At 65.1% G+C, this 57,671-nt stretch carries 47 protein-coding genes (2 of these 47 only partly in view); 13 read left to right on the top strand and 34 right to left on the bottom strand.

What is annotated here, in order from left to right; genetic code table 11:
* On the top strand, positions 1-251 hold the 3' portion of the coding sequence (locus ACVIHF_RS07370; protein ID WP_253609581.1) for a DUF2147 domain-containing protein. It extends 379 nt beyond the left edge of the window; 251 of the gene's 630 nt are visible here — the last part of the coding sequence; its start codon lies beyond the left edge, outside the window; it ends in the stop codon at positions 249-251.
* Positions 252-336: 85 nt separating this feature from the next.
* On the opposite strand, the gene hpnN is transcribed toward ACVIHF_RS07370, so the two are convergent.
* A complete protein-coding gene (gene hpnN / locus ACVIHF_RS07365) occupies positions 337-2,949 on the bottom strand; it encodes a hopanoid transporter HpnN (RefSeq protein WP_253609582.1) in 2,613 nt (870 codons plus the stop codon).
* Between the two features lie 448 nt (positions 2,950-3,397).
* Between hpnN and ispH the strand changes: the two genes are divergently transcribed.
* On the top strand, positions 3,398-4,324 hold the full coding sequence (gene ispH, locus ACVIHF_RS07360) for a 4-hydroxy-3-methylbut-2-enyl diphosphate reductase (protein WP_253609583.1): 927 nt from the start codon (positions 3,398-3,400) through the stop codon (positions 4,322-4,324).
* A 44-nt stretch (positions 4,325-4,368) separates the two neighbouring features.
* Positions 4,369-5,529 (top strand): adenosyl-hopene transferase HpnH, encoded by a 1,161-nt coding sequence (gene hpnH / locus ACVIHF_RS07355; RefSeq protein ID WP_253609584.1) that lies wholly within the window; start codon positions 4,369-4,371, stop codon positions 5,527-5,529.
* A gap of 67 nt (positions 5,530-5,596) precedes the next feature.
* Here the strand turns inward: hpnH and ACVIHF_RS07350 are convergent, their stop codons facing one another.
* The 10 genes from ACVIHF_RS07350 to ACVIHF_RS07305 all read right to left on the bottom strand — a co-directional run bounded on the left by ACVIHF_RS07350 (position 5,597) and on the right by ACVIHF_RS07305 (position 16,301).
* The gene (locus ACVIHF_RS07350; protein ID WP_253609585.1) at positions 5,597-6,499 is read right to left on the bottom strand and encodes a Rossmann-like and DUF2520 domain-containing protein; all 903 of its coding nucleotides are present in this window, start codon (positions 6,497-6,499) and stop codon (positions 5,597-5,599) included.
* Positions 6,496-7,338, bottom strand: a complete 843-nt coding sequence (locus ACVIHF_RS07345) for a class II aldolase/adducin family protein (RefSeq protein ID WP_253609586.1) — start codon at positions 7,336-7,338, stop codon at positions 6,496-6,498. Before ACVIHF_RS07345 ends, ACVIHF_RS07350 begins: the two co-directional genes overlap by 4 nt.
* 1 nt (position 7,339) lies before the next feature.
* Positions 7,340-9,040: an acyl-CoA dehydrogenase family protein gene (locus tag ACVIHF_RS07340; RefSeq protein ID WP_253609587.1), complete on the bottom strand. Its 1,701-nt coding sequence runs from the start codon at positions 9,038-9,040 to the stop codon at positions 7,340-7,342.
* Positions 9,037-9,681, bottom strand: a complete 645-nt coding sequence (locus ACVIHF_RS07335; protein WP_028338692.1) for a TetR/AcrR family transcriptional regulator — start codon at positions 9,679-9,681, stop codon at positions 9,037-9,039. The genes ACVIHF_RS07340 and ACVIHF_RS07335 overlap by 4 nt, the downstream gene beginning before the upstream one ends.
* Positions 9,682-10,027: 346 nt before the next feature.
* Positions 10,028-10,786 (bottom strand): phosphorylase, encoded by a 759-nt coding sequence (locus ACVIHF_RS07330; protein WP_375166704.1) that lies wholly within the window; start codon positions 10,784-10,786, stop codon positions 10,028-10,030.
* Complete coding sequence (gene shc, locus ACVIHF_RS07325) at positions 10,783-12,744, bottom strand: squalene--hopene cyclase (protein ID WP_253609588.1); 1,962 nt, start codon at positions 12,742-12,744, stop codon at positions 10,783-10,785. The genes ACVIHF_RS07330 and shc overlap by 4 nt, the downstream gene beginning before the upstream one ends.
* 164 nt (positions 12,745-12,908) lie before the next feature.
* Positions 12,909-14,159: a hydroxysqualene dehydroxylase HpnE gene (gene hpnE / locus ACVIHF_RS07320; protein ID WP_253609589.1), complete on the bottom strand. Its 1,251-nt coding sequence runs from the start codon at positions 14,157-14,159 to the stop codon at positions 12,909-12,911.
* Positions 14,159-14,995, bottom strand: a complete 837-nt coding sequence (hpnD, locus tag ACVIHF_RS07315; protein ID WP_076833035.1) for a presqualene diphosphate synthase HpnD — start codon at positions 14,993-14,995, stop codon at positions 14,159-14,161. The genes hpnE and hpnD overlap by 1 nt, the downstream gene beginning before the upstream one ends.
* Positions 14,992-15,870 (bottom strand): squalene synthase HpnC, encoded by an 879-nt coding sequence (gene hpnC / locus ACVIHF_RS07310; RefSeq protein WP_253609590.1) that lies wholly within the window; start codon positions 15,868-15,870, stop codon positions 14,992-14,994. Before hpnC ends, hpnD begins: the two co-directional genes overlap by 4 nt.
* 194 nt (positions 15,871-16,064) lie before the next feature.
* Positions 16,065-16,301, bottom strand: coding sequence for a hypothetical protein (locus ACVIHF_RS07305; RefSeq protein WP_092083335.1), 237 nt, complete (start codon positions 16,299-16,301; stop codon positions 16,065-16,067).
* Between the two features lie 404 nt (positions 16,302-16,705).
* Here ACVIHF_RS07305 and ACVIHF_RS07300 point away from each other — a divergent pair, with 404 nt between their 5' ends.
* On the top strand, positions 16,706-17,209 hold the full coding sequence (locus ACVIHF_RS07300) for a hypothetical protein (RefSeq protein WP_028331723.1): 504 nt from the start codon (positions 16,706-16,708) through the stop codon (positions 17,207-17,209).
* A 95-nt stretch (positions 17,210-17,304) separates the two neighbouring features.
* On the opposite strand, the gene ACVIHF_RS07295 is transcribed toward ACVIHF_RS07300, so the two are convergent.
* The 4 genes from ACVIHF_RS07295 to ACVIHF_RS07280 form a co-directional block, all read right to left on the bottom strand.
* A complete protein-coding gene (locus ACVIHF_RS07295; RefSeq protein WP_225641687.1) occupies positions 17,305-19,689 on the bottom strand; it encodes an efflux RND transporter permease subunit in 2,385 nt (794 codons plus the stop codon).
* 197 nt (positions 19,690-19,886) lie between these two features.
* The gene (gene eutC, locus ACVIHF_RS07290) at positions 19,887-20,681 is read right to left on the bottom strand and encodes an ethanolamine ammonia-lyase subunit EutC (RefSeq protein WP_253609591.1); all 795 of its coding nucleotides are present in this window, start codon (positions 20,679-20,681) and stop codon (positions 19,887-19,889) included.
* 4 nt (positions 20,682-20,685) lie between these two features.
* Positions 20,686-22,272 (bottom strand): B12-binding domain-containing radical SAM protein, encoded by a 1,587-nt coding sequence (locus tag ACVIHF_RS07285; RefSeq protein ID WP_057015704.1) that lies wholly within the window; start codon positions 22,270-22,272, stop codon positions 20,686-20,688.
* 129 nt (positions 22,273-22,401) lie between these two features.
* A complete protein-coding gene (locus ACVIHF_RS07280; protein WP_253609592.1) occupies positions 22,402-23,784 on the bottom strand; it encodes an ethanolamine ammonia-lyase subunit EutB in 1,383 nt (460 codons plus the stop codon).
* Positions 23,785-24,120: 336 nt separating this feature from the next.
* On the opposite strand from ACVIHF_RS07280, the gene ACVIHF_RS07275 reads away from it, so the two are divergent.
* Both ACVIHF_RS07275 and ACVIHF_RS07270 read left to right on the top strand, forming a co-directional pair.
* Positions 24,121-25,827, top strand: a complete 1,707-nt coding sequence (locus ACVIHF_RS07275) for a methyl-accepting chemotaxis protein (protein ID WP_253609593.1) — start codon at positions 24,121-24,123, stop codon at positions 25,825-25,827.
* A gap of 165 nt (positions 25,828-25,992) precedes the next feature.
* A complete protein-coding gene (locus tag ACVIHF_RS07270) occupies positions 25,993-27,495 on the top strand; it encodes a sensor domain-containing diguanylate cyclase (protein ID WP_253609594.1) in 1,503 nt (500 codons plus the stop codon).
* 47 nt (positions 27,496-27,542) lie between these two features.
* Here the strand turns inward: ACVIHF_RS07270 and ACVIHF_RS07265 are convergent, their stop codons facing one another.
* The 11 genes from ACVIHF_RS07265 to ACVIHF_RS07215 form a co-directional block, all read right to left on the bottom strand.
* Positions 27,543-28,421, bottom strand: coding sequence for a transglutaminase family protein (locus tag ACVIHF_RS07265; protein ID WP_253609595.1), 879 nt, complete (start codon positions 28,419-28,421; stop codon positions 27,543-27,545).
* Positions 28,418-30,961, bottom strand: a complete 2,544-nt coding sequence (locus tag ACVIHF_RS07260; RefSeq protein ID WP_253609596.1) for a circularly permuted type 2 ATP-grasp protein — start codon at positions 30,959-30,961, stop codon at positions 28,418-28,420. Before ACVIHF_RS07260 ends, ACVIHF_RS07265 begins: the two co-directional genes overlap by 4 nt.
* A 20-nt stretch (positions 30,962-30,981) precedes the next feature.
* On the bottom strand, positions 30,982-34,239 hold the full coding sequence (locus ACVIHF_RS07255; protein ID WP_253609597.1) for a transglutaminase family protein: 3,258 nt from the start codon (positions 34,237-34,239) through the stop codon (positions 30,982-30,984).
* A 226-nt stretch (positions 34,240-34,465) separates the two neighbouring features.
* Positions 34,466-34,969, bottom strand: a complete 504-nt coding sequence (locus tag ACVIHF_RS07250) for a GDSL-type esterase/lipase family protein (RefSeq protein ID WP_253609598.1) — start codon at positions 34,967-34,969, stop codon at positions 34,466-34,468.
* Between the two features lie 226 nt (positions 34,970-35,195).
* Positions 35,196-36,719 carry a UxaA family hydrolase gene (locus ACVIHF_RS07245; protein ID WP_253609599.1) on the bottom strand — a complete coding sequence of 508 codons (1,524 nt, stop codon included), beginning with the start codon at positions 36,717-36,719 and terminating at the stop codon, positions 35,196-35,198.
* 231 nt (positions 36,720-36,950) lie between these two features.
* Positions 36,951-37,727, bottom strand: a complete 777-nt coding sequence (locus tag ACVIHF_RS07240) for an HpcH/HpaI aldolase family protein (RefSeq protein WP_018270573.1) — start codon at positions 37,725-37,727, stop codon at positions 36,951-36,953.
* Between the two features lie 41 nt (positions 37,728-37,768).
* Entirely contained in the window at positions 37,769-38,854 is a 1,086-nt protein-coding gene (locus ACVIHF_RS07235; protein ID WP_253609600.1) for a malate/lactate/ureidoglycolate dehydrogenase, read from the bottom strand.
* A 36-nt stretch (positions 38,855-38,890) separates the two neighbouring features.
* Positions 38,891-39,619: an ABC transporter ATP-binding protein gene (locus tag ACVIHF_RS07230; protein ID WP_057015754.1), complete on the bottom strand. Its 729-nt coding sequence runs from the start codon at positions 39,617-39,619 to the stop codon at positions 38,891-38,893.
* Positions 39,619-41,391: a branched-chain amino acid ABC transporter ATP-binding protein/permease gene (locus ACVIHF_RS07225; RefSeq protein ID WP_253609601.1), complete on the bottom strand. Its 1,773-nt coding sequence runs from the start codon at positions 41,389-41,391 to the stop codon at positions 39,619-39,621. Before ACVIHF_RS07225 ends, ACVIHF_RS07230 begins: the two co-directional genes overlap by 1 nt.
* A complete protein-coding gene (locus ACVIHF_RS07220; RefSeq protein ID WP_016841141.1) occupies positions 41,388-42,263 on the bottom strand; it encodes a branched-chain amino acid ABC transporter permease in 876 nt (291 codons plus the stop codon). The genes ACVIHF_RS07225 and ACVIHF_RS07220 overlap by 4 nt, the downstream gene beginning before the upstream one ends.
* Positions 42,264-42,338: 75 nt before the next feature.
* Positions 42,339-43,484: an ABC transporter substrate-binding protein gene (locus ACVIHF_RS07215; RefSeq protein ID WP_092083322.1), complete on the bottom strand. Its 1,146-nt coding sequence runs from the start codon at positions 43,482-43,484 to the stop codon at positions 42,339-42,341.
* Positions 43,485-43,773: 289 nt separating this feature from the next.
* Between ACVIHF_RS07215 and ACVIHF_RS07210 the strand changes: the two genes are divergently transcribed.
* A complete protein-coding gene (locus tag ACVIHF_RS07210; RefSeq protein ID WP_092083321.1) occupies positions 43,774-44,769 on the top strand; it encodes a GntR family transcriptional regulator in 996 nt (331 codons plus the stop codon).
* A 25-nt stretch (positions 44,770-44,794) separates the two neighbouring features.
* On the opposite strand, the gene hpaR is transcribed toward ACVIHF_RS07210, so the two are convergent.
* The gene (gene hpaR, locus ACVIHF_RS07205) at positions 44,795-45,328 is read right to left on the bottom strand and encodes a homoprotocatechuate degradation operon regulator HpaR (protein WP_057015717.1); all 534 of its coding nucleotides are present in this window, start codon (positions 45,326-45,328) and stop codon (positions 44,795-44,797) included.
* A 110-nt stretch (positions 45,329-45,438) separates the two neighbouring features.
* Here hpaR and hpaH point away from each other — a divergent pair, with 110 nt between their 5' ends.
* The 6 genes from hpaH (at position 45,439) to ACVIHF_RS07175 (ending at position 51,883) form a co-directional block, all read left to right on the top strand.
* Complete coding sequence (gene hpaH, locus ACVIHF_RS07200) at positions 45,439-46,245, top strand: 2-oxo-hept-4-ene-1,7-dioate hydratase (protein WP_141339477.1); 807 nt, start codon at positions 45,439-45,441, stop codon at positions 46,243-46,245.
* Between the two features lie 21 nt (positions 46,246-46,266).
* Complete coding sequence (locus tag ACVIHF_RS07195) at positions 46,267-46,665, top strand: 5-carboxymethyl-2-hydroxymuconate Delta-isomerase (protein WP_253609602.1); 399 nt, start codon at positions 46,267-46,269, stop codon at positions 46,663-46,665.
* Complete coding sequence (gene hpaE / locus ACVIHF_RS07190; protein WP_253609603.1) at positions 46,658-48,202, top strand: 5-carboxymethyl-2-hydroxymuconate semialdehyde dehydrogenase; 1,545 nt, start codon at positions 46,658-46,660, stop codon at positions 48,200-48,202. The genes ACVIHF_RS07195 and hpaE overlap by 8 nt, the downstream gene beginning before the upstream one ends.
* 107 nt (positions 48,203-48,309) lie before the next feature.
* On the top strand, positions 48,310-49,293 hold the full coding sequence (gene hpaD / locus ACVIHF_RS07185) for a 3,4-dihydroxyphenylacetate 2,3-dioxygenase (RefSeq protein WP_456791876.1): 984 nt from the start codon (positions 48,310-48,312) through the stop codon (positions 49,291-49,293).
* 64 nt (positions 49,294-49,357) lie between these two features.
* Positions 49,358-50,230 carry a fumarylacetoacetate hydrolase family protein gene (locus ACVIHF_RS07180; protein WP_253609605.1) on the top strand — a complete coding sequence of 291 codons (873 nt, stop codon included), beginning with the start codon at positions 49,358-49,360 and terminating at the stop codon, positions 50,228-50,230.
* Positions 50,231-50,254: 24 nt separating this feature from the next.
* Positions 50,255-51,883 (top strand): thiamine pyrophosphate-dependent enzyme, encoded by a 1,629-nt coding sequence (locus tag ACVIHF_RS07175; protein WP_253609606.1) that lies wholly within the window; start codon positions 50,255-50,257, stop codon positions 51,881-51,883.
* A gap of 88 nt (positions 51,884-51,971) precedes the next feature.
* On the opposite strand, the gene ACVIHF_RS07170 is transcribed toward ACVIHF_RS07175, so the two are convergent.
* From ACVIHF_RS07170 to ACVIHF_RS07140, 7 genes are all read right to left on the bottom strand, one after another.
* Complete coding sequence (locus ACVIHF_RS07170; RefSeq protein ID WP_253609607.1) at positions 51,972-53,186, bottom strand: MFS transporter; 1,215 nt, start codon at positions 53,184-53,186, stop codon at positions 51,972-51,974.
* Between the two features lie 26 nt (positions 53,187-53,212).
* Positions 53,213-53,866, bottom strand: coding sequence for a DNA oxidative demethylase AlkB (gene alkB / locus ACVIHF_RS07165; RefSeq protein WP_456791875.1), 654 nt, complete (start codon positions 53,864-53,866; stop codon positions 53,213-53,215).
* A 13-nt stretch (positions 53,867-53,879) separates the two neighbouring features.
* The gene (locus ACVIHF_RS07160) at positions 53,880-54,623 is read right to left on the bottom strand and encodes a 2OG-Fe(II) oxygenase (RefSeq protein ID WP_253609608.1); all 744 of its coding nucleotides are present in this window, start codon (positions 54,621-54,623) and stop codon (positions 53,880-53,882) included.
* A gap of 163 nt (positions 54,624-54,786) precedes the next feature.
* Positions 54,787-55,473 (bottom strand): DUF2848 domain-containing protein, encoded by a 687-nt coding sequence (locus ACVIHF_RS07155; protein WP_028331749.1) that lies wholly within the window; start codon positions 55,471-55,473, stop codon positions 54,787-54,789.
* Positions 55,466-56,815 carry an amidase gene (locus tag ACVIHF_RS07150; RefSeq protein WP_253609609.1) on the bottom strand — a complete coding sequence of 450 codons (1,350 nt, stop codon included), beginning with the start codon at positions 56,813-56,815 and terminating at the stop codon, positions 55,466-55,468. Before ACVIHF_RS07150 ends, ACVIHF_RS07155 begins: the two co-directional genes overlap by 8 nt.
* Positions 56,816-56,907: 92 nt before the next feature.
* Complete coding sequence (locus ACVIHF_RS07145) at positions 56,908-57,627, bottom strand: ABC transporter ATP-binding protein (protein ID WP_057015727.1); 720 nt, start codon at positions 57,625-57,627, stop codon at positions 56,908-56,910.
* A protein-coding gene (locus tag ACVIHF_RS07140; protein ID WP_092083309.1) for an ABC transporter ATP-binding protein crosses the window boundary here: on the bottom strand, positions 57,617-57,671 show its final stretch. It continues 674 nt past the right edge of the window; 55 of the gene's 729 nt are visible here — the last part of the coding sequence; its start codon lies beyond the right edge, outside the window; the stop codon is at positions 57,617-57,619. The genes ACVIHF_RS07145 and ACVIHF_RS07140 overlap by 11 nt, the downstream gene beginning before the upstream one ends.

The following is a 57,671-nucleotide window of genomic DNA, read 5'->3' as shown; positions in this document are numbered from 1 at the left end:
GCTGCGTGCTCGGCTTCCTGTGCGGCGGCGAGACCTGGACCCGCGTCGGTCCGCCGATTCCGGCGAGCGCCGCCGGCAACCCGGCGGCGAAGGGCACCCAGCCCAAGTCAACAGCACCGCAGAAAACCACCGGCGCCGTAGCGCCGGCCACCAAGCCGGCTCAAAAGCAGGCCCCGGGCAACGCCAATGCGCAGGCTGACGCCGTGGGCGATATCTGCCTGCTCCCCGACATCGCGCGACCGACGCATTAGCGGAACCTGCGGGAACACCATCCGCTGACATCGCGGCTCGGCGGCGCCTGCCGCCAAGCCGGTTCGACAGTGAATCGCCAGCGCGTCAGGTGACGTCGTTGGCGATGTCCTCCTCCTTGACCTCGCGCGGCTTGCCCATCAGCGCCGGCTGGAACAGCAACACCGCCGCGAGCGTGGTGACGAGAGAGAGCGCCAGCAGCTTGCCCATGCTGGCGGTGCCGGGATGGCTCGACAGCCACAGGCTGCCGAACGCGGTCGCCGTGGTCAGCGCGCTGAAAAAGATCGCGCGTGTCAGGCTCGACTGCAGCAGATTCGTCCTGCCCTGCCGCCACGCCGTGACATAGTAGATCTTGAACGCCACGCCGACGCCGAGCAGCAGCGGCAACGCGACGATGTTGGCGAAGTTGAGCGGCAGCCCGATCAAGACGCAGATCTCCAGCGTGACGATGCCGGCGACGAGGAGCGGCACCAGCGTCATCAGCACGTCGACAACGCGGCGCAGCGTGAGCCACAGCAGCAGGCCGATCGTGACCAGCGCCAGAATGCCGGCGTGGATGAACGCCTTCACGATGACGTCGCCCGACTTCAGGATCGAGACCGGTCCGCCGATCGCGGTCGGCTCGGCGGCGAGCACGGCGTCGGCAAAGCGGCGCAGATTGTCGTTGTCGTTCGGATCGCCCTTCGGCTCCACCTCGACACGCATCAGGCCGTCCTTGGTCTTCCAGCTGGCGACGAGTTCCGGCGGCAGGTTCTGCAGCGTGACGGTCTGGGCCTGCAGCGTATTGCGGAGCTGATCGAACACGATCTTCATCGGCGCGACGAATACGTCCTGCGCCTTGTCGCGGGTCGCCTCATTCGCATCGGCGAGCTTCTGCAGCGCGTCGGCGAGCCGGCGCGCGGCCAGCGCACCCGGCCCCTTGCCGTCGCCCGCGGTCTTGCGCAGGCCGTCGACCGAGCTCTTCAGCGACTCGACATTCTCCTGATCCGACGGCGCCGGATCGACCGAATCCGGGTTGAGCGCGGGGCCGAGCGTCTTGGCCGCCTGCGCGATCAGCTTCAGCTTGGCCGGCTGGTCGTCGGGCACGAAGCTGTCGAGCGACATCACGCGCGACACTTCCGGCAGCTTCTCGAGCTTGGCCTCGATCTTCTTGGCGTCGGCTTCCGAGCGCGTCATCACATTGATGGCATTGGCGCCGGTGTTCGGATCCTTCCTCAGGTCGAGGAAGGTCGCGATCGATTCCACCTTGGAATTGCGCAGATTGATCGGGTTGAAGTCGAACTTCATGTAATGGAGCAGCGGCAAGCCCGCGACCGTGACCAGCAGCGTGCCGACGATGATCGGAACGCGATGCTTCTCCAGGAAGTTATCGAGCGGCGCCAGGAAGGCGTAGCCGACCGGCTCCTTCTCGCCGGGCGGATTGAGCAGATCGAGCAGCGCCGGCAGCACCGTGATGCTGGTGACGAACGCCACCAGCATGCCGGCGCCGGCGATCTTGCCGAGCTCCGAGATGCCCTTGTAGTCGGTCGGCAGGAAGCAGAGGAAACCGGCAGCGGTCGCCATCGCGGCGAGCGACAACGGCACCGCCGAGCGGCGCGCCGCGTTTTCCAGCGCCAGCGTCAGATTGTCGTTCTTGAAGCGCTCGGAGCGGTAGCGGACGCTGAACTGGATGCCGAAGTCGACCCCGAGGCCGATGAACAGCACGGCGAAGGCAATCGAGAGCAGGTTCAGCGAGCCGACCATCATCAGGCCGACCGCCGTGGTGATGGCAAGCCCGATGAACAGGTTCACGAACACGGCGAAGATGATCTTGCCGGAATGCAGCGCCATCCAGAGGATGACCAGCACGATCACCACGGTGCCGATGCCGTTGGTGATCGCGCCGTCCTGCACGGTGGCGTATTCCTCGTTGGCGATCGGCACCGGTCCGGTCAGGCGAACGCGCGCGTGATATTCAGTCGGGAATTTCAGATCGGCCGCCGCCTGGCGGATCGCATCGGTCGCGGCCTTGCCCGGCTCCAGCGCCGAATAGTCGATGATCGGCTTGATCTCGATGAAGGCGCGCTTGTCCGAATCGGTCAGCGGCTTGTCGCTGGTGAGCTCGCGCCACGAGAAGGTCGCGTTGCCCTTGGCGAGGACGGTCTCGACCGTCTCGGAGATCAGGTTGAAGGGCGGCGCGGCATTGTCGAGCTTGACCTGCCCGCGCTTGACGCCGGCAAGGCCGGTCTCGAGCGCGCCGGTCAGGCCGCGTATCGAGGGATCGCCGGCCATGATCTCGATCAGAGGCGCGGCCGATTCGAGCTGGCCCGCGACCTTGCCGACTTCTTCGGTCGGCAGGAACAAGAGGCCGTTCTTCTCGAAGAATTCGCCGGAGCCCAGCGCGGTGATCGCCTCGAAGTTCTTCTTGTCGGCCTGCAGCTTCGCGGTGAGCGCCTTCGCGGCCGAGCTGGTCAGCTCCGGCGTCGCTGCCTCGACCACCGCCAGGATCAGCCGCTCGCGATCAAATGCTTCCTCGAACTGGTTGTCGCGCTTGCGCCAATCGAGATCCGGCGAGATCAGCTTGTTGATGTCGGTGTTGATCGAGAAGTTGCGGGCCGTGTAGAAGCCGGCGCCGATCGACAACAGGACAGAGATAATCACAACCGGAAGGGCAAAACGCGTACAGGTTCTAACAACGGAGACGACAATATTTGTCAGCACTTCGTTTCTTTCTATCTCGGGGAAGCATGGCCGAAAACGCCCGCTCTGTAGCGGAGTTCCCGGGACCGATCTAATGTTGTTTTGGTTATCTTCCTCGACGGGACGGCGAGGAGGTTCCAAACCACAGGAACGGCCACGAATGGCCGGTATAAACCGCATCAGTGGGCGATAAAGTGACGAACAAGTGAGGGAGACGGACGGTCGCAGGGGTCGAAACCCACACCACATTACCTCTAACGCCCCTCGTCCGTGACCACGCCCCATCGAACCGCTACCTTTTTGCCACAAATCGCTGTATTTCCATGCGCTTGGGGCGCAGATCCCGTCCAGGAACTGTGATGGCTCGGACATTGCAACTGACGTTGCGACGTCCGACCTGTGGAGTGCGTTGCCGAAAAGGCCGCAGGGCATTGAACGAGATTGGTGCAATTTGCGTAACGAACGTCAGATGGAAGTGTTTCTTGCTCAGCCGCGCGGCTTTTGCGCGGGCGTTGTGCGCGCGATCGAGATCGTCGAACGCGCGATCGAGAAGTATGGGCCGCCGGTCTATGTCCGCCACGAGATCGTGCATAACAAACACGTCGTCGAGAGCCTGAAGAAGAAGGGCGCGATCTTCGTCGAGGACCTCTCGGAAGTGCCGGCCAAGGCGGTGACCGTCTTCAGTGCCCATGGCGTTGCTAGGAGCGTCGAGGCGGAGGCGGAAGCCCGCGACCTGCCGGTGCTCAATGCCACCTGCCCGCTCGTCACCAAGGTCCACAACCAGGGCAAGCGCTATATCTCGAAGGGCCGCGCCCTGATCCTGATCGGGCACGCCGGCCATCCCGAGGTCGAGGGAACCATGGGCCAGGTTCCGGGGCCGGTCCTGCTGGTCCAGAGTGTCCAGGACGTGGCGGAACTGAGGCTGCCGAGCGATACGCCGGTCGCCTACATCACCCAGACCACCCTGTCCGTGGACGACACCAGGGACATTATCGCGGCCCTTCAGGCAAAATTTACAGATATTCAAGGCCCGGATATCAGGGATATCTGCTATGCGACACAGAACCGCCAATCTGCGGTAAGGGACCTGAGCAAACGGGTTGACGTCATTTTGGTGGTTGGGGCCGCCAACAGTTCCAACTCGAACAGGCTTCGTGAAATCGGCACCGAGGTCGGCGTCGCGAGTTATCTCATTGCCGATGGGAGCGAACTCAATCCGGATTGGCTCAAGGATGCGAAGGCCGTCGGCATTACCGCGGGCGCTTCTGCGCCCGAAGTTTTGGTCGACGATGTGATCGAGGCTCTGCGGCGGATCGGACCGGTGTCGGTCTCGGTCGTTCCGGGCCGAGAAGAGAATATCGAATTCCGGCTGCCGGCCGAACTGACTACGGGCTGATCTGAACCCACATCCCTTTGATAAGTGCAGAAAGAAATCGTCTAATGGCTATACCGTTCTTCAAGGAAATGCGTATCGGCGGTTATCTGATCAAGCAGAAACTGCTTGGCCGCAAACGCTATCCGCTCGTGCTGATGCTGGAACCCTTGTTCCGTTGCAACCTCGCCTGCGTCGGCTGCGGCAAGATCGACTATCCCGATGCGATCCTCAATCGCCGTATGACGGCGCAGGAATGCTGGGATGCCGCCGATGAGTGCGGCGCGCCGATGGTGGCGATTCCCGGCGGCGAGCCGCTGATCCACAAGGAGATCGGCGAGATCGTGCGCGGCCTCGTGGCGCGCAAGAAGTTCGTCTCGCTGTGCACCAATGCGCTGCTGCTCGAGAAGAAGCTCGACCTGTTCGAGCCGTCGCCCTATCTGTTCTTCTCGGTGCATCTCGACGGCCTGAAGGATCATCACGACAAGGCGGTGTCGCAGAAGGGCGTGTTCGATCGCGCCGTCTCGGCGATCAAGGCGGCGAAGGCGCGCGGCTTCACGGTCAACGTCAATGCCACCATCTTCGACGGTCACCCGGCCGAGGAGATCGCCAAGTTCCTCGATTTCACCACCGAGCTCGGCGTCGGCGTCTCGATGTCGCCGGGCTACGCCTATGAGCGTGCGCCCGACCAGGAGCACTTCCTCAACCGCACCAAGACCAAGAAGCTGTTCCGCGACGTCTTTGCGCTCGGCAAGGGCAAGAAGTGGAATTTCATGCATTCCGGCCTGTTCCTCGACTTCCTCGCCGGCAACCAGGAATACGAGTGCACGCCCTGGGGCATGCCGGCGCGCAACATCTTCGGCTGGCAGAAGCCCTGCTATCTGCTCGGTGAAGGCTACGCCAAGACCTTCAAGGAGCTGATGGACACCACCGACTGGGACACCTACGGCACCGGCAAGTACGAGAAGTGCGCCGACTGTATGGCCCATTGCGGCTACGAGCCGACCGCGGCGACCGCTGCGATCAACAATCCGCTGAAGGCGATGTGGGTCGCGCTGCGCGGCATCAGGACATCAGGCCCGATGGCGCCCGAGATCGACATGTCGAAGCAGCGTCCGGCGCAGTACATCTTCGCCGAGCAGGTGCAGAAGAGGCTCTCGGAGATCCGCCGCGACGAGGCTGCGGCCGCCGCCGCCAAGCAGCAGGCGAAGGCCTCGACCGCCGCCTGACGCGCGATGTGAGCGAAAGCAGAAACATGAAAGCCCCGGTTCAGCGAACCGGGGCTTTTTTCCTGGATCAGGATGCCGCCTGCTCTTCCGGTCTCGTGCGCAGAAGCAATTTCTCGATCTCCGCCGCGCGCGGCGCACTGAGTGTGCCGCGCTCGATCCCGAGCGGGACATTGCGCAAAGCGAGCTCACGATACAGCGCGCCGGATGGAGGAAAGCGCTCATCCAGCGCCCGGAGATGCTTGAGGATTGTTCCGACGTCGCCGCGCGCCACGCAGCCGCCCATGCCATTGGCCAATCCACCGTCGAGAACAGCCGCGACCGTCCCCCGTAGCAGCGGCATCATCGCGCGCAACGCGTCGGCCTCGCTGGCGCCGAAGCTCTTCCAGAGCTCGACGCCCTCCTTGAGCAGCGCGATCAGGAACGGACCGACATAATATGCCGACGCATGATAGAGCGCCCGCGCACCGGCCGGCAGCGCCAGCGGTTCACAACCGATGCGGGTCGCAAGCAATTCCAGGTTACGCCTGAAGTCGCCCTCTGCCTCGATGCCGACGGTGCATCCGCGCAACCCCTCGAGCGCGACGTCGGGATTGGCGAACATCTGCATCGGATGAAATCCGCCGGTCGCGGCGCCTGCGGATTTCGCATGATCGAGCGCGGCCAGTTCGGTCGCGCCGCTGCAATGAACCACGCGGTGACGCGGCTCCCAGCGCAAGTCGCGGCAGACCGGCAGGATCGCGTCGTCGCTCACGGTCAGGAAAACCATGTCGCAGCGGTCGACGACCTGCTGCGCATCCGTCATCGGCCGCGCCGACGGGATGCGGGATCCGAGCCGCTGCGCGGCATCGGCACCGCGGTTGTAGAACGCCGCGACGTTCAGCCCCGCGCGGGCGAACGCCGGCGCGAGCGTCTGCGCCACGCGGCCGGCGCCGATGACGCCGATCCGCAACGCCGCCAGCGCCGTGCTCATTGCGCGTAGCTCCCGTCGATGCGGTCGAGTCTGCGCCGCAGCGCCGGCCATTCCAGCAGGCCGTAGCCGGCCTGCTGATTTTGCGCCGCTTCATTCAGCACCGGATTGGTGTCGCGCTCATTATCCAGCGTGATCTCGGTGCCGGCAAAACAGGTCACCGTGTTGCCGATCGCCATCTCGGTCGGCGCATGCAGCGGCCGGCCACAGCCGAGCGCGTCGACCTGGATCCGGCAGGCCTGCTCCAGCCAATAGATCGCATTAAACGCCTGCGGAATCGTGTTGCCACAAACCAGCAGGCCATGATTGCGCAACACCAGCACATTGTTGCGGCCGAGATCGGCGACGACCCGGTCGCATTCCTCCCGATCGATCGCCGGCCCCTCGAAATCGTGATAGCCAATCCGACCGTGAAACCGCATCGCCGTCTGCGACAGCGGCAACAGCCCTTCGGCAAGCGTGCTGACGGCGGTGCCTGCCCTGGTGTGGGTATGCAGGACGCACTTCACGTCGGGTCGCGCGCGATGGATCGGGGCATGCAGATAGAAGCCGGCCACGTTGACGTTGTAGCCGTGGTCGGGCTGCAGCAGGGTCCGGCCCTCGATGTCGATCTTGACGAGGCTCGACGCGGTGATTTCCTCGTACAGCATGCCATAGGGATTGATCAGATACTGATCGTGATGCCCCGGGACCTGTGCACTGATGTGGTTGTAGATCAGGTCGGTCATTCCGTAGAGCGCGACCAGGCGGTAGCACGCCGCAAGATCGACGCGGGTTGCCCACTCCTGTTCTCCCACGACGGCCCTGATATCGTTGACGGCACAAACTTCGGTCTGACGCATGTTACTCGGGCCCTTGGTGTCGGATGACGGAGGCGCGCTCGACGATACGGCTGAGGTCTTCCGACGATGGAAGCCCGCCGAATACCTGCATCCCGTCCGCGCCAAGCCTGGATTTCACGAACAGATCGGCGGCAGCGGCGTCGCCATGCCTCAGCATCTCGGCGGCCTGCAGCGCATGGGCCATGCGGGTGACGAGCGCTCTCGCGTGCCCGTCGTCCGGGTATCGAGCACGCAAGCTATCGGCGAGATCGTCCGTGCTTCGGTCATAGATCGGATTGAGGCCCCTGCTCGCACGCAACTCGTCGACGAATGCGTCCCGGCAATTCGCATCGCGTTGCATGGCGCGCAAAACGTCCATGCACATCATGTTCGAGGTGCCTTCCCAGATCGAATTCAATGGCGCCTCGCGATAGAGCCGGGCCATCGGATTCTCCATGATGAAGCCGTTGCCGCCATGCACCTGCAGGCATTCATAGGTGAAGGCCGGCGCGCGCTGGCAGTTCCAGAACTTCATCACGGGGGTCGCGACCCGCGCCAGCAATCGCTCGTGTTCGCTTGTCTGCAGGCCGTCGGTCGCGCGCGCGACCCGAAACGCGCCGAGCATCGCCGCCTCGCTCTCGAGCGCGAGGTCGGCGAGCACGTTGCGCTGCATCGGAAGCTCGGACATCGGCTTGCCGAACGCCGTTCGCGTTTGCGCGTGGTTGAGGGCGAGGCTCAGCGCCTGGCGCATCAGCCCGGCGGAGCCGACCGCGAAATCCAGCCGCGTCAGATGCGCATGCGAAAGGATTTCCGCGATGCCGCGGCCCTCTTCGCCAACCAGGATCGACCACGTATCGTGGTACTCGATCTCGCTCGACGCGTTCGAGCGGTTGCCGCACTTGTCCTTCAGGCGTTGAATGTGGACGCGGTTGGCGCTGCCGTCCGGCAGCAGGCGCGGCACGAACAGGCAACTGACGCCGGACTGGGTGCGCGCCAGCGTGTAGAATCCGTCGGCCACCGGCACCGAGAAGAACCATTTGTGGCCGGTGATCGCATAGATCTCGCCATACGCGCCGCGCTCGACGAAGCGCGCGGTGGTCTGGGTCTCACGCAGATCGGAACCGCCCTGCTTTTCGGTCATGGCGTAACCGATGACCGCGGCGCGCTTGGCCTCGATCGGAAGCCGCCGCGGATCGTAGTCCGCCGCCAGCGTTCGCTCCCGCCACAAATTGAATTGCGGCTTGCCGGAGAACCCGGCGATCGCTGCGTACGCCATCCCGGTGGGGCAGCCGACGCCGTTCTCGATCTGATTCCAGAGATAGCTCAGCGCCGCACGCGCCAGATGGCCGTGTGGTTCGCGCGTCGACCAGGCGAGGCTATGCACCTCGCTCCGGAACGCCAGCGCCATCAATTGATGCCAGGCCGGATGAAATTCGACCCAATCATTGCGGTTGCCATACCGGTCATGGGTCAGGAGCTTTGGTTCATGCTCGTTGGCCAGCCGTGCCGCCTCCTGCACGGATTCGCTGCCGGCATGGGCGCCGAGCGCTGACAGCTTATCTTTCGCCCAAGGCGCGATCGTTGCGATCAGGCCACTCAACGCGCGGTCGTCATCGAACGCATTGAAGCCGAGCGCTGGCCGCGCCTGATTGCGTACTTCATGGGTCGCGAACGGAGCGGCTTTCGCTTCAGCGACGGCAACCAGCTGGACACGCGCGTTCATGCGGAGACTCGCGATACGGGGGTGAGTTCAGGCGTGGCGTGGCGAAACAGCATGCGCGCGGAAAGCCCCGCGATCGACTGTGCGATCGCCTTCGCCGCGTCGGAATCAGGGGCCGCTTCGGGCGCGAGGGGACCAACCAGCGCTTCCATGAAGGCGCCGGTCACGCAGGATGCCGCGACGTTCGCGTCGATCTCGACGAACTCACCGCCGGCGATGCCGCGCCGGACCAGCCTTGCGATCTGATCGGCCAGGGCCGCCCGGTATTTCAGGCGCGCCGCGTCGATCTCGGGTTCACAGGGTTCGGCGATCAACGCGTAGGCCAGGCGGCGGCCGCGCATCGCCCGGACCGAGAAGGTGTAGATCGCATCCACCAGACATTGGGACGCCGAGCCTTCCGCCTCGACGATCGCGGCGACCACGGCCACCTCGCGCTCAGACACCAGGCCGAGCACCTGCGCGTACAGGTCCGCCTTGGAGTCGAAGTAGCGATACACGCTGCCCGTGGCCACGCCGGCCCGTGAGGCGATCAGGGCGATCTGGGCGTCCTTCCAGCCACTCAGCGCCACGGCCTCCCTGGCGGCATCGAGAATGCGCGCTTTGGTTTCGACCAGTTGGTTGAGGCGAACGGCAGCGATTGCCATGGTGAACCTTGATTCATGAATAAAGGATCATGGTTCATTTTCGAACGAATAGGCGTAGCTGTCAAGTATCGACCCGGCGCCCTGCGGCCGTGGGGCCGTTCCCGGGGCGCCGCCGCGCTGCCGGCGGTCATAGGCTGGAGGCGCGACCCACGGGCGCGAGGAACAGGGATACGGGGGTCTCACCGCACAGCCGACCCGCAAGTCCCGCTGACCGCGCGGAACCGGAACAGCGTGGCATCGAGCAAAACCTTTGGGCATCAAAGCAAAAGGCCCGATCGCGATGCGACCGGGCCTGTGAGTTGAGCTTGATGCGGTGAGAAACCCGGTCCCTGCCCGGCGCAGCGGATCAGGCCGCCTTCGCTGTGATCAGAACGTCTTCCACCGGCATCAACACCTCGTTGCCGAGCAGGAAGCCCCGGCAGCTGCGCAGCGAGCGCAGCGCGCGGTTGAAGTCAATTCCGGTCGACACCAGCGCGCGCAGCGTCCGTGGATTGCGGGCGATGCCGCGCAGCACCTTGCGCAGGTCGATGTCGCCGTTCGGCTTCACCGCGGATTTCGCAAGTTCCGGTAGCGCCCGGTGCGCGGGATCGCTGATTACGCGCAATGCGGCAAACGGAATGCGGGCCTTGGCGGCATAGGCCGCCGCGATATGGCTCTCCATATCGACTGCGGCTGCGCCCGTCATCGAGCGCAGAGCGGCCTTGCAGGCCTTTGCTGCGATCACCTCTTCCACGCCGGCGAGACTGCCGCGGACGATCCTGCGGCGCTTCAGCGCGGCGCTGGCGATCATCTCTTCGTTCAGCGCGGATGCGGCCAGGAAACGGGTATCGCCCGACATCACCTCGGTCGCAACCACGACGTCGCCCGACTTGAGCGACGGATCGAGCCCGCCGGCCACGCCGAACGAAATCACGCCACGGAAGGTGGTCGGATCCAGCGTCGCGAGCAACTCACGCAGCTGCTGCGGATCGCTCGAACTGCAGATTACGATCATGCCGGGGCCTGCCGCGATGCGAGCCTCCTGCACCAATCCAGTCACAATCAATACCGGCCGAGGATCAATTCTACTGCCCACGGTCTCGGCGGCCCCCGCCTCAACAATCACATCCCGACCCCTACCACCCTGCTATTGGTGCTTCTCAAATTTCGATACCGCGCCAGCGCCCAGAGCGGAAAGAACTTCGAGTAGCCATGATATCGCAAGTAAAATACCCGCGGAAACCCCGTAGCTGTGTATCGCTGCTCGTCCCACAGCCCTTTTTCCGTCTGTGTTGCCTTTAGGTACTCCACCCCGCGCGTAACAGCGGGATTTTCGACCTCTCCGGCCGCCATCAATCCAAGCAAAGCCCATGCCGTTTGCGAGGAGGTCGAAGGCGCAACTTCATAACCCTTGTAATCCAGCCGGTAACTGACGGCGTCCTCGCCCCAGCCGCCGTCCTGATTCTGGACTGACGCCAGCCAGTCGACCGCCTTCCGAATCATCGGGTCGTTGCGATCGACCCCTGCGACATTTAGCGCCGAGAGCACCGACCAGGTGCCGTAGATGTAATTCAGGCCCCAGCGGCCGTACCAGGAGCCCTCGGCAAGCTGGGTGCGGCGCAAATAAGCGACGCCGTCAGCCATCGCCTTGTTGCTCTCGACGGTCTCGCCGAGCTGGCCCAGCATCGAGATGCAGCGCGCGGTGACATCCTCGGTCGGTGGATCGAGCAATGCGCCGTGATCGGAGAACGGGATGTTGTTGAGGTAATATTCGAGGTTGTTGACGTCGAACGCGGCCCAGCCGCCGTCGCGGCTCTGCAGCCCCTCGATCCACTCGCGGCCGCGCGCGATGGACTCATCATATTCCCTGGTTCCGGTATGACGCCGCACGCGATCCATCGCCATCACGACCACCGCGGTGTCGTCGAGATCGGGATAATGGTCGTTGTTGTACTGGAACGCCCAGCCGCCCGGGCGGACGTCCGGCGCCTTGACCGCCCAATCGCCCTTCAGCTCCAGCACCTGGCGCGGCTTCAGCCAGTCGAGGCCCTGCCTGGCCTTGGCCAGGGTGTCGTCGCCGCCCGCTTCCTGCAGCGCATGACAGGCCAGCGCGGTGTCCCACACCGGCGAGACGCAGGGCTGGCAATAGGCCTCGTGCTCGCCGATCACAAGCAGCTTGTCGATGCCGCGGCGGGTGATGGCGCGCGGCGGGAAATTCTCGTCCTTGCCGAGCGCCTCGTACATCATGACGATGTTGGCCATCGGCGGATAAATCGCGCCCATGCCGTCTTCGCCGTTCAGCCGCTCTTCGGTGAAGGCGAGCGCGGCATCGATCGCGCGCTGGCGCAGGCTCTTCGGAAACATCGGCTCGATCACCCGCAGCACGGCGTCGAGCGAGCGGAACAGATAGAACCAGCTGGCGCTCTGATGCGGCGCCTTCGGCGCCATGCGGACCGATTTCGGATCCTCCAGGAACAGTTCGTCGATGCCGACGCCTTTCGGATTCTTCGCACGCGGCTTCAGCGCGGCAAGCACCATCAGCGGCACCATGGTGGTGCGCGCCCAGTAGGAGATCTTGTTGATGTGGAATGGCGACCACATCGGCAGCAGCATGATCTCGATCGGCAGCACCGGCGTCGCGCGCCAGGTCACGACGCCATAGAGCGCGAGCAGGAATCGCGTGAACACGTTGCTGCCCGAAGCGCCGCCGCGCGAACGGATCGCCTCGCGCGCCCGCGCCATGTGCGGCGCGTCGACGGAATCGCCGATCATCTTCAGCGCGAAATACGACTTCACGCTGGCGCTCATGTCAAACGGGCCGTCATGCACCAGCGGCCAGCCGCCATGGGCGCCCTGGACGCGGCGCAGATAGTTGCCGATCTTGGCCTCGAGCCCGGCATCGATCGGCTCGGCCAGGTAGTGACGCAGCAGGACATATTCGGCCGGAATGGTGCTGTCGGCCTCGAGCTCGAACACCCAATGTCCGTCGGACTGGCGATAGCCGAGCAGCGCTTCGGTTGCCTTGGAGATACTCTTCTCCAGCGCGACCGGGTCGACTGCAACGCTGTGATCTCTCGCAAGCATTTCGCTCGATATCCTCTTCATCGCGGGCCGGCTGATCGAAAGCCGCGGCCGCTCCAGAGCATGATCCGATTGCATCGGATCACGCTCTTGTCCTTTTGTTCAGTCGCGTTTGCTTAACGCGAACCGGTAGCCACTTCGCTCGAAAACGCGCCAACAGGTCGAATCTAACGTCTGGCCAGAACCAGATCTGCGGCGCGATCACCGGATCGCACCGATCCCTCGATGGTTGCCGGCAACCCGGTAGCAGTCCAGTCGCCGGCAAGGAACAGGTTTTTTTGCGCCGTCGCGGGCCCCGGACGCAGGGCATTCTGTTCCGGCGTCGCCTCAAATGTGGCACGGCGCTCACGCACGATCTGCCAGGGCGGCAGGTCGCCGGAAACCCCCGAGGCCTCGCAGATGTCCTGCCAGATCGCCAGCGCGAGCTCCTCGCGCGGCAGGTCGACCAAGCGGTCGCCGTTGCTGATCGTCACCGACAGGCGTTGCGGGAACGCGAACAGCCACTCCACGAGGCCGCCGACCACGCCGAGAATGGGCGCGGCGTCGCGCGGCGGATCGACGCGGAAATGCGCATTCACGATGGCGCGGAATTTGGTCGGGGTTTTCAGGCCGGGCAGCAGCGCGGCCGCGGCGCGCGGCGGCACCGCAAGCACGACGGCGTCGTCGGCTCCCAGCGCGACCTTGTCGCCATTGCCAAAATCGAGCTCACTGATGCGATCACCCGACATGCCGAGCGCACGCAATTCGTGACTGAACTGAACGCTGTGGCCCCTCTCCTGCAGCAGCTTCACGGCCGGCTCGATCAGGACCGAGCTCAGGCCGTCGCGCGCGATCAGCGGACGGCAGGCCTGCCCGCCAGCGAGCAGCGTCTCGCGCACAATGGCGCCGGCGAGCCCGGCCGAGCCCTCCGGCGGATCGACGTTCAATGCGGCTAACAGCAGCGGCTGCACCAGGCGGTCATACAGCGTGCCCTTGCAGGGAATGGTGTTGCCGACCAGCGCGCCGGTGCCGGCCCAGGCCAGCGGTGCCAAGGCGAGATAGTCGCGCAGGGTCGTATCCGGGACGCGGCGCGCCTCGTCGAACACCCACAGCGGCAGGCGGGAATCGCCGAGGTCGAGTTGCCAGCGCCGGCCGCTGGCAAGATCGACGAACGGAAACTGCGCGCGCGCGGGCCCGACGAGGCCGGCCTCGGTGCCGATCGAGCGCGCGTAGCTCAGCGCATGGCGATTGCCCGACAGCAACAGATGGTTGCCATTGTCGATGGTGAGATTGGTGGCGGCGTCGAAATAGGAGCGGCAGCGGCCGCCGGCCTGCTGCGTCGCCTCATGGACAAACACCTTGTAGCCGCCATTGGCGAGGCGCACGGCCGCGGAGAGGCCGGAAATGCCGGCACCGATGATATGAACGGTCTTTTGCATCAGATGATCGCGTAACGAAGAAGGATGCCGATCTTGGCGGCCTTGGACACACGTACCGGCGCGCGCGGCGCGGTGAAGCCGCGCGCGATCAGAAGATCGAGAATCGCGCGGTAGTATTTCGACATGATCCGCGGCGCGCGCACGGCGCGGCGCGAATTGCGCTTCATGATCTCGTCGGATTTCTGGAAATGCATCTTGGCCCGCTCGGCCAGCGGCGCGCACACCTTCGGCAGCGCGCGGTCGGCGGTGACGCGGGCCGGGTCGTTATTGGTGATGCCGGCATGCCAGAGCCATTCGCGCGGCAGATAGAGCCGGCCGAGGCCGGCATCCTCGTCGATGTCGCGCAGGATATTGGTGAGCTGCAGCGCGCGGCCGAGGTGGTACGCGAGCTGGATGCCATCGTCCTCGGGCAGGCCGAACACGCGCACCGACAGTCGGCCGACCGCGCTCGCGACGCGATCGCAATACAAATCGAGCGTCGCGAGATCCGGCGCGCGGATGTCCTGCGGCACGTCCATCTCCATGCCGTCGACGATCGCGACAAAATCCTCGCGCTTCAGGCCGAAGGTCTTCACCGAGGCGACATAGTCCTTCAGCCGCTCCGGCGGATGCCCCGCATAGAGCGCGTCGATATCGTCGCGCCACTGCTGCAGCGCGGCCAGCCGCTCCGGCCGCGGGCCGTCGGAATCGGCGATGTCGTCGACCTGCCGGCAGAAGCTGTAGATCTGGAACATCGCCTCGCGCTGCGCGCGCGGCAGAATGCGCATCGCGGCGTAGAACGAGCTGCCCGACGCGGTGCTTCCGTAATTTGCGTTGGCCGCCGCCTCAACGCTCATGCGCCAGCCGTCGATTTGGAGACCGCACGCCGTCCGGTCGCACGCCGCGCCGTCTCGCCGGCCACGCCGCCAAGGCTCTGCAGCAGCAGTTCGAGCGGACTCAGATGCACGCGCTCGCTGAGCGGATCGCGCACCTTCAGCATGTTGACGATCTTGTCGGCGAACGCCTGGATCACGGAGATCTCGAGCCCCAGCCTGAAATCCTTCACCTCGGCGGCGAGCGACTTGCTCTGGTCGAGCAGCGTCTCAGTGCGCACCGCGAGCGCCTGCAGGCATTTGAGCAGCGCCGGCTGCGATTTCGCCTCGCCGAGCATCTCGACGGTCGCGCCCGCGGCGGCCAGGGCATCGCGCGGCAAGTAGACACGGTTCAGGTTGCGGTAGTCCTTGCCGCAGTCCTGCAGATGGTTGTTGATCTGCAGCCCGGCGCAGAGCGCGTCCGACGCCGCCCAGGTCGAGGTATCCTCGCCGTGCACGTCGAGCATGAACCGCCCGACCGGCATCGCCGAGTACCGGCAATAATCGATCACATCGTCCCAGTTCTCGTAACGCAGCTTGGTGACGTCGAGGCGGAACGCCACCAGCACATCGAGCGCGTGCCGCGGCGGCATGCCGCGCTCGGCGAAGGCGCGGCGCAGATTGACCGCTTCCTTCTGGGTGTCGCCATTGCCAAGCAGCTCGGCCTCCATGAGGTCGAGGTAGCGCAGCTTCTCCTCGGCGGGCAGCGTGGCGTGATCGGCGATATCGTCGGCGGTGCGGACGAAATTATAGAAGGCCAGGATCAGGGCACGATGCCGCGGATGAATGATCCACGACGCGACCGGGAAATTCTCGTCGCGGTGGGTCTTTCCGGATCGCAGGTCGCTCGCGGTGGTCATGGGAGATTTGGGCTACACTGGTCATGGCACGACGCAGGCGCGAAAGGTCAGCGCATGCGGGGGATTTGCGAGCCCCATATAGGGGAATACGCCACCAAAACCAATGCTGTCCGTGACCGCCAGCATACCAAGCCCGTGGCCGGCACACATGCCGAGCACGGGCCTTGCGGCGATCCATGGGGCCCGAAGCGGCCTTACTGGCCGTGGGTCTTCAGCACCTGGTCGCAGGCGGTGCTGATCTTGCTACGGTTCTGCTGCAGGCAGGCGAGAATGGTGAAATCGCCCTGATCGATCACGGCGCGGCAGTGACGCTGCACGTCGCGCGTGCAGGCCTTCTGCTCATCGGGTGTCCCGCGCGTCTGCTGCTGGGCGAAGGCGCTGGACGAGAGCGGGATCGACAACAGGGCAAGAGCCAAGAGAAATTTACGCATCGTATTCCTTCATTTCCGACAGCAGAAAATCTGTTCCCGAAAAGCGCTTCGGCATGGCCGGGACGGATTTTGGGGATTGCAGACGCCACGTAACGCGGCAATGGATTGACGACAAGCACCGTTAAATGCGGCTAAATTTGCGGCGCTGTAAACCCCTACATAAGTTATTGATTCGCAATGACGATTCGTGCCATCACTTTGTCGCGTTCGGCTATTGCGGATAGCAGTTGCGCAAAGCTACATGCCATCACGAAGCCGACGGTTTCTGATTCTGTTCGATGACAATATGGGCGCCGCGCGCCGTTCTGTCGTTTGAACCTAACATTCTTCGGTGACACTAAACCTTCGATGCGGCGAGACGCTTTCTTGCGTAGGAAGCGTTGATTTTGATGGGAAAATTCACGATGAAACGGTTTGGTTCCAGCCTTTATGGTCAGGCTCTCAGGGCTGTGGGCGTCGGCGCCGCACTGATGCTCTCTGCCTCCGCCGTCCACGCCCAGGCCAGCGGGCCGTTTGCCGGTTTTGCCGGCTCGTGGACCGGAACGGGCACGGTGGCGCTGTCCAACGGCACGACTGAACGGATTCGTTGCAAGGCGGATTACAAGGTCGCGCCGTCGGGCATGAGCCTGAAACAGTCCCTGCATTGCGCCAGCGACAGCTACAAGTTCGACCTCTCCAGCGACGTCACCAGCCAGGGCGACCGGATCTCCGGCAACTGGAGCGAGGCGAGCCGCAACATCTTCGGCAATCTGCAGGGCACCGCGGGCGGCGGGCGGATCGACGTGTTCGTCGAGGCGTCCGGCTTTGCCGCCAACCTGAACCTGCAGACCAACGGCTCCAAGCAGGTCGTGCAGATCGACTCCAAGGGCGAGATCCGCGGCGTCTCGATCACGATGACGAAGAGCTGACGCTCCCGGCCGATTGCACCCACAAGACACAAAGGCCCGGTTCCGAACGCTTCGGAACCGGGCCTTTTTGCTGCAGCTTTTTGCTTGCTCGTCGATCAGGCCTTTTCGATCGGCGCGGGCTGGCCGCCCCTGCCGCGGAGCTTTTGCGACAGGTTGATCAGGAACATCGAGGTCGGCCGCAGGATGAAGAGGTCCGCAACCAGGGCTGCGACCATCGAGAAGGCGCTGAGCCAGCCGAACAGGCGCAGCGACGGCAGGTCGGAGAACACGGTGACGACGAGACCGCAGGCCAGCACCACCGTGGTCAGGATCAACGCTGGGCCGACCAGGACGGTGGCGCGCTCCACCGCAAGTTCCGGCGTGACACCCGGCTTGGTCTCGAGCCGCAGGCGATTGAGGAAGTGGATGGTGGCGCTGAGGCCGAGGCCGAACGACACCGTCAAAGCCACCACGCTGGCGAATTGCAGCCCCTCCCCGAGCAGCCACAGCACCGTGCCCGACAGCACCACCGGGAAGATGCCCGGCAGGATGCAGGAGAACATCACCACGATCGAGCGGAATGCGAGCCCGATGAAGATCGCGACTAGCAGGAATTCGATAGTGAGGCCGTGGTTGAGCTTCTCGATCATGCTGGCGCTGTTGCGTGCGGCAATCACCGACAGACCCGTGACCGCGATCTCGTAGCCGGGATGCTCGGCGCGCACCTTGTCCAGCGAATGATCGAGCTTGTTCACCACCGGAAGCAACTGGCTCGAGTCCACATCCGGGACGCGGCCCGACACCACGACAGCATCCTGATTCTTGTCGATGAACCGGCGCACCAGGTGTTCGGGGATCAGGTCGACATATTCCTTCAGCGTCGCGACATCATTGCTGCCGGCCTTTTCGGCGAGCCAGCGCCGCAAGGTCTCCAGCGACCAGACGTTGCCGACGCCGGCAGAGTCCTCGACCATTGCATGGACATCGGCAATCGTCTTCAAGGTCTCCGGAGAGTACAGCGATTGCCCCTTGGGGAATTCGATCAGCACATCGACCGGATTGGCGCCGGTCAGCTTGGCGTCGAGCCGGCTCGACGCCGCCACCGCCTGCCGCTTGTCCGGCACCTGATCGGCGAGCCGGTAGCGCGGCTCGAGATTGGCGTAGATGATGCCGAGGCCGCCGACCACGATCAGCGCCAGCAGGCTGAACAGCCCGGGACGGCCGACCATGCGCACCGCGATCCAGTAGCAGAAATTGCGCAGCGCCTGCACGCCGGCATCCGCGCTCTGGAACTTGACCGCAAAGATCTTCTCGTTGCGCACGAACAGGACGCCGAACACCGGCACCAGCGACAGCACCGCGATCAGAGCGATGATGGTCGCCGCCAGCCCGGCCTCGCCGAACTTGCGGATCAGGTCGGAATCCGAGAACTGCAGCGCGATGAAGGAAATTCCGGCCGTGCCGTGCGTCAGCACGCAGGCCGGTCCGACCACCAGCACCGCATTCTTGAACGCGGTGAACTTGTCCTGCCCGGCGATCAGCCGGTCGCGCGCCGCGAATGTCAGCTGCATCGAGTCGGAGAAGCTGATCACCATGATGAGCGGCGTCATCACGTTGAGGAACATGTTGAGATTGAAATTGGCCCAGCCGAGGCCGCCGAGCGCGAGCAGGATCGCGATCATCGGCGGGAACGCCGCCGCCACCATGAAGGATATCTTGCGGAAGAAGATGATGGCGATGATGCAGCCGGCGAGGATGCCGAGGATGTTGTAGGTCAGGCCGTCGCGCTCGACCGCGTTGCGGATCTCGAGCTGCATGACCGGCACGCCGGACAATTGCGCATTGAGCCCGCTGCCGCCGAGGTCGTCGGCCATGATCTTCCTGATGTCGCCGACCACCTTGCTGAGCTTGTTGCTGCCGACCACTTCGGGCTCGAGCGACAGCACGATCAGCGCGAGCGTGCCGTCCTCCGACAGCAGCTTGCCGCGGATGATCTCGTTGCTTTTGACCGTCTCGACGAATTTGTCGTAGGCCGCGCCCTCGGGCAGCTCGTTCGGGAACAACGCCGCCGGCAGCTTGCCTCGCTCCGGCGCCTGGCGCGCGGAGAACAGCGACACCAGGCCGCGCACGCCCTCGACGAGTTGCAGATCCGTGACCATGTCACGCAGCTTGCCGAGATTGTCGCGCTCGAGCAGCGTCTTGCCTTCGACCACGACGAGCACGTCGAACTCGGTCGCCGGGAAGCGCTTGGTCACCGCCTCATACTGCTTGTAGTCCTTGGAGTCGGAGCGGAACAGCTGCGACAGCGAGTCGTCGATCTTGATCCGTTGCACGCCGAACACGGCGCCGATCAGCAACAGAACGAGGACGATGCAGGACAGGATCGGCGCCCGCATCGGGATCAGGCCGAGACGCTCGATCCCGAACGCGATGCTGAGGCCCGACCGCGGCTCTTCGATCTTCTCGACGTGGACCTGACTTTCGGAATTCTTTTCGAGCATGCCCTGTCCAGTTCTGAAAACGGCTCAATCTGTCTAGCTTGGGTCTAGGGGCGCGAATGAGGCGGGTGAGCGCAACTGATCGGCGCTAGTCCTTGAAAACACGCGAATATTGACCGGCGCCGGTTTTACCTGCCCGCCCCTTTGCTCGCAAGCGCGAGGGGCTGACCAAATCGACACGGAACCGCCGATCCCCGCCATTAAGTATCTGATTTGTCACACCCTGGTAGCGCATTCCTCGACGATCCACCGCCGCTTTCATCTTTCAACGCGACCCCTGTGATCTGGCGTGCCAGGCCCTCGCGCACAAGCCACGAAATCCTGAATGCGGCCTCCGCATAGCTCAGCCCGGCATGGTGGATGTTGGAGATGCAGTTGCGGTCGGCGTCGGTGAGACCGATTCGCGGCGCGAAGGTGAGATAGGCGCCGAGGCTGTCGGGAGCGGACAGGCCCGGCCGTTCGCCGATCAGCATCACCAGCATGCGCGCGCCGACGATGGCGCCGATCTCGTCACCGAGCGCGACCCGCGCGCCGGACGCTGCGATCACCGCGCCGGCGTCGATCTTGTCGGCCGCCAAGCGCGGCACGAGATGCCGAATCAATTCGACGGCATGCACATTGACCGCCGTGGGCGACAGGCCGTCACCGATCACGATGGCGCAGGGGCATGTTGTGATGCCGCAGGTCTCGAGCGACCGCCGCGACGCAGAATCCAGCATGCGCCCGAGATCGGGCCGCCGCAGATAGTCGCGCCGGCTGTGCGCCTGGCTCGATACCTCAAGCGGCGTGATGCCGAGGCCGGCAAGACCGGCCGCGATCCCTCTGACATCGAAGGCGGCGTGGACGGCGTCGCGGGCGCGGGCATGGTCGAGCGTGAACGACAGCAGCGCATCGGTCGGCAGGCTGGCCCCGGACCGGCCAAGGCCGACGCGCGCCGGCGTGAGCTCGCGCAGATCGGCAAGCGAAGGGGACAAGGGCGCCGGCGGTGTCGTCATGCTGTTATTCGGCGGGGACGGAAGCCTCGCGCAGCCGGATCGAGTAGTTCGAGGCGTTCTGCCGGCCGCTGGAGGCTGCACGCGCAAAGGTGATCAAATGATGCGCAACCAACGTCGCCGAGATCAATCCCTCGATGTCGCCGCGCTTGAGCCGGCCAAGCGCAAACTTCCAGAACACGCGCTTGTAGTCGCCGAGCACGCCGACCTTCCAGAAGATGTTGCGGAGCATGATCAGGCCGCGCCGGATGTTGGCCCAGCTCTTCATTTCCGGACTGACCGGCACCTTGATGCGATTGGCATAGGTGTAGTTGCATTGATGCAAATAGCGCGCGAACAGCCTTTTCGGCTCGTAGGCAACTTCCATGCATTTGCGCCAGGAACTGACCACGTCCTCATAGGGCAGCAGGAACTCGACATTGGAGTCGCGGCCCTCGTCATCGATCAGCCGCCCGGCTTTTTCGAGCCGATCCCACAATGGCGTCTTCGGCAGCGCCTGCAGCAGGTTGATGGTGAGCAGCGGAATCCGCGACTCCTCGACAAAGGAGAGCAACGCGTCGCCGGTCTGGGGCTTGTCGGTATCGAGCCCCATGATGATGCCGGAGACGACCTCCATGCCGAACGAATTGATGGTGCGCACGCCCTCGAGGATCGGAACCATCATGTTCTGATCCTTGTGCATGGCCTTCAGCGCGTCGGGATCGGGCGTCTCGATGCCGACGAAGATCGTCACGAAGTAGGCTTCGCGCATCTTCTCCAGGATCTCGGGACGCTTGGCGATGTTGAGCGTCGCCTCGCAAGCGAGGCGCGTGACATATCCGGTCCGCTTCTGCCACTCGATCAGGTGCGGCAACAGCTCGCTCGCGGCCTTACGGTTACCGATGAAATTGTCGTCGACGAAATACACGGTGTCGGTGGCACCACAGGCGCGCAGCTTGTCGAGCTCGGCGATGATCTGCTGCGGCGACTTCAGGCGCGGATTGCGGCCATAGAGCCCGGGGATGTCGCAGAACTCGCACTGATAGGGGCAGCCCGAGGAGAACTGGATGCTGCCGAGGAAATACTTCTTGGTTTCGGCGAGCTCATAGGCCGGCAGCGGGAATTCCGTCATCGGCAGCCGGTCGATGGTTTTAAGCACCACCTGCTCGTCGGGACGGCTGGTATCATCAGCCAGACGCTTGATCAGCTCATTGGTCGCATCGCCGAGCTCGCCGACGTGGAGGTAGTCGAATGAGGGATAGTAGTCCGGGCAAGCACTGACCGACGGGCCGCCGATCGCGACCACCAGGTCATGGTCATGCGCGCGATGGCAGATGTCGTTCATCTGCTGGCGCTGGATATGCATACCGCTGACGAACACGGCATCCGCCCACTCGAAATCCTCCGCCGTCGCCGGACGCAGATTCTCGTCGACGAAACGGACCGGCCAGTTCTCGGGAAGGTATGCGGCGATCAGCAGCAGGCCCTGCGGCGGCATGAACGCCTTGACGCCGTCAGTGAGGGGGTAGGCGTGCTCGAAGGTCCCAAACGACGACGTATAGCGCGGAAAAACGCAGAGGATACGTCGTACTGTCTCTATGCCCTCAGCTCTCATCAAGCGACCCCGAAGCACCGGCAAATCTAACCACGGCGCGGAACGCTGGGCCAGAAATTCTTCAACATTGTGGCACTACTTAACGTCATAACGACGAGATAGTTGCTCTGCAGAATTTCGCTATCCCCCTCAGGTCAGGAGCCTGGCAGCGAGGTCGGGCAGCCGCTCCGCATCGGCCACGAGGCGGAAGTCCTGCCCGGCAAGGCCGACGCGCGCGAGCCAGTCGTCGAATTCGGGGGCCCGCCTCAGGCCGAAAAGGTCGCGGACATAGAGCGCATCGTGAAACGATGTCGACTGATAGTTCAGCATGACGTCATCCGCGCCCGGCACGCCCATGATGAAGTTCACGCCGGCGGCCGCGAGCAGCGTCAGGAGATTGTCCATGTCGTCCTGATCCGCCTCGGCGTGGTTGGTGTAGCAGACGTCGATCCCGAGCGGCAGGCCGAGCAGCTTGCCGCAGAAGTGATCCTCGAGCCCGGCGCGGATGATTTCCTTGCCGTCATAGAGGTACTCAGGACCGATGAAGCCGACCACGCTGTTGACGAGCAGCGGATCGAACGCACGCGCCACCGCATAGGCCCGCGCCTCGCAGGTCTGCTGGTCGACCTGGTGATGAGCATTGGCGGACAGCGCTGAGCCCTGCCCGGTCTCGAAATACATCACATTGTCACCGACCGTGCCGCGGCGCAGCGACAGCCCGGCTTCCCGGGCCTCCCGCAGCAGCGAGAGGTCGACGCCGAAACTGCGATTGGCCGCCTCGGTGCCGGCGATCGACTGGAACACGAGATCGACCGGCAGCCCCTGCCCGATCAGTCCGAGCGTGGTCGTGACATGGGTCAGCACGCAGCCCTGCGTCGGAATCTCGAGCCGCGTGATGATGTCGTCCAACAGCCGCAGCAGGGTGCCGATGACCTTCGGATCGTCGCTCGCCGGATTGATGCCGATGCAGGCATCGCCCGCTCCCAGCAGCAACCCGTCGAGAATCGAGGCGGTGATGCCCTTGGGATCGTCGAAGGGATGGTTCGGCTGCAGCCGCGTGCTCATTCGCCCGCGCAAACCGATGGTGTTGCGGAAGCGGGTCGTGACCTCGCATTTCTTCGCGACCAGGATCAGATCCTGGTTGCGCATCAGCTTCGACACCGCCGCAACCATCTCTGGCGTGATGCCGCGCGAGATCTTCTTGATCGCTTCCCCGCTGGCGGCATCCGACAGCAGCCAATCGCGGAATCCGCCGACGGTGAGCGACGACACCGGCAGAAAGCCGGCAACGTCGTGGCTGTCGAGGATCAGACGGGTGACTTCGTCATCCTCATACGGGATGACAGGCTCATCGAGGAATTGCTTGAGCGGAACATTGGCCAGCGCAAGCCGCGCTGCGATCATCTCCTCCGCGCTGTCGGCGGCGATGCCGGCCAAGCGGTCGCCTGAACGCGGCGGCGAGGCCTTGGCAAGCAGGATGCGCAGATCGTCGAATGCGTAATTGGTGGCGTCGATGGTGTGACGATAGAGCATGGGGGTTCGTCGCGGGCTGGGCAGCGCAATCTAGCACCTCTTTGCGAAAGGCGTGCCATCGGCTTCGCCCCGCGTGCCGGCGCCGTTGGCGGTGATCGCGGCGCATCACCGGCACGGAAGCGAGCCACGAGCACCCGCCAGACTCAATGCAGCCCATAAGGTATTGAGATTATTTACGGATTTTAACGGTTGCGGCGACACAAAACTCACCCGTTAAGAAATTGTCCATGAAAATTTTGCATAAGCTTTAATCGGCCGAAGGTACTCCCCGGCCTCTTGGAGTGCCCCGCAATGCCCGCCCCCGTCACATTCTCCATCTCCATGTCCCGGCCTCCAATGGCATCCCGATTCTCGCTTGCTGCCAGGCTGTACTCGACGTTTGCGCTGATTGCGGCGCTGACCGCGGCCATCACCTTCCTCTCCGAATACAATGCGCGGCGCAACGCCGAGCTGACCGAGGCCGTCGACCTCGCAAGCCGTGCCGCGCTCAATGTCGAGCGGGTCAATTCGCTGGTCTATGCCGTGGTGATGGAATCCCGCGGCATCTACATGTCGACCGATCCGGCGGCGGTGAAGAAATACGGCGCCGGACTGCTGGCGTTCAACGAACGTATTCTCGGCGTGGTCAAGAACTGGGAAACCCTGGTGCAGGCCGACGACGCCGCCCAGTTCGCGGTGTTCAAGAAGCGCATCGAGCAGTTCATCGATTTCCGCAAGGAGTTGGTACGCCGCGGCATCGAGATCGGCGCCGCAGCCGGGCGGGAGTGGGGCGACAACGACGCCAACCGCGACGTGCGCACCGCGCTGAACAAGGATCTCGAAGCGCTCTCCAAAGTCTATGCCGAGCGCAGCAAGAAGCTGGCGCGCGAGACCGACACCAACCGCACGATGGCGCTGGTGCTGACCGGCCTCGGCGCCCTGGCCTTGATTGTGGTGGTACTCGGCGTGCTGATCATCGCCCGCTCGGTGGCCCGGCCGCTGTCGCAGATCACCATGACGATCAAGCGCGTCGCCGAGGGCACCGACCATGTCGAAGTACCGCATGTCGGGCGCAGCGACGAGATCGGCGCACTGGCACGCGCCATCAAGGTCTTCCAGGAGGCGATGGACCGCAATCGCAGCCTCAACGCGCAGGTCGTACAGGATTCCGAGGCGCGCGACGCGCGCGGCCGGCATATCGAGACCTTCGTCGAAGCGTTCCGTGGCACGATCGGCGAGGTGCTCCGCGCGGTGCACGACAACGCCGCGACGATGCGTCAAACCGCGCAGACCATCGCAACCGTCGCGTCGGACGCCAGCGGCCGCGCGGTGGCGGCGGCAGGCGCCACCGAACAGGCCTCGAGCAACGTCTCCGCGGTGGCGGGCGCAGCCGAAGAACTCTCCGCCTCGGTCGAGGAGATCGGCCGCCAGGTCAAGCAGTCGTCCGGCGCAGTCGATCAGGCCGGTGCGCGCACCGACCGCTCGATCACCGAGATCGAGGGCCTTGCCGCCACCACCCAGCGCATCGACGGGGTGCTGAGCCTGATCCAGGCGATCGCCGAGCAGACTAACCTGCTCGCCCTCAACGCCACCATCGAAGCCGCCCGCGCCGGCGATGCCGGCCGTGGCTTCGCCGTCGTCGCGCATGAGGTCAAGGCGCTGGCCGGCCAGACCGCGAAGGCAACCGCCGAGATCAGCGAGAATGTGGGCCTGATCCAGGCCTCGACCCGCAACTCGGTGGCCGCCGTGCGCGAGATCGGTCAGGCGGTGCGCGAGATCAGCAACGTCACCGCGAACATCGCGAGCGCGGTCGGCCAGCAGGACGCGGCGACGCGCGAAATCTCCGCCAATGCCCAGATGGCCGCCCAGGGCAACGAAACCCTGGTCACTAATGTCGGCTCGCTCCGCGATGACATGGACCAAACCAGCAAGGCGGCGGAATCGGTGCTCGCGGCCTCGAACGATCTGACCACAACTGCCGAGACGCTGTCGCGCGAGGTCGAGCAGTTCTTCCGCAACCTGCGCAGCGACGCGGCCGACGGCCTGCAGCGGACCGGAACCTGAGCGGCGATCTGGCGGGGCCCTGCGACAGGGCCCCGGCAATCCGGATGGTTAAGACTCTCCCAACGCACGGACACAAATTGCCTCCGCTTCGGGTCGCATTTCTCAATTTGATGCCTCCATAGAAAAGCGTCGCTGCGCGAGGGCGCGGGGAAGTGGAACCGAGCAATGAACGGGCTTTTGCTAAAGCCGAAGGCAGTGCCGACCAAACGGCTCCTTGCGCTCGGGATCGGCCTCGTTCTCTGCTTTTCGGCGATCTGCGCATCCATCCTCTGGGAGATGGCGGGCAAGGACTATCAGCATGCGAAGCAAGGTGCGACCAACCTCGTCGCCTCCATCGCCAGCGAGATCGACCGCAACATCGACCTCTACGACCTCTCGCTCCAGGCGGTCGCCGACGGCGTCAAGCTGCAGGAGCTCGGCAAGATCAGCCCGGAGCTTCGCCAGGTCGTGCTGTTCGACCGCGCCGCCACGGCCAAGGACCTCGGCTCGATCCTCGTGCTGAATGCGGCGGGGGACGTCACGCTCGATTCCAAGTCAGTGACGCCGCGGGCCGCAAATCTCGCCGATCGAGACTTCTTCCGGGCACATCAGACGCGAGCGGACAGCGGGCTGTTCATCAGCGCTCCGTGGATTACCTCTGACGGCGAATATCTGATCAGCCTCAGCCGCCGCATCAACAATGACGACGGTTCCTTTGCCGGCGTGGTCGCGGGCAGCATGCGACTCAGCTATTTCCACAATCTGTTTCGCAAGCTGAACTTCGGCTTCGGCGACAGCATGGCGCTGTTCAACAGCGATGGCGTCATACTGATGCGCGCCCCGTTCGACATCAGCAAGATCGGGCAAAGCATCAAGGACTCTCTGGTCTTCAAGCAATTTCCGGCACGACAATCCGGCTCCTACATCACGAAATCGATCGTCGATCATGTCAGCCGGCTCTATGTTTTCCAGGCGGTCGGACACAATCGCCTGCTCATCGCCGAGGGTCTTGCGCTCGACGGCATCTATGCCGACTGGTGGCAGCAGCTCTGGCTGATCGGCAGCGTGGTGGCAGCGCTCTGCGGCTTCTCGATCGTGCTGATGTTCTACCTGGTGGCCGCTCTCAAACGGCGGGCCGCCGCGGAAGACCGGCTCGCGCACCTCGCGAACACGGATGCACTGACAGGCCTCGCCAACCGCCGCCGCCTTGACGATACCCTTGACGTAGAATGGCGCCGTGGCATGCGCGCAAAGGCGCCGGTCTCGCTTCTGATGATCGACGTCGATCATTTCAAGATCTACAACGACACCTACGGGCATCAGGCCGGCGACGCCGTGCTCACCACCGTGGGACGGTGCATCGCAAGCAGCGCCAAGCGTGCAACTGATCTCGGTGCCCGCTATGGCGGCGAGGAGTTTTCGGTGTTGCTGCCGGGCATCGGCAAGGCGGGCGCCCTGGAAATTGCCGAACGGATCCGCACCAAGCTGGCGGCCGCGCGGGAATCCGAGCCTGAGTTGCCGACCGTCAGCATCGGATTGTCCTGCCTCGTCCCGGACCACGAGCGCACATCGCGCGATCTGCTCAAGGCCGCGGACCTTGCGCTCTATCAAGCCAAGCGTGAAGGCCGCGACCGCGTCATCGTCAGCCCGATCGGGTGGGACAAATCGGGCAAGCGGCACGTCGCCTGATCGCGACCGCATTGGCGCGGTCGAGCGCGCCGCGCGCCCATCCCGGCTCACCCCACCGGCAGCACGTCGACCGCAACGGCGACCTTCTGCTTGCGCGCGCCGACGATGACGCCATCGACCGGCGAGACGTCGGCAAAGTCGCGGCCGATGGCGAGAATGATGTGGTCGCTCCCGACCATCAGATCGTTGGTCGGGTCGAACCCGACCCAGCCGAGCGCGCTGCCGCACCAGACCGAGACCCAAGCATGGGTGGCGTCCGCGCCCTGCAGCCGCGGCTGGTCCGGCGGCGGAATGGTGCGCAAATAGCCGCTGACATAGGCCGCGGGCAGGCCGAGGCCGCGCAGCCCCGCGATCATCACATGGGCAAAGTCCTGGCACACGCCATGTCGCTTTTCGAACACGTCGCGAAGCGGCGTCGAGATCACGGTCGCCTTGGGATCGTATTTGAAGTCGTTACGGACGCGGCGCATCAGGTCGGCCGCCCCGGTGAGGATGCCGCCACCGGGCAAAAAGCTCGCGGAAGCGTAGGCCGTCACCGGCCGCAGCACCGGCACCAGCGCGCTGGCAAAGACGTAGCCGACCGGCGAGGCCGCATCGAGGCTCAACGCCTCGAACGCGTTGTCACGCACGTCTTCCCAGGGCGGACTGGCGGCGTCGCGCGCCGGCGGCTGCCGCGCCACCGAGACCCGCGAGCGGGCATCGATGCGCAGACTGCGATGCGCGGTCTCGATCAGGACGCTTTCAGTGAGCGTGCCGAAGAAGTCGCGCCTTGCGGTGCGTTCCGCGGGCCTCGGACGGATCTCGACCGAATGCGAGATCAACTGCTGCCCGTCGCCAGTGACCGGCTCCAGCCGCAGCGAGCAGCGCGCGAAGCTGACCTGGGTCTCGTAGCTGTAGGTCGTGACGTGACGGATGTCGTAGATCACGCCAGCCCCGTGAGCTTCTCCGGCCGGCTGGCATTCGGTCCGTGCGGGAAATAATGCAGCCCGATCGCGTCGGCGAGGTTGAGCAGATCCTGCTCCAGCGCGAACAGCGTCTTGACGTCGAGGCTCGAGGCTTCAGCCGTTGTGAGCATTGCCTCGACCGCGACGGCAAGACGCTGCGGCCGCTCGATCAGGCCATGCTCCTTCAGGCTCGGCAGCGCGGCAACATGCTCGTTCAGCGCCGCGACCTGGAATGCGACCGAGCGCGGATTATAGGGGTCGAGCACCGCCAGATCGCGCACCGGTGCGAGCAGCGGCTGCACCAGATAGCGCGAGCGATAAGTGATCTGGCAGTCGACCAGCGTGAGCAGAACGTCGAGATCCTCATCACCGGCTTCGTCATATGCGAACTGACGGGCAAAGCGCGTGGTGTTGACGGCGCGCTCGGCGCGACGGCCCATTTCGAGGAAACGCCAGCCGGCGGCGCGGTTCATGTTTTCCTGCGCGAGGCCGGCGAAGCTCGCGAGCTCCTGCAAGGTCAGTTCGGCGGCGCTGACGACGCCGTCATCGTCATGAACCTCGATGGCCAGCCGATCAGCCATCTCGGTGATGACCTGCCAGGCGTCCGGCGACAGCCGCTCGCGGAGCGAGGTCGCGGTGCGCTGCGCGGATCGCACCAGCGACAGCGCCGAGCCGAATTTCTCCTCGCTTTGCAACGCTTCGAGCGCGACCTTGGCGAGATTGGCGCGCGCGGTCTGCGAGGCCGCACCCCAGGCGACCAGCATGCGCTGGATGCGCTCGGCCGAATGCATCGCCGGCGCCGAGCCGTTCGAATTCGCGCGCGCAGGATCGCGCAGCGGCGTGCATAGCGCGCGGATCAGCCGGATGGTGGCCTCGGCGCGCTCCAGATAGCGGCCGAGCCAGAACAGATTGTCGGCGGCGCGGCTCGGCAGCACGCCGGCGATGCGGCGGATGCGGACGGTGTCGACCGCCGGCAGCAGGGTCGAGGTCTCAACCGCCTTGTCGGAGACCACCCAGACGTCGGCGGACACCGCGCCATCGCCCATCGACACCGCGCGCGCGTCGGCCCGATCGGCAATCCGGCAGAAGCCGCCGGGCAGCACAGTCCAGCCGCTCGGCGTCGCCGCCGCGAACACCCGCAACACGAACGGACGCGGCGCGATGCGACCGTTCTCCCATACCGGCGTGGTCGACAGCCGCACGAGCTCCTGACCGACATAATCGATGCCGCGATGGCTGATGGCATCCTTCAGGCGGTCGCGGTCCGCTGCCGACAATTCGCCCGGGAGCACCGGTCCGTTGCCGGGAAAATCCGCAACGCCGCGGCCATAGGCGCCTTCGATCGCGAACTCGTCGAGCCGCGACAGCACCTCTTCGCGGGCGGATTTCTGGCCGCACCACCAGGTCGCGATGTGCGGCATCATCAGGTCTTCAGAGAGCAGGCGCCGGCACAGATTGGGCAGGAAACCGAGCAGCGCCCTCGCCTCCATCACGCCGGAGCCCGGCATGTTGGTGACCACGACGCCGCCCTTGCGCAGAACCTCGACAAGCCCGGGCACGCCGAGATAGGAGGACGCGTCGAGCTCGAGCGGATCGAGCATGTTGGAATCGACCCGGCGCAGCAGCACGTCGAGCCGCTTCAGCCCGGCGACGGTGCGGATGTGGACGCGGTCGCCGGAGACCGCGAGATCGTCGCCCTCGACCAGCAGGAAACCGAGATAGCGCGCCAGCGTGGCGTGCTCGAAGTAGGTCTCACTGAACGCGCCGGGCGTCAGCAGGCCGATCCGCGGCTCGTCGCGATCGGCGCTGGCGCGCAGCGAATCGCGGAACGCCTCGAAGAACGGCGCGACGCGCTCGACATTCATCGACTTGTAGAGATTGGAAAAGGCGCGCGACAGCACCAGGCGGTTTTCCAGCGCGTAGCCCGCGCCCGACGGTGCCTGCGTGCGATCGCCGAGCACCCACCAGCGGCCGTCAGGCCCGCGGCCGATGTCGGCGGCATAGAGATGCAGATAGCGGCCCCCCGGCGGCTTGATGCCGCTGACCGCGCGCAGATACTCGCTGCTGCCGGCGATCGCCGCGGCAGGGATGGCGCCGTCCGCAACGAGGCGGCCTTCGCCGTAAAGATCGGCCAGCACCATCTCCAGCAGCTGCGCGCGTTGCGCGACACCGGCGGCGAGCTGGCGCCAGTCCGCCGCGTCAATGATCAGCGGCAGATGGCTGAGCGGCCAGATCCGGTCGGAAGTGTCGCCCGGCGCGCGATAGGTGACGCCGGCCTCATGCAGATGGCGATCGGCGGAGGCGAAGCGGCGCTCGATATCGGCCGGCGACAGCGCGGCAAAGGCGTCGAAGAAGCGGGCCCAGACCGGCCGCGGCGCGCCGTTGTCGGCAATATACTCGTCGGGAATGCCGGGCAGCCGGACATAGTCGCGGGTCCACTGCGCCATCCGGCGCTGACCGGGACGGGCCCTGCTCTCCTGACTGCTGCCTTGACTATTGCCTTGGCCACCCGATGCGGACATTCCACTTCCCCTTGACACAATTAGTGCAGGAGCGGCGTCCGCAAGTCGAGGGTCAAGGGAAACTCAATTGTGCGTTCCTCCGGCGGCGTCTCGATCTTGCCGGGGGTATGGCCGTGCTCCTGGAAGCGCGCCAGCCGCCGCGCCTCGGCCTCGTAGGAATTGACCGGCTTGGTCTCGTAGTTGCGGCCGCCGGGATGGGCGACATGATAGACGCAGCCGCCGAGCGAGCGTCCGTTCCAGGTGTCGATCAGGTCAAACGTCAGCGGCGCATGCACGGGAATGGTCGGATGCAGGCCGGAGGCCGGCTGCCAGGCCTTGAAGCGGACACCGGCGACCGCCTCGCCGGCACGGCCGGTCTCGGTCATCGGCATCCGTCTGCCGTTGCAGGTGATGACATGGCGCCCATCGACGAATCCGGTCGCCTTTACCTGCAGCCGCTCGACCGACGAATCGACGTAGCGTACGGTGCCGCCGGAGGTGCCCTCCTCGCCCAGCACATGCCAGGGTTCGAGCGCCTGCCGCAGTTCGAGACCCACGCCACCATGATGAACGCGGCCGAAGGCGGGGAAACGGAATTCAAGTTGCGCCTGGTACCATTCCGGCTCGACGTCGTAGCCGGATTGCTTGAGCTCGGCGAGCACGCCGAGGAAATCCTCCCAGAGGAAATGCGGCAGCATGAAGCGGTCATGCAGCGCGGTGCCCCAGCGCACGAACCGGCCCTGTTGCGGCTCACGCCACAGCTTTGCGATCAGCGCGCGGATCAACAGTTGCTGCGCCAGCGACATCCGCGGGTCGGGCGGCATTTCGAGCGCGCGGAATTCGACGAGGCCAAGCCGGCCGGTCGGGCCGTCGGGCGAATAGAGCTTGTCGATGCAGATCTCGGCGCGATGGGTGTTGCCGGTGATGTCGACCAGGATATGCCGAAACAGGCGATCGACCAGCCACAGCGGCCCATCCATGCCCGGCGGCGGCACGTGCGACAGCGCAATCTCCAGCTCATAGAGCCCGTCATGCCGCGCCTCGTCGATGCGCGGCGCCTGGCTGGTCGGGCCGATGAACATGCCGGAAAACAGGTAGGACAGCGACGGATGCCGCTGCCAGTACAGCACGAGGCTCTTCAACAGATCGGGCCGGCGCAGGAACGGTGAATCCTCCGGCCTGCTGCCGCCGACCACGATGTGGTTGCCGCCGCCGGTGCCGGTGTGGCGGCCGTCGATCAGGAAACGGTTGGCCCCTAACCGCGTCTTGGCGGAGTCCTCATAGAGGCCGAGCGTGATGTCGACGGCCTCGCGCCAACTCTGCGCCGGCTGCACGTTGATCTCGATCACGCCGGGATCCGGCGTCACCTTGATTACCTCGATGCGCGGATCGAAGGGCGGCGCGTAACCTTCGACATGGACTTGCAGCTGCAGCTCCTCGGCGGCGGCTTCGATCGCTGCGATCAGGTCGAGATAATCCTCGACCTTCTCGACCGGCGGCATGAAAGCGCACAGTACGCCGTCGCGAACCTCGATCGACATCGCGGTGCGCACCGGCAGCGGCTCGGGAATCTCCTTCAATGCCTGCTGCAGTTCGTCGGAAAGCGCATCGCGCGGCGCCATCGGATCGCGCTCGACGACGTAGGGATAATCGTCCGGCGTGACATATTCGAGCGAGGTGATCGGAAGCCGCAAGCCCAGCGGCGAGTCGCCGGGCGACAGGAACAGATGGCTGCGCCGGATCTTCCAGCGCTCGCTGCGCCAGCGTGCCGGCACGCGATCGCCTAGCGGGCTCCAGCGCTGGATCGGCAGCACGTAACCTTTCGGCGTGGTCAGCCCCTCATCGAACACCCGCGCCATCCGGGCGCGCTCTTCCGGATCGGTCAGCTTGGAATTCGCTGGGCTGACATTGGCCGGCAGGCCGGCTTCACGCTGCAGCCAGAAGGCGGGGTCTTCATAAGCCGGCATGGCATAGTCGGCGCCGAGACCAAGCTTGGTTGCTGCCACTTCGACGAAACGCTGGGCCTCCGCGATCTCGGCCCTGCGCGAATTCTCGATGCCGGCGATCAGCTCGGCATTCTTCCAGATCGGCTTGCCGTCCTTGCGCCAGTAGAGACCGAACGCCCAGCGCGGCAGGCTCTCGCCGGGATACCATTTGCCCTGGCCGTAATGCAGCAGGCCGCCGGGGGCGAACCGCGTGCGCAGCTTGCGGATCAGTTCATCGGCAAGCGTCCGCTTGGTCGGACCGACCGCGGCGACGTTCCACTCCGGCGATTCCAGATCGTCGACCGAAACGAAGGTCGGCTCGCCGCCCATGGTCAGGCGCACATCGTCTTTCCTCAGGTCGGCATCGACCTGCTCGCCGAGCCGGTCGAGCCGCGCCCAGGATTCATCGGAGAATGGTTTGGTGATGCGCGGCGCCTCGCCGATGCGCTTGACGCTCATCTCGAAGCCGAACTCGACATTGGCAACGCCCGCGGTGCCGGTCACCGGCGCGGCCGAGCGATAGTGTGGCGTGGCGCAGACCGGGATGTGGCCCTCGCCGGTCAGCATGCCGGAGGTGACGTCGAAACCGATCCAGCCCGCCCCCGGCAGATAGACCTCGGCCCAGGCGTGCAGGTCGGTGAAATCGCTCTCGACCTCGCGCGGCCCCTCGAGCGGATCGATGTCCGGCCGCAGCTGAATGAGATATCCGGAGACGAAACGCGCGGCGAGCCCGAGGTGGCGCAGCGTCTGGATCAAGAGCCACGCCGAGTCGCGGCAGGAGCCGGAGCCCGCGGCAAGCGTCTCCTCCGGCGTCTGGATGCCGGCCTCCATGCGGATGACGTAGCTGATCTTCTTCTGCAGCTGCGCGTTCAGCTCGACCAGGAAGTTGACGGTGCTGTCAGCCTGGCGCGGAATCTCCTTCAGGTAAGCCGCGAGCAGCGGCTCGGCCTCATCGGTCTCGAGATAGGGCGCGAGCTCGGTCTTGAGATCGCCGGGATATTCGAACGGAAAGCTGTTGGCAAAGGGCTCGACGAAGAAGTCGAACGGATTGACCACCGTCATGTCAGCGGTGAAATCGACCTCGACCTTGAGCTCGGTGGTCTTCTCTGGAAAGACGTAGCGCGCCAGCCAGTTGCCCTGCGGGTCCTGCTGCCAGTTCACGAAGTGATTGGCGGGCGTGACCTTGAGCGAATAGCTCGTGATCGGCATGCGCGTATGCGGCGCGGGCCGAAGCCGCATGGTCTGAGGCCCGAGATCGATCGGCCGGTCGTATTTGTAGCGCGTGACGTGATGCAGTGCGACTGATATCGACACGGACCGAGGGCTCCAGCAGCTTTTTTGAGCAGAACACTGCTGCCGGTCGACATCAAGCACTAACAACGGGCACGGGGTGCCCAAGGTAAGGGCGCGATCCGTAGCCCTGATGGAGCGAAAGCGAAATCCGGGGTCTTCATCCGCAAGAAGAGTCCCGGATTGCGCGGAGCCTTTCATCGGGCGCGCATTCGCGCGACCCGTTGGCTTCATCCGGGCTACGCGATTGCTAGCGGCCGATTGCGCCGGATACCTGCGAAGCAAGCTGCTCGGCGAGCATATGATAGCCCTCGGGGGTCAAATGCACACCATCGGGCTGATGGGGGAGTCCACCCAGCATCCCGTTAGGGAGCATGATCACCGCGATGCCACGGGCGCTGAGACGACTTTGGATATCCGCGGTCCGGTCAGGCCTGCCCTTGCGCCGGTCATTGCCGCCTGGCTGCAAAATAACCGCACGGGTCCCGTTCGGGACGGCGCGGTCCAGGCGTTGCAACATCCCTTCCGTGGTGTCGCCGTTGATGCCGGCGTTCACGATGCGGACGCTCAATCCCTTCGCCCGCAAGATCGCTTCGAGCTGCGCGGGATAGGCCTGGTTGCGCGCCACGCCCTTGCCGTAGGTATTGCTCGCGCCAAGCGCGACTATGGTTGCGGCGTCAGCCGAACCGGCGCCGAGGCTCAAAGCGGCGAGAAATGTGATGCATCCAACAATTCCCAACCAACGCGCGCGCATGCTTCCTCCGTCCCATCCGTAGCCCGGATGGAGCGCAGCGTAGTCCGGGAAGCTTCATTCGCCAACGTACTTCCTTGTCGTCCCTGCGAAAGCAGGGACCCAGACCGCGTGGTCCTAATGATGAAAGACGATGGCAGACGCCTCGCACATCACTACGGCCGGTGGTTATGGGTCCCAGCTTTCGCAGCGACGACGGCGGAGTGAAAGGCTAGATCGTGGCTCTAAACTACATCGTCGCGCCCAGCACCCACGGCGCGAATTCAGCGCCGCCGAAGTCAAAGCTCTCGCTCTTGGTCGGCTGGCCCGAGGCGGTCTTGAGGATGAGGTCGAAGATGCGCTGGCCGCATTCCTGCACGCTCTCCTCGCCGTCGAGGATGGTGCCGCAATTGACGTCCATGTCGTCTTCCATCCGCTTGTACATCGGCGTGTTGGTGGCGAGCTTGATCGACGGCGCCGGCTTGCAGCCGAACACGCTGCCGCGGCCGGTGGTGAAGCAGACGAGGTTGGCGCCGCCCGCGACCTGCCCGGTCGCGGCGACCGGGTCGTAGCCGGGCGTGTCCATGAACACAAAGCCCTTCTTGGTGACGGGCTCGGCGTAGTTGAGGACGTCGACGAGGTTGGTGCTGCCGGCCTTGGCCATCGCGCCCAGCGACTTCTCAAGGATGGTGGTGAGACCGCCGGCCTTGTTGCCCGGGCTCGGATTGGCGTTCATTTCGGCGCCCTCACGCTGGGTGTACTCCTCCCACCAGCGCATCAGGCCGACCAGCTTCTCGCCGACCTCGCGGCTGACGGCGCGGCGAGTCAGCAGATGCTCCGCGCCATAGGTCTCGGGCGTCTCCGAGAGGATCACGGTGCCGCCGTGACGGACCAGCAGATCGCTCGCCGCGCCGAGCGCCGGATTGGCGGATACGCCGGAGTAACCATCCGAGCCGCCGCATTGCAGCGCCACGGTGAGCTCGCTCGCCGGCACCGCCTCGCGCTTGACCTTGTTGGCATCGGCGAGCGCCTCCTTGACGAAGGCAACGCCGGCTTCCACTGTCTTGCGGGTGCCGCCGACCTCCTGGATGTCCATCGCGCGCAGGCGACCGGCGAGCTTCTGCTCCTGCATCAGGCCGCCGATCTGGTTCACCTCGCAGCCGAGGCCGAGCACAATGACGTTGGAGAAATTGACGTGGCGCGCATAGCCGCCGAGCGTGCGGCGGAGCAGCGCCAAGGGCTCGTCCTGGGTCATGCCGCAGCCGGTCTTGTGGGTCAGCGCGACGACGCCGTCGACATTCGGGTAATCGGCGAGCGGATTGTCGCTGGTGAACGGATTCTTCTTGAACATGTCGGCCACGATGCCGGCGACATGGGCGCTGCAATTCACCGAGGTGAGGATGCCGATATAGTTGCGGGTCGCGACGCGGCCGTCGGCGCGGCGGATGCCTTCGAATGTCGCCGGCAGATCGAAGTTCGGCACCGGCTTGACGTCGGCGCCATAGGCATAATCCTTGGCGAAATCGCCCATGCCGCAGTTCTGCGTATGCACATGCTGGCCGGGCGCGATCGCCTGGGTCGCAAAGCCAATGATCTGGCCGTAGCGCCGGATCGGCTCGCCTGGCGCGATCGGCTTGATCGCGACCTTGTGGCCCGCTGGAATGCGATCGACCGTGGTGACGCCCTCGGTCACCTCAAGCCCCGGCGGCAGGCTCGCGCGCGCGATCAGGACGCTGTCGTCGGCGTGCAGGCGGATCACTTGTGCCGAGGCCATGGGAGTTCTCCTTGGTGTCTTCTTCACCTCTCCCCGTCCTTTACGGGGAGAGGTCGGATCGCGTCAGCGATCCGGGTGAGGGGCGAGGCACGATGTCACTTACAACGATGGTGCTCGCCGGATAGAGGCCCCTCACCCCAACCCTCTCCCCGCATCCGCCTTCGCCCGAAGCCGGGCTTCGGCGGACAAGAGAGCGGGGCGAGGGAGCAGAGCTAAAATCGCGGACAGAACTTACGCCTTGCCGCCGGACTTCTCGCGGGTCGCGTTGACCTGCATCTTGGCGTAGACCTGCATCAGGCCGACCTCGTTCGACAGCGTCACGAGCTTGAAGCCCATGTTGATCGCGCGCACCGCGCCCTCGGCGCCCGAGCAGTGGATGCCCGGATTGAGGCCGCGCTTGCCGCATTCCTTGATGATCTTCTCGTAGATCTTGAGGATCTCCGGCTCATCGCGATCGAGCTTCGGCACCAGACCGTAGGAGAAGCCGAGATCGGACGGGCCGATATAGACGCCGTCGATGCCTTCGACATCGAGGATCGCTTCCATGTTCTCGACCGCGGTCTTGGTCTCCATCATCGGCAGCAGCACGATCTCGTCGTTGGCGGTCTGCTGATAGGTGCCGGCCGAGCCGTACATGCCGGCGCGGATCGGGCCGTTGGAGCGCACGCCCTTCGGCGGATATTTGGCGTAGGAGACGAGGTTCTTGGCTTCCTGCGGTGTGTTGACCATCGGGCAGATCACGCCGTAGGCGCCGCCGTCCAGCACCTTGCCGATGATGCCGGGCTCATTCCAGGGCACGCGGACCATCGGCGTCACCGGATGGGCATGCATCGACTGGAAGCACTGCACCATCGATTGATAATCCTGCACACCGTGCTGCATGTCGACGGTGACGCTGTCGAAGCCGCATTGCGCGATCACTTCGGCGGAGAATCCCGAGGGGATCGCGAGCCACGCGTTCACCACCGCCTTGCCCGATGCCCAGACTTGCTTGACCTTGTTTGCCATTGATCGCGTTTCCCTTTGCGGTTTATTGGGGGGACGAGCTTTCAGCTGGTCGCCCGCTGGATAGAAACTTCGCTGACGCCGACTTCGCGCGCGGTATTCACTATCGCCGCCCAGGTGTCGTCAGGCAAGGGGATGCCGTTCCTGGTGCGATCGGCACGGGTTTTCCGCTCGGGATCGCCCGGAATCAGCACGGACTCCGTGCCCGCGATCGGCTTCGTGGCGCGGATGAAATCAGTGTAGCGGGTGATTTCGCCGTCGAAGAAATTGCTGGTGTCGATCACCTTGGGGTCGATGTAGAACGCCATCATGCCGTTGGCGAAGCGCCGGTCCGACGACGTCGCGCCGGTGCCGGTCAGCGCGCCGCCGAGCAGTTCGCAGATGAAGGCGAGACCCGAGCCCTTGTGATCGCCGAAGGCGCGGATCGCGCCAGTTCCCTTGGTGTGGTCGCGCGGTCCGTCCGGCGTGTACGGACCATACAGCACGTGCGGATCCTCGCTCAGTGTGCCGTCGGCATCGACGAGCGCGCCGGGCGGCAGCTTCTTGCCGCCGCGGCTTGCCACCAGGCACTTGCCCTCGGCCACAACCGAGGTCGCAAAATCGAGCACGATCGGATCCTGGCCCTGACGTGGAATGCCGACGCAATACGGCGCCGTGGACAGGCGCTTCTCGACGCCGCCGTAAGGCGCAACCAGCAGCGAGCCGGCCGCGGTCACGAAATGAATTGAAACAAGGCCTTCGGCCGCGGCCATCTCGGCCCAGTCGCCGACGCGGCCGAGATGACCGGAGTTGCGCAGCGCGACCGCGGCAAGCCCCGCCTTCTTGCACTTCTCGATGCCGAGCTTGACCGCAACCGGCGTGACGGTCTGCCCATAGCCGAACTTGCCGTCGACCACCGCGAGCGACGGCGTGTCGACCACCACCTCGGGGGTCTGGTTCGGCACGATCGAGCCCATCTTCTTCCACCTGACATAGACGGGCACACGGATCACGCCGTGGCTGTCATGCCCGGTGAGGTTCGCGGTCGTCAGATAGGTCGCGATGCGCTTCGCCTCTTCCGGAGAGGACTCCGAATGGGAAAACACCTCGGACACGAAGTTGATGAGATTATCGACCTTGATGGTGACCATGAAAAACCAGCTCGCTCAGTAAAGCACGGGACGTTGTCAGGCGTGGGTCTTGGCGTGGCCGCCGAGATAGGCCGCGGCGATGGCCTCATTGCCCCACAATTCGTCGGGCTTGCCGCCCAGCACGATCCGCCCCGTTTCCAGGACAAAGCCATGATCGGCGACCGAAAGTCCCATGCGCGCATTTTGCTCGACGAGCAAGACCGTGGTGTCCTTCCTGATCTGCGAAATGATGCGGAACACCGCCTGCACGATGACAGGCGCCAGCCCGAGCGACGGTTCGTCGAGCAGCAGCAGCCGCGGCTTGGCCATCAGGCCGCGCGCCACCGCGACCATCTGCAGCTGGCCGCCGGACAGCGTCCAGCCGAGCGCGTTGGAAAAGGCGCGGATGTCCGGGAACAGGTCGAACATCGCGTCGGCCTCGCGCGAGATCTGCGACGCCGGCACCTTCCGGTTCGACGCGCCGAGCATGATGTTCTCTTTCACGGTGAGGCCCGGAAACACGCGGCGGCCTTCCGGCACGTGCGAGATGCCGAGCCGGACGATCGCTTCCGGCCCGAGGCCCGCGATCGAGTGGCCGTCGAACATAATGTCGCCGGAGGCGGGCTTGGCGAGGCCTGAGATCGCGCGCAGCGTGGTCGACTTGCCGGCGCCGTTGGCGCCGAGCAGCGTGACCACCTGGCCCTGCTCCACGGCGATGGTGACGCCGCGCAGCGCTTCGATCTCGCCGTAGCGGACCACGAGATTGCGGATTTCGAGCAGCGGCATCATTCGCTCCCGAGATAGGCGGAGACGACGTCGGGATGGCGCAGCACCGCCATGGACTCGCCGTCCGCGATGCGGCGTCCGAAGTTCAGCACGGTGATGTGCTGGGCGGCTTCCGACACCAGCGTCATGTCGTGATCGATGATCAGGATGGTGAGGCCCTGGGCAGCGATGCGCTTCAGCAGCTCATGCAGCTCCAGCTTCTCGGTCGAGTTGAGACCGGCCGCCGGCTCGTCGAGCAGCAGCAGCGTCGGGTTCGACGCCAGCGCCCGCGCGATCTCGATCAGGCGCTGGTGGCCGTAGGAGAAGCTCGAGATCAATTCGTTGGCGCGGTTACCGAGCCCGACGAAGGTCAGCGCCTCCATCGCGCGCTCGGTCAGCGCGTCCTCGCCCTTCCCGATCATGGTGTTGCCGGGCCGTTCGGCGCCGATCTCGACATTCTCCAGCGCGGTCATCGAGCGGAACAGGCGGATGTTCTGGAAGGTGCGTCCGAGGCCGGCCGCCGTGCGCTGATGCGGCGCCATATTGGTGATGTCGGTGCCGTCGAGCACGATCCTGCCCGCGGTCGCCTTGTAGAGACCGGACAGCACGTTCAGCGTCGTGGTCTTGCCGGAGCCGTTGGGTCCGATCAGCGCATGCACGCTGCCGCGCTTCACCGCGATATCGACGCCGTCGACCGCCTTGAGGCCGCCGAAATGCTTCGAGAGTCCGGTCACCTCGAGCACGATGTCGCCGCCTGACGTCGCGGGCTTGAGCTGCAAGGCCGCCGCAGCCGGCGGCGCCTTGGTGTGCGCACGCCAACGCGTGAATGCGTCCGACACAAAACCCCAGATGCCGTCGGGCATGAAGCGGATGATCAGGATCACGAACAGGCCGTAGATCGCCAGATAAAGTCCTGGCACGCTCTTCAGGAAGCGCAGCCATTCCGGGATCAGGATCAGGAGGCCCGTACCGATCACCGAGCCGATCGGCGAGGCCACGCCGCCGAGCAGCGACATGGTCAGGAACACGATCGATTCCGCGAACGAGAACTGGTCCGGGCTGACATAGGCGAAGCCGCCGGCGAACAGGCCACCGGCCAGACCGCCGAGCAACGCGCACAGCCCGAAGGCGTAGATCTTGGTGCGGAACACGTCGATGCCATTGACGCCCGCCGCAAGCTCGTTGTCGCGCACCGCGCGCATGGCGCGGCCGAGCTTGGTATCAGGCAGATGCCAGACTAGATAACCGACGATCGCGAGCATCGCGACGCAGAAGGCCAGGTAGCTCTGCGAGGACTGGAACAGCTCCGGTCGGCGAATGTTGGCGACGCCGTCCGGCCCGTGGGTCACGCCGATGGCATTGATCATCACCAGCGTCACGATCTGCTGGAACGAGATCGTCACCATCGCAAGGTAGTGCCCGCCGAGCCGCAGCGTCGACATGCCGAGGAACGCGCCGGCGATCAGCGTGATCGCGCAGGCGCCAACCAGGCAGAGCCAGAAGTTCAGGTGCAGGTCCGCGGTGCCGAGCCCGACCACATAGGCGCCGAAGCCGAAGAACGCGGCCTGCGCCAGGTTGATCTGGCCGCACAGGCCGAGCACGACCGACAGCCCGAACACCGCGATCGAGAAGGTCGTGGCCTGCAGCAGGATGTTGAGGATGTACCCGTCGAACCGCATGCCGGCGGCGAGCGCCACCAGCACCGCGGCGCCGATGAAATACGGCAGATGACGGATGATCAGCGGCTTCGAGCGCACGGCCGGCGCGGGGATCATGTTGTCGCTGACGCTCATGCTTTCTCCGCGACACGTTCGCCGAAGATGCCCTGCGGCCGGAACACCAGGAAAGCGATCAGCACCAGGAAGGCAAAGCCGTCCTTGTAAGGCACCGAAATATAGGCGGCGCCGAACGTCTCGATGACACCGAGCGCGAGGCCACCGACGATGGCGCCGGCAACGTCACCGAAGCCGCCGATGATGGTCGCGGCAAACGCCTTCAGCGCAATCGTCGAGCCCATCTGGATCGAGACGAACAGCACCGGCGCCACCAGGATGCCGGCGAGACCGCCGAGCACGGCCGAATAGATGAAGGTGATCATGATCATGGTGGAAACGGAAATGCCGAGCAGCGAGGCCATTTCCTTATCCTGCGAGGTCGCCTGCAACTTCTTGCCGAGCAGCGTCTTCTCGAAGAACCAAAAATTGAACAGCACCAGGAGGATCGTGACGCCGATGATCAGAAGATACTGGCTGTCGAGATAGACCGGGCCGAGCTGAATGCCGGGCGTATCGAACCAGCCCTGCAGCACCTGCGGCTGCGGGCCGTAGATCGCAAGCACCGAGTTCGACAGCAGGATCGAGGCGCCGATGGTGGCGATGATTACGGGCAGATAGGTGCGATTGCGCAGCGGATAATAGACGCCGAGATTGAAGATGACGCCGAACAACGCCATGCCGGCGAGCGCGATCAGGAACGACAGCCAGTAAGGCCAGCCGAGATCGACCGAGAACACCACCATCAGATAGGCGGCGACCATCGAGAACTCGCCTTGCGCGAAGTTCACCACGTTGGTGGCACGGAAGATCAGCACGAAACCGAGCGCGACCAGCGCGTAGACCGCGCCGATGCCGATGCCGGTAAAGAGCAGTTGGAGGACGAGATCCATGACGAGCGCTCGATCTGAAAATTGTGTCGCGGGCGAACGGCCTCTCCGAGGTGGCCCGGAGAGGCCGAACCGCTATCAATCGTTGAAGTCGATATGCTTGTCGTAGACGATCTTGCCCTTGTCGTTCTTCACGACATTGTAGCCGTGCAGACCGTCGCCGTTCTTGTCGAAATTGTACTCGCCCTCGGCGCCGGCGAACTTCTGCGTCGCGAGGATGGCGTCGCGGATCTTGTTCGGATCGGTCGAGCCGGCCTTGTTGATTGCCGCCGACAGGATGGTGATCGCATCGTAGGGCCAAGCGCTCTGGTTGTCGGGCGCGGTCTTGTAGGCATCGCGATAGGCCTTGCCGAACGCCTTCGCCGCATCGCTTGAATCCTCGGCGAAGTCGGCGACGCCGTAGGTGTTGAACAGCGCGGGGCCGGCGAGCTTGGTCGAGGAGACCGCCACCACCGAGGGCGAGCCGACCCAGGGAATGTTGACGCCGAGCTGGCGCAGCTGCCGGGCAAAGATGCCGAGATCGTTCTCGAAGGTGAAGTAGGTGCCGAGCACGTCAGCGCCGGACTGCTTCACGGCCAGTACGACCGGGGTGAAGTCCTGACTCTGATTGGCATAGCCCTGGTCGAGCACCGGCGGCGCGCCGAGCTTGGTCAGCGCTTCCGAGAGCGCCTTGCCGCCCGCCGTGCCGAAGGCGTCGGTCGAATGCACGATCGCCCATTTCTTCTTTCCGAGCGTATTGACGCCGAAGTCGGCGATCACGCGGCCGGAATAATTGTCGTTCGGACGGAAGCGGAACAGCCAGGGATTGCCGGAATGGGTGAGGTCGGGATTGGTGCCGCCGATCATCACCGGCTTGCCGACCTTGATCACGTCGGGCGCCATCGCCTGCACCTGGGTCGAGCGGATCGAGCCGAGGAAGGCGACGATGTCGGATTGCGCGGCGAGCTTGGAGAATGCCAGCACGATGCCCGGATTGGTGGTCTGATCGTCCTCGATGACGAGTTCGACCTGCTTGCCGAGCACGCCGCCGGCCTTGTTGACCGCGGCCAGCGCCAGCTTGGCGCCGTTCTGGGCCCACAGCCCCTGCTCCGCCGCGGGTCCGGTCACCGGCACGCACATGCCGATCTTGATCGTCGCACCCTGCGCCCAAGCGCTGCGCATCAGCGCGGGTGCAGCGAGACCTGCCGCCAAGCTGGCGGAAAACTCACGTCTCGTCAGTTTCATTCCATCCTCCCTGTGATGCGCCGAACTTGCTGTCGGCTGCGTTGAGACGAGCTGACGCGTCGATCTGTTGGCCCGTCCGCAGCCATCAAACGGCGCGACGAGCAAACGTGAGCACCGCTGCAGCGCGCAAGCCGTGCAACGGCGACCATCAATCTGGCGTTTGACCCAGCTAAACATGATTGCACATTGCACGCAATAGTCAAAAGTTCGCTGGAAGAGGTGCGTAAATGCCTGCTACGAGCGACCATGACGCGATCACGTGATAGTGTGGCCAGCGGGCAGCCATTCCATGTCGATTCCACGAGCGAAATCGCAAACCAGACGAAAACAGCCGGCCTACGCGCTGATCAAGAGCGCATTGGCAAAGCACATCCGCGCTGGTGACGTGCCACCTGGCACGGTTCTTTCCGAATCGGCGATCGCGACCTTGTTCGGCTCCAGCCGCTCTCCGGTGCGGCAGGCTTTCGAACAGCTCGAGCATATCGGCCTGGTGCGGCGGTTCGACGGTCGCGGCGTCATCGCCGGCAAGCGCAAGGTCGACCCTCGGCGCGTCCCGATCACACCGGAAATGTTCGGGCTGACCGACGGCCCCGTCGATGCCGTGCGCAGCGACGCCTGGGATACGCTCTACTACAAGCTCGAACGTGAGATCATTTACCGGTCGCTGTTCGGACGCTTCCGCGTCAGCGAGCTCGCATTGGCGCGGCATTTCCGGGTGGGGCGCACGGTGGCGCGCAACCTGCTGCTGCGCGCGCAGGCGATCGGCATCCTCGAGAAGGGCGCCAAGGCGCACTGGTACGTGGTGCCGTTGGACGAGGACCGCCTCCGCGACATCTTCGAGGTGCGCGCAACGCTCGAGCCGCTGCTCCTCAAATCCGCGACGGCGACAATTCCTGCCGCCCTGCTCGACCGCATGGCGGAGCGGCTGCGCGAGGGGATCCAGCACCGCGACCGCGTCGGCGTCGGCGAACTCGATGAGATCGAAGGCGACCTCCATATCCGCTGCCTGGGTTACGGCGCCAATCGCGAGATGATCGAAGCCCTCAAGCGCACCCACTGCGCTTTCGTGATCGGCAAGCACATTCAGGTCGCCCTGACCGCGCCGCAGATCGATTCCTTCATGGACGAGCATCTGGTGATCATCGAGGCCTTGCGCACGCGTGACGGCGACGCGGCGGCAGCCATCTTGCGCCGCCATATCGAATGGTCCCACTCGAAGGTCGCGGGCTGGATTGCCGAATTCCGCGCCATCAACGTGATTTCGCGCGTGCCCTACATGGCCTGAGCGCGAATGCCGCGCATGATCGAAGCTACTCGTCAGCCTCGACCTCGGCGTCATCGGACGAGCCCATTCCGGCCAGGCTCGCTTCGAGCGCGCCCAGCATCTCCTGCAATTCGGCAAGCTTGCGCGCCCCGAAGCGCCGGGTGATCTCGGCATAGATCGTCTCCGACGTCGGCGCCACCGCCTCGATCAGCTTCAACCCCTTGGCGGAGATCGAAACCACCGCGCGCCGCGCGTCGTTCTCCGCTGCCTTGCGCTCGATCAACGCGCGGCCCTCGAGATCGCGAAGGATTCGCGACAGGCTCGGGCCGAGCAGAAACGCCATGCGGGCGAGTTCGGTGACCTCGATCTCGTCGACCGCGGTGAGCGCGCGCAGGATCCGCCATTGCTGCTCGGTCAGCCCGTGATTGCGCAGCGACGGACGGAATTGCCGCATCACCGCCTCGCGGGCGCGAAGCAGCGACATCGGCAGCGAGCGCGAGAACTCGCGCATCGGGGTCCGTCGCGCCGCCACGTCCTCGCCCTGCCCCGGCCGAATGTCGTTCGAATTTTTGCGCGCCATTACCTAATCCTGCGCAACGAAATTTTGCGTTGCAACATGCCTTGATTCAGTTTGCGGGAATTCACTTAACATGTTAATCATCTCCCGACATCCACTTTTGTGTAGCACGCATGGCCCTCTCCAAGGACGATATCCGCGCTGCCGCCGAACGGCTCGACGGCGCGGAAAAGACCCGCAAGCAAATCCGCCAGCTCTCGCTGGAATACCCCCGCATCACCCTCGAAGACGCCTACGCGATTCAGAAGGCCTGGGTCGAGATGAAGGTGGCGCAGGGCCGCGTCGTCAAGGGCCACAAGATCGGCCTGACCTCGAAGGCGATGCAGAGCGCGCTCAATATCGACGAGCCCGATTCCGGAATCCTGCTCGACGACATGTTCTTCGCCGATGGCGGCCTGGTCCCGACCGACCGCTTCATCGCCACCCGCGTCGAGGCCGAGCTTGCCTTCGTGATGAAGCATCGCCTGACCGGGCCGAACTGCACACTGTTCGATGTGCTGAACGCGACCGATTTCGTGGTACCGGCGCTGGAGATCCTGGATACCAGGGTCGAGCGCGTCGATCCCGAGACCAAGGCGACCCGCAAGATCTTCGACACCATCGCCGACAACGCCGCCAATGCCGGCATCGTGCTCGGCGGCCGGCCGATCCGCCCGCTGGACGCCGACCTGCGCTGGATCGGCGCGCTGTGCTTCCGAAATGGCCAGCTCGAGGAAACCGGTCTGGCCGCCGGCGTGTTGAATCATCCGGCGACCGCGGTGGCGTGGCTCGCCAACAAGATCGCGCCGAACGGGCTGGCGTTGGAAGCCGGCCAGGTCGTGCTGGCGGGCTCCTTCATCCGTCCGATCGAGACCCGCAAGGGCGACACCATCCAGGCCGACTACGGACCGTACGGTTCCGTAAGCTGCTACTTCGCCTGACGCCTTCAGCAGGAGCGCTGCATGCCGCATTTCACGCTTGAATACTCCGCCAATCTCGACGATCTCGTCGACATGAGCGCGACGGTCGAACTGGTCCGCAAGGCCGCGGTCGAGACTGGCATCTTCCCGCTCGGCGGCATCCGCGTCCGCGCCGTCAGATGCGAGCACTATGCGATCGCCGACGGCCGCAAGAATTACGGTTTCCTCGACATGGTGCTGCGGCTCGGCGAAGGCCGCGATCTCGCCACCCGCAAGAAGGCCGGCGAGTACATCTTCAAGGCGCTATCGGCTCATCTCGATCCGGTCTTCGCCAACAGCAAATTCGCGTTGTCGTTCGACATGCAGATCAACGACAAGGAAACTAGCTGGAAACGCAACAACATCCACGACGCACTGAAGGTGGAGACGGTCAATGGATAAAGCGACAGCGAAATCGCCAGCCGACGTGTTCCAGGCCAACCGCGATCGCGCCGGCCCGCTGCTTGCAAGCTTGAAAGCCGAAGGCATCGGCCATGTGATCGACGGCAAGATCGTGCCGGCGGCCTCCGGCCAGACCTTCGAGACGAGATCGCCGATTGACGGCACGGTGCTGGCGACGGTCGCACGCGGCCATGCCGAGGATATCGACCGTGCCGCAACCGCGGCGTCCAAGGCCTTCAAGGCCTGGCGCGACATGCCGGCGGCGCAGCGCCGCAAGCTGCTGCATCGCGTCGCCGATGCGATCGAGGCGCGCGCCGACGACATCGCCGTGCTCGAATGCATCGACACCGGCCAGGCGCACCGCTTCATGGCCAAGGCCGCGATCCGCGCCGCGGAGAATTTCCGCTTCTTCGCCGACAAATGCGGCGAGGCCCGCGACGGTCTCAACACGCCTTCGGACGAGCACTGGAACATCTCGACCCGCGTGCCGATCGGCCCGGTCGGCGTGATCACGCCGTGGAATACGCCGTTCATGCTCTCGACCTGGAAGATCGCGCCGGCGCTCGCGGCCGGCTGCACCGTGGTGCACAAGCCGGCGGAATGGTCGCCCGTCACCGCCGATCTGCTGGTCAAACTCGCAAAACAGGCCGGCATCCCCGACGGCGTGCTCAACACCGTGCATGGTTTCGGCGAAGAGGCCGGCAAGGCGCTGACCGAGCACCTCGCCATCAAGGCGATCGGCTTCGTCGGCGAGAGCGCGACGGGCTCAGCGATCATGGCGCAGGGCGCGCCGACCTTGAAGCGGGTGCATTTCGAGCTCGGCGGCAAGAACCCGGTGATCGTATTCGATGATGCCGATCTCGACCGCGCGCTCGACGCCGTCGTGTTCATGATCTACTCGCTCAATGGCGAGCGCTGCACGTCGTCGAGCCGGCTGCTGGTTCAGGAGAGCGTCGCCGGCAAGTTCATCGAGAAGCTGACCCAACGCGTAAAGGCGCTCAAGGTTGGCCACCCCCTCGATCCCGCCACCGAGATCGGGCCGCTGATCCATGAGCGGCATCTCGCCAAGGTGTGCAGCTATTTCGACGTCGCCAAGAACGACGGCGCCACGATCGCGGTCGGCGGCAAGCCGCATGACGGTCCCGGCGGCGGCCACTATGTGCAGCCGACGCTGGTAACCGGCGCGAACGCCAAGATGCGGGTCGCGCAGGAGGAGGTGTTCGGCCCGTTCCTGACCGTGATCCCGTTCAAGGACGAGCGAGAGGCGATCGAGATCGCCAACGGCGTGCAGTACGGCCTGACCGGCTATGTCTGGACCGGAGACATGGGCCGCGCGCTGCGCGTGGCGGATGCGCTGGAAGCCGGCATGATCTGGCTCAATTCGGAGAACGTCCGCCATCTGCCGACCCCGTTCGGCGGCATGAAGTCGTCAGGCATCGGCCGCGACGGCGGCGACTACTCGTTCGACTTCTACATGGAAACCAAGCACGTCTCGCTCGCCCGCGGGACGCACAAGATTCAGAAACTGGGAATTTAGCCAGCCGTCGTTCCGGGGCGATGCGCAGCATCGAACCCGGAACCTCGAGATTCCGGGTTCTCGCTTCGCGAGCCCCGGAATGACAATAAAATTGAGGGGAAACACCGATGCCCGTTCCGACACACGTTTTCGATCCGCCGTTCAACATCATCCGCTGCAGCCATGCCGTGCTCGACGTCACGGATCTCGACAAGAGCGCCGCCTTCTACGAGAAGACGGTCGGCCTCCACATCGAGAACCGCGACGACAAGTCGGTGTATCTGCGCGCCAGCGAGGAGCACCAGCATCACTCGGTGGTGCTGCGCAAGGCGCCGAAGGCGGCCTGCAACCGGCTTGGCTTCAAGGTCGGCAATGACGGCGACCTCGACAAGGCGGCCGCCTTCTTCTCCGAGAACGGCATCGCCTACGCTTTCGTCGACCAGCCGTTCCAGGGCCGCACGCTGCAATTCACCGATCCGTTCGGCTTCCAGATCGAGCTCTACGCCACGATGGAGAAGCGCCCGCACCTGCTGCGCCGCTACGATCTCTACAAGGGCTGCCATCCGCAGCGGCTCGACCATTTCAACGTGTTCGCCGCCGAGGTGCAGGACACAGTCGATTTCTACGCCCGGCTCGGCTTCCGCCTCACCGAATATGCCGAGGAGGACGGCGACAACGGCCGCGTCGCAGCCGCCTGGATGCACCGCAAGGGCAACGTCCACGACTTCGCCATCACCAACGGCCGTGGCCCCCGCCTGCACCACATCGCCTATTGGGTACCGACCGCGATGAACATCGTGCATCTCTGCGACGTGATGGCCTCCTCCGGCTACCTCAAGAACATCGAGCGCGGCCCTGGCCGGCACGGCATCTCCAACGCCTTCTTCCTGTACATCCGCGATCCCGATGGTCACCGCATCGAGCTCTACACCAGCGATTACTTCACCGGCGATCACGACCATGAGCCGCTGCGCTGGTCGCTGCGCGATCCGCGCCGCCAGACGCTGTGGGGCGCGCCGGCGCCGCGCTCCTGGTTCGAGGAAGGCTCGACCTTCGCCGGCCAGGCGGTGCGCGAGCCGCGCTTCGTCGCCGACGTGCTGGTCGCGGACTAGTGCGCGCCTTCCTCCTCACGTCGTCCCTGCTTTCGCAGGGACGACACCAATTATGGGACTACTAATGCCCTCTCCTCGCCTCGCCACCTATTCCTTCAACGGCGCCACCAGCTATGGCGTCGTCACCGACACCGGCATCGTCGACCTCTCGTCGCGCTTCGCCAAGGACTATCCGACGCTGCGCGAGGCGATCGCCGCCGGCGCGCTGAGCAGGCTCGTGGAGGATGCCGCCAGGCGCGCGCCCGACCATGCGCTCGACGCAGTCGCGTGGCAACCGCCGATCCCGGCGCCGGAAAAGATCATCTGCATCGGCGTCAACTACCCGGACCGCAATGCCGAATACAAGGACGGCTCGGACGCGCCGAAATACCCGAGCATGTTCCTGCGGGTGCCGCGTTCCTTCGTCGGCCACAACACGCCGGTGGTGCGGCCGCGCATCTCGCCGCAGCTCGACTATGAGGGCGAGCTGGTGCTGGTGATCGGCAAGGCCGGCCGGCACATTGCGGAGAGCGCCGCGCTCGATCACATCGCCGCGATCACGCTCTGCAACGAAGGCACCATCCGCGACTGGGTGCGGCACGCCAAGTTCAACGTCACCCAGGGCAAGAACTTCGATTCCACCGGCAGCCTCGGCCCGTGGATCGTGCCCTACACCGGTGAAGAGCAGATCGCCGATATCCGCCTGACCACGCGGGTAAACGGCGAGACCCGCCAGGACGACCGCACCTCGCGCTTGATCTTCGGCTTCCGCTACCTCATCAACTACATCTCGACCTTCACGACGCTGGTTCCCGGCGACATCATCGTCACGGGCACCCCGACCGGTGCAGGTGCGCGGTTCGATCCGCCGCGCTATCTGAAGCCCGGCGATGTCGTCGAGGTCGAGGCCGAAGGCGTCGGCGTCCTGCGCAACAGCGTCGTCGACGAAGCCAACTAACCTCACCAGCAAGTGGACAGTGCCATGACCTCAACATCCGGCGGCGAAGCGATCGTCAACGGCCTCGTCGCCCACGGCGTCGACACCGTGTTCGGCCTGCCCGGCGCGCAGATTTATGGCCTGTTCGATGCCTTCCACCAGGCCCAGCTCAAGGTGATTGGCGCCCGGCATGAACAGGCCTGCGGCTACATGGCGTTCGGCTATGCGCGCTCCAGCGGCAAGCCCGGCGTGTTCAGCGTGGTGCCCGGCCCCGGCGTGCTCAACGCCTCGGCGGCGCTGCTCACCGCATTCGGCTGCAACGAGCCGGTGCTGTGCCTGACCGGCCAGGTGCCGACGCAGTTCCTCGGCAAGGGCCGCGGCCATCTGCACGAGATGCCGGACCAGCTGGCGACGCTGCACACCTTCGTGAAATGGGCCGACCGGATCGAATACCCCGACAACGCGCCCGCGCTGGTGTCGCGCGCGTTCCAGGAGATGCTGTCGGGCCGGCGTGGCCCGGCCTCGCTGGAGATGCCGTGGGACGTGTTCACCCAGCGCACCCAGGTCGCGCCCGTCAAGCCGTTCGATCCGTTGCCGGCGCCGCAGCCCGATGCGGACCGCATCAAGGCGGCCGCCGACCTGATCGCCGGCAGCAAGGCGCCGATGATCTTCGTCGGCAGCGGCGCCATCGAGGCGCGCGAGGAAATCCTCGAATTGGCCGAGATGATCGACGCACCGGTCGTCGCATTCCGCAGCGGCCGCGGCATCGTCTCCAACGCGCATGAACTCGGGCTCACCATGGCTTCGGCCTACAAGCTCTGGCCGAAGACCGACCTGATGATCGGCATCGGCACGCGCCTCGAGCTGCCGACGATGTCGCGCTGGCCCTACCAGCCCGCCGGACTGAAATGCGTGCGCATCGACATCGATCCGGTCGAGCTGCGGCGCTGGCCGGCCGATGCCGGCGTGATCGCGGACGCCAAGGCCGGCACCGCCGATCTCGCCGCCGCTGTGCGCAAGGTGGGCTACCGCAGGACCTCCGGCCGCCGCGCCGCGATCCGCGAGGCGACGGCCGCGACCGAGCAGGAGATCCAGCGCATCCAGCCGCAGATGGCCTATCTGAAGATCCTGCGCGAGGTGCTGCCGGCGAGCGCCATCGTCACCGACGAGCTGTCGCAGGTCGGTTTCGCCTCCTGGTACGGCTTTCCGATCTACGAGCCGCGGACCTTCGTCACCTCGGGCTATCAGGGCACGCTCGGCTCGGGTTTCCCGACCGCGCTTGGCGCCAAGGTCGCCAATCCGGACAAGCCGGTGGTCGCGATCACCGGCGACGGCGGCTTCATGTTCGGCGTGCAGGAGCTTGCCACCGCCGTGCAGTTCAAGATCGCCGTGGTGACGCTGGTGTTCAACAACAACGCCTATGGCAATGTCCGCCGCGACCAGCGCGAGCGCTTCGACGGCCGCGTCGTCGCCTCCGACCTGGTGAATCCGGATTTCGTGAAGCTTGCAGAATCCTTCGGTGTCGGCGCCGCGCGGGTCACCTCGCCGGATCACTTCCGCCCCGTGCTGGAGAAGGCGCTGGCCGACGGCGGGCCTTACGTGATCTCGGTGGAAGTGCCGACGGATTCGGAAGTCTCGCCCTGGGCGTTCATCCATCCGGCGCGGAATAACTAAGCCAAACGCTCGTCATTCCGGGGCGATGCGCAGCATCGAACCCGGAATCTCGAGATTCCGGGTTCGTTTCGCCCCCGGAATGACAACGCTAAGCGCTTTTCACCCCGCGTTGCACCCGTGACGCGGCGATCACGAGCAGGCCGGCGCCGGCGACCGACCAGCAGGCGACCGGCGCCCAATGCACCAGCGGCGCATAGTCCGGCATCTTCTGCAGGCCACCCGCGACGGCCGCCATCCGCGCAAAGGTCGCAAGCGCCAGCGCCGAGAACACGAGGCCGGTGACCTTGCCTTCCGCGCCGGTCTCCCCGATCGCGAGCGCCGCGGACACCGCGCTCATCAGCATGCAGCCCCAAGCGGCCCCCGCCATGAATTGCGCCACGATCAGGACGTTGAGACTGCCGGCGATCTCGGCGGCGATGATCGCAAAGGCACCGAGCAGTCCCGCCGCGCCCATCACGATCAGGCCGCCGCGATGCTTGACGACGATGCTTGCCGGAAACATCGCGATGTTGAAGCCGATCCAGAATACCGGCATCAGCCATTGCAGCTCGTCCGCCTTGGCAAAGCGCAAATAGAACGGCGCGCTGTTGATGTTGAAGTGCAGCTGGTAGCCGAGCGACAGCAGCACCATCGATCCGATCAGGAACATCGGCACCGCCCCGAGCCGCTTCGCCGGGGGCGCCAGCCGCGCCGGCTGCGCCTCTGCCGCGATGCGGCGCTCGACGCCTGAGAAGGCGAGCGCGGTCAGCAGCAGCACCGCGCCTGACAGCACGAACGGCAGCCGTGCATCCTGGTTGCGCAGCACGACGCCAAGATAGGGCGAGACCGCGCCCGCGATGCCATAACCCAGCATCGCCAGCGCCGCGAGGAACGGCACCGAGGGTTGCGCGCGATACTTGCCGAGCAGCGTCAGCGGCGGCGCCCGCAAGGCCGACGACGTCACGGCCCAGATCACGATCAGCACGATCAGCCAGACCCTCGCGCCCGGCCCGGTGCCGGCGACGTAAGGCAATGCGACGAAGGCGGCGCAGGAGATCGCGGCAAGGATACCGACAAACAAGCCAAGGCGGCCGACCAGGCTCGAGATCCTGTCGGCGGCCATGCCCATCGCCGTGTCGGTGACGGTGAAGATGCCTTGATCCATCATCAGGATCAGGATCACGGTCGACGGCGCGATGCCGACATCGGCGCACAGCTTCGGCAGATAGATCAGATAAGTGGTCCAGCCCAGCGTGAAGACGAGCTGCAGCACGGCGAGATAGACGCCGGTACGGTTGACGGCGCGGTCGGCCTTGGTGGTCATCCGCCAAGTCTAGACCACCCGGCGGTTCAGCGCACCTTGCGGAAGGTCAAATTGATGCGCTGGCGGCCGAGCACGCTGTGCTCGCCATCTGCGAGCGGTGCCACGCCGTGATAAAATAGCCGTGACGAGCCGCCCCACACCGCAACGTCGCCATGTTCGAGTCGATAGCGGCGCGGCGTGTCGCTGCGCTGCAGGCCGCCGAACAGGAAGATCGCCGGCAGCCCGAGCGAGATCGACACGATCGGTGCGCGGTAGTCGAGCTCGTCCTTGTCCTGATGCAGCGACAGTTTTGCGCCGGGGACGTAGCGATTGATCAGGCAGGCCTCAGGCGCGAAGCCGTTGAAGCCGGCTTCATCAGCGGCGTCGACGGCGAGCCTGCGCAACACCTCCGGCATTTCAGGCCAGGGTTGTCCCGAGACGGGATCGATCGGATCATAGCGATAGCCGCTGGGATCGGAGACCCAGCCGACGCTGCCGCAATTGGTCATCGCGACCGACATGCGGTGGCCGCCCGGCGTGATCAGATGCCGGAACGGCGCCTGCTTGACGATGGCACGCAAGGCCGGGATCAGCTCGGCCTCGAACGGCCGGACAAAGCCGCGCAACAGCACCGCGCCATCCGCGATCGTCTCGCGCGATGGCCGGGCATCGCCAATGGTCTCGAACAGATCGGTGGCCACGCCTCTCTCGCACTCACTTCGCGTCGTGGAAGATCACACCAACGGTGTGGCGATGGCCGGAGCGAATCCTGCTGACGCCGTGGCGCAGATTGACACGATACGGTCCGCGCGTCCCCTGCACCGGTCGATGATGCACGGCAAAGGCCACCGCATCGCCCTTGGTGAGCGGCACCACCTCGGGCCGCGACTGCATCCGCGGCCGCTGCTCGGTCAGCACGAATTCGCCACCCGTAAAATCGCGCCCGGGCTGCGACAGCAGGATCGCGACCTGGATCGGGAACACATGCTCGCCATAGAGATCCTGATGCAGGCAGTTGTAGTCGCCCTCGCCATATTGCAGCAGCAGCGGCGTCGGTCGCGTCTGTCCGGCGTCATGGCAGCGCTTCAGGAACGCCGCATGCGACGGCGGGTAGCTGATCTCGATCCCCATCGTCTCGTTCCAGCGATTGGCTGTCGCGGTCAGCCGCGCATAGAGCGCGGGCCGCAGCTCCGCGATCAGGTCCGGCAGCGGATAGGAGAAGTATTTGTACTCGCCGCGACCGAAGCCGTGACGGCCCATCACGATCCGACTACGGAACTGGCTGTCGTCGGGATACAGCGCGGCGATGGCATCGCATTCCTCAGGCGTCAGCAGGCCGTTGAGGACGGCGCATCCCTGATCGTCGAGGTCGGTCTTGATCTGGTCCCAGTCGAGCCCGTCGACGCGGGCCGGGATGCCGGTGGATGGGCGGGTAATGGTTTTGGCTGTTGCTGTCATGGGACGGAATCTGGCCCCTGATTGCGGCCAGCGCCACCCGATTTCCGATCGAAAAGATGCAGAGAACGTCACCACAATTACGGTGTCGTCCTGGCTTGCGCCGGGACGACGCACGTGGAGAAAGCGTCGGTCATCTCCCTCACAACAACAACGCGGCGAGCAATCAGCCCCTCACCGGCAGCGTCACCACGTCGTAGCCGTGGCTGATCTTCCGCTTCAGCACCGGATCCTCCAGCTCGAACTCGAACCGGCTGGCCGGGCGGATGCCGCCCTTGGCCGCGAAGGTGCCGCCGAACATGGCGCAGCCGTCGGGCAGCGCACCCTGGTCGAAGCCGCGCGCGATCAGGTCCTTCACCGGCAGCATGTGATCGAGCGTGCCTTCCTGGTAGAGCACGCGCTGGCCGCCGATCACGGCCCAGGAACGCAGCACCAGCTGGTCCCAGTGGCCGATCACGTCCTCGAGTTCCCACAGCTCCGATGCCATCGGCTTGTCGCACATCTGCTTCGACACCGTGACGCTGTAGCTCTCGACCTTGCGGTCGGTGTGGTCGGAGCCGCAGCCGACGAAGATGCGGCCCTGCCAGCCGATCAGCACGAACTCGACCTCGCCGCTCGAGTCCTCGCCGCAGACTTCGATGGCATCGGCGAAGGTGAGCCGGCGCGCCGAGCAGCGGTAGTAGATCGGCGTGGTCGCGGGCCGCGCGATGCCGAGCGCCTCGAGCTCGGCGATGTGCTTGTCGCGCGCCACCGGATCGCGGCCGGTCCAGCCGGCGATCACGGCCTGCCTGATTTCCAGTGTGAGCGGAGTGGCGACGCCTTTGTCGTCGACATTGAAGGTGAGATCAAACACGGATCACGGTCTCCATTCCGGCAGCGAGCTCGAAAATGCGCCGATCCGAACCGCCCGCGGCGGCGAGCATCAGGCCGACCGGCGCCTCGCCCTCGTGATGCGCGGGCAGCGAGATCGCGCAGCCGTCGAGCACATTGATCAGCGTGCAATTGCGCAGCGCGCGCAAATTCTCGGTGGCGAACGCCTTGTCGTCGGCGAGGCTGGCGATCGTAGGCGGCAGGTTCGCCGTGGTCGGCAGCACCATCGCATCATAGGGCGCGATCCGCTTCTCGGTACGGGCGATGAAGGAGCGGCGTGCGTTGAGCAGATCGATATAGTCGGCGGCCGGAAAGCCCTCGCCGCGCTGGATACGCACGGCGACGCGCGGATCGTAGATGTCGCCCTTGCTGGCCAGCAGGAAGCGATGCCAGGCATAGCTTTCGGCGGCGGCAAAGCCGCCCTTGGCGTTCATGACGCCGACATCGAGCAATTCGGGCACCTCGATCCGCTCGATCAAGGCGCCTGCGCGCGACAACGCCGCGAGCGCGCGCTCGAAGGTTTTCGCGACGGCCTCGTCGAGGTCGTCGAGAGCGACCGTGGTCGGCACCGCGAGCCGCATGCCTTTCACCGGGCGCGGCGAGACCGGCGTCACCGGCTGATCCGCCAGCACCGCGTCGAGCGCGGCGCAGCAGGCCACCGAATTGGCCAGCGGGCCGTAGCTGTCGAGCGTGAACGACAGCGGCACGCCGCCATCGAGCGGAATCCGGCGTTGCGTCGGCTTGTAGCCGACGATGCCGTTGAAGGCGGCGGGAATCCGGCAGGAGCCGCCGGTATCGGTACCGAGCGCGCCGAACGCCATGCCGTCCGCGATCGAGACCGCCGCCCCCGAGGACGAGCCGCCCGGCACGTGGCCGGCGCTCCGGTTCCAGGCGCTCTTCGGCGTGCCGTAATGCGGATTGATGCCGATGCCGGAATAGGCGAACTCGGTCATGTTGGTGCGGCCGATCACGATGAAGCCGGCGCGCTTGAGCCGCGCCACGACAGGTGCATCGGCATCCGCCGGCGCGGAATCCTCCAGCGCGCGCGAGCCCGCCCGCGTCACCTGCCCCTTGATGTCGAACAGGTCCTTGATCGAAACCGGAATGCCGGCAAATGGCGACGGCGCGGCATTGGCCTTGCGCAGCCGGTCCATGGCGTCGGCGGCCTCGAGCGCGGCGTCGCGGTCGACATGGATGAAGGTGCGTTGGCCCTCGCCTGAGGGATCAGCGATTTTGGCGATGCACTGCTCGACGAGCTTGCGGGCAGAGGTCGCGCCGCCGGCGAGATCGGCGGCCAGGGAGGCGAGTGTCGGATTCTTGGGCATGGCTTTCACTTCACGGCTTGCACTTCATGGCTTGCAGTTGATTGTCGCGCGAACCGAGGCCGATTTCCAGCCCGCCGGCGCCTCACCTCGCATCACTTCAGCCCGAAATAGGCGCGGTGCAGCTCTTCATTGCCGCTCATCTCGGCAACCGTGCCGGAGAAGCGGATCCGCCCGCCTTCCAGCACGAATACGCGGGTGGCAATCTCGAGAAAACCGATATTTTGCTCCGCGATCAAGAGTGCCAGTCCGCGGCCCTGCAGGCTCGACAAGGCGCGCAGCACCTCCTTGACGAACAGCGGCGACAGCCCGGCCGAGGGCTCGTCCATCACCAGCAGCTTCGGCTCGGCCGACAGAGCCTTGGCGATGCCGAGCATCTTTCGCTGACCGCCGGACAGGCTGGACGCGGGATCGCGGCGCTTGTCGCGCAGCACCGGGAACAGGCCGTACAGTTCGTCGACCCGCGCCCCCGGATTGGCATGGCCCAGCGCCTGCGCGCCGACGCGGATATTTTCCTCGATCGACAGGTCGGGAAACACCGCAAGCTCCGACATGTAGGTCATGCCGCGCTTCATGCGGTCCGACGAGCGCATCCTGGTGATGTCCTCACCGCCGAGCTTGATGTGGCCGCTGCGGGCCTCGATCAGGCCGACCAGCGACTTCAGGAACGTGGTCTTGCCCGCGCCGTTGGCGCCGAGCAGCAGCACGGTCTCGCCGGGGCGGACGTCGAGATCGACGCCCCACAGCACCTGCATGGTGCCGTAGCCGGCATCGACGCCCCTCGTGTCCAGAAGCGACACCGCATCAGTGGGCATGCTCGCCTCCCAAAAATACCTCGATCACCTGCGGCTCGCGTACC

It is taken from the genome of Bradyrhizobium sp. USDA 4506 (assembly GCF_054058795.1).
This window is presented reverse-complemented; position numbering and strand designations above follow the sequence as displayed.

What these genes read in the sequence shown, in the direction of transcription:
- ispH (WP_253609583.1), top strand. Translation starts at nt 3,398, where the DNA reads ATGGAAGTGTTTCTTGCTCAGCCGCGCGGCTTTTGCGCGGGCGTTGTG.
- hpnH (WP_253609584.1), top strand. Translation starts at nt 4,369, where the DNA reads ATGGCTATACCGTTCTTCAAGGAAATGCGTATCGGCGGTTATCTGATC.
- ACVIHF_RS07350 (WP_253609585.1), bottom strand. Translation starts at nt 6,499, where the DNA reads ATGAGCACGGCGCTGGCGGCGTTGCGGATCGGCGTCATCGGCGCCGGC.
- ACVIHF_RS07345 (WP_253609586.1), bottom strand. Translation starts at nt 7,338, where the DNA reads ATGCGTCAGACCGAAGTTTGTGCCGTCAACGATATCAGGGCCGTCGTG.
- ACVIHF_RS07340 (WP_253609587.1), bottom strand. Translation starts at nt 9,040, where the DNA reads ATGAACGCGCGTGTCCAGCTGGTTGCCGTCGCTGAAGCGAAAGCCGCT.
- ACVIHF_RS07335 (WP_028338692.1), bottom strand. Translation starts at nt 9,681, where the DNA reads ATGGCAATCGCTGCCGTTCGCCTCAACCAACTGGTCGAAACCAAAGCG.
- shc (WP_253609588.1), bottom strand. Translation starts at nt 12,744, where the DNA reads ATGCTTGCGAGAGATCACAGCGTTGCAGTCGACCCGGTCGCGCTGGAG.
- hpnE (WP_253609589.1), bottom strand. Translation starts at nt 14,159, where the DNA reads ATGCAAAAGACCGTTCATATCATCGGTGCCGGCATTTCCGGCCTCTCC.
- hpnD (WP_076833035.1), bottom strand. Translation starts at nt 14,995, where the DNA reads ATGAGCGTTGAGGCGGCGGCCAACGCAAATTACGGAAGCACCGCGTCG.
- hpnC (WP_253609590.1), bottom strand. Translation starts at nt 15,870, where the DNA reads ATGACCACCGCGAGCGACCTGCGATCCGGAAAGACCCACCGCGACGAG.
- ACVIHF_RS07305 (WP_092083335.1), bottom strand. Translation starts at nt 16,301, where the DNA reads ATGCGTAAATTTCTCTTGGCTCTTGCCCTGTTGTCGATCCCGCTCTCG.
- ACVIHF_RS07300 (WP_028331723.1), top strand. Translation starts at nt 16,706, where the DNA reads ATGAAACGGTTTGGTTCCAGCCTTTATGGTCAGGCTCTCAGGGCTGTG.
- ACVIHF_RS07295 (WP_225641687.1), bottom strand. Translation starts at nt 19,689, where the DNA reads ATGCTCGAAAAGAATTCCGAAAGTCAGGTCCACGTCGAGAAGATCGAA.
- eutC (WP_253609591.1), bottom strand. Translation starts at nt 20,681, where the DNA reads ATGACGACACCGCCGGCGCCCTTGTCCCCTTCGCTTGCCGATCTGCGC.
- ACVIHF_RS07285 (WP_057015704.1), bottom strand. Translation starts at nt 22,272, where the DNA reads ATGAGAGCTGAGGGCATAGAGACAGTACGACGTATCCTCTGCGTTTTT.
- ACVIHF_RS07280 (WP_253609592.1), bottom strand. Translation starts at nt 23,784, where the DNA reads ATGCTCTATCGTCACACCATCGACGCCACCAATTACGCATTCGACGAT.
- ACVIHF_RS07275 (WP_253609593.1), top strand. Translation starts at nt 24,121, where the DNA reads ATGGCATCCCGATTCTCGCTTGCTGCCAGGCTGTACTCGACGTTTGCG.
- ACVIHF_RS07270 (WP_253609594.1), top strand. Translation starts at nt 25,993, where the DNA reads ATGAACGGGCTTTTGCTAAAGCCGAAGGCAGTGCCGACCAAACGGCTC.
- ACVIHF_RS07260 (WP_253609596.1), bottom strand. Translation starts at nt 30,961, where the DNA reads ATGTCCGCATCGGGTGGCCAAGGCAATAGTCAAGGCAGCAGTCAGGAG.
- ACVIHF_RS07250 (WP_253609598.1), bottom strand. Translation starts at nt 34,969, where the DNA reads ATGCGCGCGCGTTGGTTGGGAATTGTTGGATGCATCACATTTCTCGCC.
- ACVIHF_RS07245 (WP_253609599.1), bottom strand. Translation starts at nt 36,719, where the DNA reads ATGGCCTCGGCACAAGTGATCCGCCTGCACGCCGACGACAGCGTCCTG.
- ACVIHF_RS07240 (WP_018270573.1), bottom strand. Translation starts at nt 37,727, where the DNA reads ATGGCAAACAAGGTCAAGCAAGTCTGGGCATCGGGCAAGGCGGTGGTG.
- ACVIHF_RS07235 (WP_253609600.1), bottom strand. Translation starts at nt 38,854, where the DNA reads ATGGTCACCATCAAGGTCGATAATCTCATCAACTTCGTGTCCGAGGTG.
- ACVIHF_RS07230 (WP_057015754.1), bottom strand. Translation starts at nt 39,619, where the DNA reads ATGCCGCTGCTCGAAATCCGCAATCTCGTGGTCCGCTACGGCGAGATC.
- ACVIHF_RS07225 (WP_253609601.1), bottom strand. Translation starts at nt 41,391, where the DNA reads ATGAGCGTCAGCGACAACATGATCCCCGCGCCGGCCGTGCGCTCGAAG.
- ACVIHF_RS07220 (WP_016841141.1), bottom strand. Translation starts at nt 42,263, where the DNA reads ATGGATCTCGTCCTCCAACTGCTCTTTACCGGCATCGGCATCGGCGCG.
- ACVIHF_RS07215 (WP_092083322.1), bottom strand. Translation starts at nt 43,484, where the DNA reads ATGAAACTGACGAGACGTGAGTTTTCCGCCAGCTTGGCGGCAGGTCTC.
- ACVIHF_RS07210 (WP_092083321.1), top strand. Translation starts at nt 43,774, where the DNA reads ATGTCGATTCCACGAGCGAAATCGCAAACCAGACGAAAACAGCCGGCC.
- hpaR (WP_057015717.1), bottom strand. Translation starts at nt 45,328, where the DNA reads ATGGCGCGCAAAAATTCGAACGACATTCGGCCGGGGCAGGGCGAGGAC.
- hpaH (WP_141339477.1), top strand. Translation starts at nt 45,439, where the DNA reads ATGGCCCTCTCCAAGGACGATATCCGCGCTGCCGCCGAACGGCTCGAC.
- ACVIHF_RS07195 (WP_253609602.1), top strand. Translation starts at nt 46,267, where the DNA reads ATGCCGCATTTCACGCTTGAATACTCCGCCAATCTCGACGATCTCGTC.
- hpaE (WP_253609603.1), top strand. Translation starts at nt 46,658, where the DNA reads ATGGATAAAGCGACAGCGAAATCGCCAGCCGACGTGTTCCAGGCCAAC.
- hpaD (WP_456791876.1), top strand. Translation starts at nt 48,310, where the DNA reads ATGCCCGTTCCGACACACGTTTTCGATCCGCCGTTCAACATCATCCGC.
- ACVIHF_RS07180 (WP_253609605.1), top strand. Translation starts at nt 49,358, where the DNA reads ATGCCCTCTCCTCGCCTCGCCACCTATTCCTTCAACGGCGCCACCAGC.
- ACVIHF_RS07175 (WP_253609606.1), top strand. Translation starts at nt 50,255, where the DNA reads ATGACCTCAACATCCGGCGGCGAAGCGATCGTCAACGGCCTCGTCGCC.
- ACVIHF_RS07170 (WP_253609607.1), bottom strand. Translation starts at nt 53,186, where the DNA reads ATGACCACCAAGGCCGACCGCGCCGTCAACCGTACCGGCGTCTATCTC.
- ACVIHF_RS07160 (WP_253609608.1), bottom strand. Translation starts at nt 54,623, where the DNA reads ATGACAGCAACAGCCAAAACCATTACCCGCCCATCCACCGGCATCCCG.
- ACVIHF_RS07150 (WP_253609609.1), bottom strand. Translation starts at nt 56,815, where the DNA reads ATGCCCAAGAATCCGACACTCGCCTCCCTGGCCGCCGATCTCGCCGGC.
- ACVIHF_RS07145 (WP_057015727.1), bottom strand. Translation starts at nt 57,627, where the DNA reads ATGCCCACTGATGCGGTGTCGCTTCTGGACACGAGGGGCGTCGATGCC.